The organism is Candidatus Halobonum tyrrellensis G22, from assembly GCF_000495475.1.
Taxonomy (GTDB): domain Archaea; phylum Halobacteriota; class Halobacteria; order Halobacteriales; family Haloferacaceae; genus Halobonum; species Halobonum tyrrellense.
In genome coordinates, this window is record NZ_ASGZ01000035.1 from 1 (window position 1) to 55903 (window position 55903).

Here is a 55903-nt window from a genome sequence, read left to right on the forward strand (position 1 = left end):
GACACGCCGTGAGTGTACGTGCCCGCCGCGAGACCGTCCGTGGGCACGTCGAACGAGACCATCTCGCTCGCGCCGGCCGCGAGCGTCACGCTCTCGTTGATCCCGAGCGGGTCGAGCGTCCCGTCGGCGTCGGTGTCGAGACCGAACTCGACCGTCTGGGTCGCCTCGGTGCCGCCCGTGTTGGTGACGTTCGCGGTCACGGTCACGGTGTCGCCGACGGTGGCGTTGGCGGGCGCCGAGAGCTCCGAGACCGAGAAGTTCGCCGGCTCGGGCTCGGGTTCGCTCCCGCCGTCGGTCGCGTTCCGGCCGACGGCCGAGAGGAAGATCACGCCGTTGGTGGTGAACTCGACCGGGCTAGTGACCGTGTTCGCGTCGGCGTCGACGACGCTCGACGGGGACGCCGACCACTCGCTCGCGTCGGTGTCGTACTGTCGGAGTTCGACCGACGACTCGTTCACCCCGTCGTCGTCGTAGTGGGCCGAGAGGTTCAGCACCGAGTCGGCGCTACCGCCCGCGGTGGACGCCCGCAGGGGCGGGCTGACCGCCTGGCCGTTCTCGGGGGCCGCGGGCAGCGAGTCGGCGCCTTCGAGGACGACGTTCTGGCTCGCCACGACGTCGACCACCGCGTCACCGAGCGTCAGGTTGGTCGCCGTGACGTTCGCGGGTCCGGAGCCGCTGTACCCGCGCATGTAGTAGCCCCAGTTGTTGTTGCCGCTGATCTCCGAGTCGACGATGCGGATGTCGCGGGCGTCGTTGTCGACGTGGATGCCGTAGTCGTTGTCCACGGACGTGACGTTGTCCAGGACCATGTCGGTCGACCGGATGATCGACACCCCCTCGCCCTCGGAGCGGGTGTGGTCGCGCGCGACGGCGTCCTCGATGTCGACGCCGTCGGAGGTGACCACCCAGTAGCCGTAGAATCGGTCGTCGACCGCGGTGGTGTCGGCGATAGTCACGTCGCTCGCGCCGCGGACGTGGTAGCCGATGAACCACCGGTTCACCGATACGTCCGTGACAGTGACGTTCGACACGGACGCCTCCGTCCCGTTGACGAACACGCCGAACGCCCGCTCGGAGCCGCCAGCGCCGGTCACGGTGTAACCGTTACCGTCGAGCGTCACGTCGCTCGCCCGGATGTCGAAACAGGTCTCGCCGCCCGCGTCGACGTCCGAGGTGAGTTCGTACGTCCCCGACTCGTCGATGGTCGTACACGACGAGACCGACTGGGTCGCCGCGGCCGCCTGACCGGTGAACGCGACACCGGCGGTCAGGACGGACCCCACCATCACCGCCGTGAGTACGACCGCGAGAACCGCTCGACGAGGACCACCCGCCGTCCGCTCGTTCGTTCCTGTCATGGTTCGCTCCGCGCACCGCTCCGGCCGAGATCTGGTGGCATGATGCAGGTTATGACGTATCGTGATTCGGACTTCATCGTATTTGACATAACATTACGGAAAGGTTGATCTAACCACCGAGGAACTGGCCAGCCGCCGCCGCCGTCACGGAATCCTCTTGCGGCCGGCCGCCGGTGGACACGTGTGGACCTCCGAACGCTCGTCGGCGCGGACGCCGCGGTGCTCGCCGACCGCGACTTCCGGGTGATACTGCTCGCGAGCGTCTGCTCGCCGCTGGGGGCGTCGGTGGTCTCGCCGCTGCTCAACACGCTGACCGGCCCGTTCGGCGTGAGCGGCGCGCGCGTGGGCCTGCTGATGTCGGCGTTCACCGCGCCCGCCGTCGTCTGCATCCCCCTCGTGGGCGCCGTCTCCGACCGGTACGGCAGAAAGCCGGTCCTAACCGCGGGGTTAGCGCTGTTCGGACTGACGGGGATGGCGGTCGGACTGACGACCGACTTCCGGGTGGCGCTGGCGTTGCGACTGCTCCAGGGGATCGGCTACACCGGCATCGGCCCGGTGCTCGTCACGATAACCGGCGACCTGTTCGACGGGCCGGCGGAGGCGACCGCCCAGGGTCTCCGCTTCACGACGGTGGGCGTCTCGCTCACCGTCTTCCCGCTGGTGTCGGGCGCGCTGGTCGCGCTCGCGTGGCAGTTCCCGTTCGCGCTGTACGCCGTGACGCTCCCGACGGCGCTCGCGGTGTGGCTGTTGTTCCACGAGTCGGGCGAACCCGGGAGCGCCGACGAGGGTGCCGACGTTCGCGCGCTCCTCACGCTCGCGTCCCGACCGCGGGTGGCCGCGACGCTCGCCGGCCGCGCGGTGCCGTCGTTCCTCTGGTACGCCTTTCTGACGTACAACTCGTTCGTCGTCGTCGAGGTGCTCGGCGGGTCGCCCGGCGAGGCTGGCGCGCTGGTCGCCGTCGCCAGCGTCGCCTCGGCCGTCGCGACGACCCAGACGGGGCGGGCGACGGCCGCACTCGGGACGCGGGTGCCGCTGGTGGGTGCGCTCGCCGCCGGGGGGGTCGGCCTCGCCGGCGTCGCGCTCGCCCCCTCGCTCCCCGTCGCGTTCGCCGCGGGCGCGCTGGTCGGGATGGGTTTTTCGGTCAGTCTCACGCTGTACCGGTCGGCCATCACCGGACAGGCCGACGCCGAACTCCGGGGCGGGCTGGTCAGCCTCGGCGAGACGGCCGGCCGCGCGGGCAGCACCGTCGCCCCCGCGGCGATGGGTGCGGCCGTCGCCCTCCTGAGCACCGGCGGGACGGACGCCGGCGCCGTCCGGGTCGTGGTCGTCGCCGTCGCCGTCGGCGCGGCGGTCGCCGGAGGGCTGTTGCTCCTCGTCGGCGGCGGCCCGGACGGCGGGGGCGAGCGGAGCGACGGCTGAGCGGCGTGTAGCGGCGAAAGAAGGGGAGGGCCGGTCCGCACCGCGTTCGCGGCGGGCCATCAGGGCGCGGGCGCCGACCGCCTCGGCGTCGGTCGAGGCGTCGGTCGCGTTCCCGGTCGGCAGCGCGACGGTGAGCGTGTGCTCGTCCGGCCCGAACGTCTCGGTGGTCGCGTCGAACAGTTCCTGCTGGTCGGCGGTCTCGCGGCTGAAGCCCGCGGTGGGCTTCGTGTACGAGACGAGCGAGAGGGGCACCTCCTCACAACTCTCGTCGACCGTGAACGTGACCGTCGCCGTGTCGCCCTCGCGGTCGACGTTGGGCGCGTCGACGCACTCGCGGACGCTCGCGCTCGCCCACGCGGTCCCGCGGTCGGTGACGCCCTCGCCCCTCATCGGGTCGGCCCCCCTACCGGCGGTCTACTCCGTCCTGCCGGGGCGAATGTATGAAATGCTGATATTTTGATGGAGTCCACTCGGTCGTAGTCGATAAATGTCCGTTCTCTCGTCTGTTCGGCGTTGTTACCGTCTGATGTGGTACGTTGACTCACCCCACGGTAGCGGGCCGGCGTGATGGCGGAGCGGGGGCGCCGCGCGGGGAACGCCTAAGCGACGCCCGCGACACCCGACGGGTATGGACGACCCCGACGCGGTCGACCGTGCGGACGCCGAGCGACGCGACGCGGCCGACCCGCTCGCGGGCTTCCGCGACCGGTTCGCGACCCCCGACGGCGAGCGCTACATGGACGGCAACTCGCTGGGGCTCGCCCCCGCGGCGGCCGAGGCGAGCGTCGAGCGGGTGGTCGACGAGTGGCGCGACCTGGCGATACGCGGGTGGGAGGCGGCCGACCCCGACTGGTTCTCGTACGCCGAGCAACTGAGCGACCGCCTCGCGCCCCTCGTCGGCGCGCGCGAGGGCGAGGTGGCGGTGGCCAACTCAACGACGGTGAACGTCCACACGCTGGTCGGGAGCTTCCTCGACCAGTTGCCCGGAACGCCCGCCGGCTCGGACCCCGCGGGGGAGGCGCCCGCGGTGGTGGTGAACGAACTCGACTTCCCGACCGACCACTACGCGGTCCGCGCGCAGTTGCGCCAGCGGGGCATCGACCCCGAGGGGAAACTCGCGGTCGTGGAGTCGCGCGACGGCCGGACGGTCCGCGCCGCGGACGTGGAGGCGACGCTCGACGAGCGCGACGACGCCGGCATCGTGTTCATGCCCTCGGTGCTGTACCGCTCGGGGCAACTCCTCGACGTCGAGCGGATCGCGGCGGCCGCACACGAGGCGGGCGCGCTCGCGGGGTTCGACTGCGCCCACTCGGTGGGCGTCGTCGACCACGACCTACACGGTGCGGGCGTCGACTTCGCGGTCTGGTGTTCGTACAAGTACCTCAACGCCGGCCCGGGCGCGACTGCGGGGCTGTACGTCCACGAGCGACACCACGACGTGACGCCCGCGCTCGCGGGCTGGTGGGGCCACGAGAAGGCGACCCAGTTCGAGATGCGCGGCGAGTACACCCCCGCGGCCGACGCCGGCCGCTGGCAGGTCGGGACGCCGCCGCTGCTGTCGACGGCGCCGCTGTCGGGCGCGCTCGACGTGTTGGAGGAGGCGGGCGTGGACCGAGTGCGCCGGAAGTCGGTCGCGCTCACCGACTACCTGATCGACCTGGTCGACGAGCGTCTCCCCGACGCGTTCGCGGTGGGGACGCCTCGCGACCCCGACCGCCGGGGCGGACACGTCGCGGTCGAACACCCCGACGGCTACCGGCTCAGCGAGGCGCTCCGCGACCGCGGCGTGGTGGTCGACTTCCGCCCGCCGAACGTCGTCCGGGTGTGTCCGTCGCCGCTGTACACGCGGTTCGTCGACGTGTGGGACGTAGTCGAGACGGTCCGGAAGGTGGTCGAGACGGACGCCCACCTCGACTACGAGACGCGCGGCGGCGGCGTGACGTAGCCGGCGGCCGCCGACCGGTCCTGCGACCTCGCGTCAGCCGCTCACTCCACGAGGAACCGGTATGCGAGACCGACGACGACGAGCAACAGTCCGAGTATCGACGCGCCGGGAATCGGGAGCAGGAGCACGGCCATGAGCAGTCCGACGACGACGGCGATGGTGGAGAGGCGCACACCTCACGCGAGGGGCGCCCGCCGAAAGCCGATGGTGGCAGGTCGGTTACCGGCTACCCACTGGTCGGCTCGTTCCGGGCTCGCGTCGGCCGTGACACCGCCTCCGTCGCCGCTCACTGCGGCGCCGGGTCGTACGACTCGCCCACGCGGATGTCGAGTTCGGCCCGGAGCAGCGTCATGTCGAGGTCGTCGTGGGTGCTCACCTCGCCGTCGCGGCTGAACGTGATCGGCTCGCCGTCGCTCTCGATGGACACCTCGCGGGCGCGGATGTGGTGGACGCCGTCGGTGTCGTCGTGACCTAACAGCCGCTGTTCGACCGCCTCCGCGACCAGGCTGCTCGCGTCCATCCGCTCGACGATGACCACGTCGAACCGGCCGTCCTCCATGTTCGCCCGCTCGTCGTCGTCGACGAACTTGCGGGCGTTGCCGACGAGGGCGCAGAGCGCCTCGCCTTCCCAACTCGACTCGTCGCCCGGGAGCGTCTCCTCGGTCTCGACCCGGATGTCGAGCCCGTCGAACTCGATGGTCTCCTCGATGGCGGTGACGACGAACGCGAGCGTGCCGAGCCGCTCTTTCAACTCGCCGGAGGCGGACGTACTCACGTCGGCGGGGAGACCCGCGATACAGGAGACGACGAACGGTTCGTCCTCCGCCAGCCCCACGTCGACCGAGCGGACCTCCCCCTCGGCGGCCACCTCGATCCCCTCGTCGACCGTCGAGATGCCGAGGTTGCGCGCGAGCAGGTTCGCCGTCCCCACGGGGACGATGGCGAACGTCACCTCCGAGAGCGCGTCGGCGTCGTACAGCCCGCAGAGCACGTCGTTTATCGTCCCGTCGCCGCCCGCGGCCGCGACCGTCTCGACGCCCGCCTCGCCCGCCTCGCGGGCCAACTCGACGGCGTGGTCGGCGCTCTCCGTCTCGCGAACCTCGAACCCGTTCGCCTCCATCCCCTCGGTGACGGACTCGACGTGGTCGGCCGCGCCGCTCATCGGGTTGAGGATACAGAGGCGAGAGACGGTCTGCATGTCGCTACGGACGAGACCACCCTACTTACCCCCGACGGCCGCGAGTGCGTGCTCGGCCCGTCGTCAGCCCCGCGGTGGGCGCCCCGACGTTTCCGGCGGCCGCCCCGGGGGACCGAAAGAGGCAGGGTGGCGCGGACCGAACGAACTGGGAATGACACCGGTGCCGTTGCACCTCTCGGCGGCGGGGACGGGCGGGGTGTGGTACCCCCTCGTGCTGGCGCTGGCGGCGCTCGGCGGGGCGGTCCTCCTCGGCGGCGGGCTGGCGGCGTTCCTCCGACGCGGGTCGCGGTCGTACCTGCTGGTCGCGCTCGCGCTCGGGACGCTGCTCGCGCGGACGGGCGTCGCCGTGGCGGCCGAACTCGGACTGCTCGGCGCGGGGGTCCACCACGTCGCGGAACACGGACTCGACGTGGTGATGGCGGGTCTCGTCATCGCCGCGGTGTACTACGCCCGCGGCGCGACCGGGGGGGCCTCGACGTGACCCCACGCTCGCCACCGGAGGGGTTCGCGTGATGTACCTCGCACAGGTCGTGTGTTCGGAACGCACGCTCACCCCAAGGGGGTTCGCGTGAGCAACGAGACTCGCGAGCGCATCGCCCGGTTCGTCGACGACCACCCCGGCCTCCACTTCAACGAACTCGTCCGACGGCTCGACCTGGCACCGGGGCAGGCCCAGTACCACCTGCGGCGCCTGTGCGGCGACGACCGGGTGGTCAGCGAGGCGGTGTCGGGGCGGACCCACTACTTCACCCCGGAGTACGACCCGGTCGAGCGCCGTCGGGTCGCGCTGTTCCGCCGGGAGGTCGCCCGCGACATTTGTCTCGAACTCCTCGACGGCGGACCGGCCCGGCCCGCCGACGTGGCCGACCGGGTGGGCGTCGCCCGGAGCACGCTGGAGTGGCACCTCGACGGACTCGTCGCCGAGGACGTGGTGTGCAAGCGGCGCGACGACCGCAACCGCGTCACGCTCGAACTCGCCGACGAGGCGGCGACCGCCCGGACGCTCCGCGCCATCCGCCCGTCGATCCCCGACCGCTTCCTCGACCGGTTCACCCGGCTGGTCGACTCGCTGTTGGAGTGAGCGGCGTCGGGCGGGCGGACCCTCCTCCGGGTGCGGTCGGCGGCGGGACCGAACGGCCGCCCGCCCCCGACTCCCGGATTCGAGAGGCGCACCACAACCGCCTTTCGTCCGGACCGGCTACCTCCGCCCGTGACAGCCTTCGACGACGCGCTGCCGCGCCGGGCGTTCCTGAAGGCGGCCGTCGCCGCGGGGGGGACGGCGGCGCTGTCGGCGTGTCTCGACCGACTCGGGGGGGGCGAGCCGGTGCCGGCGGGCGAGGGGGCCGCCGCCCACCCCGACCGCCAACACGCGTGGAACGACCACGTCCGGACCGACGAGTACGGCAACCACCTGCTGCCGAGCCACCAGGTGCTGCTGTACCTGTCGCTGCCCGGCGACGGCCCGCCGTCGGCCGACGCGCGCGAGACGGTCGCGGCGGCGCTCGACACGCTGGACGAGGCGTACGCGTGGAGCCACGAGGCGCTGCTCCACTCGGCGGGCTACTCGCCCGCCTACTTCGACCGGTTCGACGCGGCGCTACCCGACTCGGTCGACCTGCCGCACCCGACGCGGCTGTCGAACTTCGAGACGCCCGACTTCGACGAGCAGGACGTGCTGGTCCACCTCGCGTCGGACCGCGCGGACGTGGTGCTCGAAGCGGACGCCGCGCTCCGCGGCGAACGCGCGGGGGCGAACGGCGTCGAGATGCCCGCGCCGCTGACCGACGCGCTCGAACTCGACTCCCGGCGGACGGGGTTCGTCGGCCGGGGACTCCCCCGCGAGAAGGCCGACAGTCTGGAGGGTATCCCCCAGCCCAACCCGGTGCCCGAGTCGTCGCCGCTGTTCATGGGGTTCGCCGCCGGCTTCCGGAAGAACCAGGCGAGCGAGTCGTACGTCTCGCTCGATACGGGCCCGTTCGCCGGCGGGACGACCAAGTCGGTGGGCAACTGGCGACAGCGGCTCGACGACTGGTACGGCGAACAGGACCACGACGAGCGGGTGATGGAGATGTTCTCGCCCGGCCACGCCGCCGAGAACCTCGTCGAGGAGGCGGGGACGAACCTCGGGGCGACCAGCCAGGTGGACCGGTTCCTCGACGACATCACGGAGCAGGCGACGGAGTACGGCCGGGTGGGCCACGCCCAGAAGAGCGCCCGCGCCAACCGCGACTCCGAGGGGAACGTCCGGCTGTTGCGCCGACACTTCGAGTCGACCGACGGTGACGTGGCGAGCCTGCACTTCCCGTCGCTCCAGCGCTCCATCGCCGACTTCGAGGCGGTCCGCCGCGCGATGAACGGCACCGACGTCACCGAGGCGACGCCCGCGGTCCGCCAGCGGGTGAACAACGGCATCCTCGAGTACATCTTCGTCCGGAGTCGCGGCTACTTCCTCGTGCCGCCGCGGTCGCTCCGCGCGCTCCCGACCCCGACCGGGCCGGCCGACGCCGACGGCTGAGCCGGACGGGTCGAAGCTCGGACCGAGCGGCCGCGCCGGTCAGAGGAGTCCGGCGAACGCGCCGACGCCGGCGGCGAGACAGAGCGCGCCCGCCGCCCCGCCGACGGCGGCCGCCCGGCCGGAGACGACCCCCTCGGTCCGGAGACCCACCGCACCGACCCCGACCGCGGCGCCCGCACAGACCGCCAGCGGCGCGAACCAGCCGACGGCCGCCCCGGAGTCGTGTGCCGCGTGGCCGGGGTGGGCGACCGCTGACGGCCCGGCGACGGCGAGCGCGAGCGTCGCGGCCGCGACGAGCAGCGACGCCGGACGGGGTCGTGACACGGCCGACGGTAGCCGCTGCACGACCGAGACGGTTTCGCTCGTTCGCCCCTCGTCGCTCGACGCCTCCCCCCTAGTCGCCGGCCGCGGCCGGGGGCGTTCGACGGGTGTACCACAACCCCCTTTTGTACCAGATGCGTACGTTCGGTATGGACAGGCGCGCGTACCTCCGGGCGGCGGGAGCGGTCGGCGCGGTCGGACTCCCGGGGCTCTCGGGGTGTCTCGGGTTCGAACTCCAGTCGGGGGGGAGCGGGGGCGAGGGGAACGGGCTGGTCATTCCGGCGGTGCCGGCGGACCGCCCCGACGCGGTGTACTACCCCAGCCACGTCGAGGAGGTGGCGATGGTCGACACGGGGTCGGGCGGCGACTACGAGGTGGGGCTGATGTACTCGTACGCCCACCGCTTCTGGAACGTCAACGGCGAGGACGTCGAGCGGACGGACCCGGTGGGCGACGTCCACCTGATGGCGAGCGTCTGGGACGCCGAGACGAGACAGGTGCTCCCCGAGACGGGGCTGTCGCTGGAGATCGCGAAGGGAGGGGAGTTGGTCTCCCAGGAGGTCATCTACCCGATGCTCTCACAGCCGATGGGGTTCCACTACGGCGCGAACTTCGGACTCGACGGCGACGGGACGTACGACGTGACGCTCGAAGTCGGCGGCGTGAACACGCGACGGACGGGCGCGTTCGAGACGCGGTTCGGCGACCCCGCCGACGTGACCGTTGAGTTCGAGTACAGACAGTCGGAACGGGACGAACTCGGGTTGGAGGTGCTCGACGACGCGGGCGACCCCGGCGCGGTCGACCCCCACGAGATGGAGATGATGCCGGACTCGTACGCGCCCGAGACGGGCGCGCTCCCGGGGACGGTCGTCGGCGAGACGACGAGCAACGACGCGGTCCTCGTGGCGACCGTCCTCGATAGCCCGCCCGCCGGCGTGGAGAGGGACGGGGAGTACCTCGCGGTGTCGGCGCGGACGCCGTACAACCGGATGCTCGTCCCCGCAATGTCGCTCGAAGCGACGCTGACGCGCGACGGCTCGGCGGTGTTCTCGGGCGAACTCGTCCGGACGCTCGACCCCGACCTCTCGTACCACTACGGCGCGGTCGTCGACGGCGTCGAGTCGGGCGACGAACTCGCGCTCTCGCCGACGGTGTGGCCCCAGACCGCGCGCCACGAGGGGTACGAGACGGCGTTCGGCGGGCTGTTGGGCGGGATGCCCGAGACCCGTATCGACGTGTCGGGGCTGTAGGCACCGACCGGGACGACTCCCGTAACGTATTTCGGACCGAACGACCGGAACCGAGACGACGCGATGAGTCCCCGCGTGCCCCCGCCGTCCGCGCTCGTCCCCCCGGTCGCCCTGGCGCTGCTCGTCGTCGCGGCCGGCTGTGCCGGCCCACTGCTGGGCGGCCCGCCCGAGACCACCGTCGAGAACAGCGCGAGCGACGAGTACCGGGTCGACGTGTACACGGTGCCGGTCGACGACCCGGCCGCCCTGGAGTTCTCGCGGGCGACCGACGGGGGAAGACGACCGCTCGACGCTCGCGACGTCCAGTTCCCGAGCGGCGAGCGGAACGTGACGCTCGACAACGAAGGCGCGACGCTCCAGCGGCGGGTCGTGCTCGCGCCCGGCGAGAACGTCACCGCCACCCTCGACGGGTGGAATCGCGGGGAGACGACCGTCTACCTCGTGGAGACGGCGGACGAGCGGCTGGTGTACACGCGGGTGGTCGACTGCGGGAGCGGCGACCAGTCGCACACGCTCACCGTCGAGTCGAACGAGTCGTTCCGCGCGAGTTCGACCTGCGGCGGGTTCTGAGAAGTCGGGCGTAGTCGGGTCCCGAACGGCCGAGGGTCGGCGGGGCTCGCGCCGCGAGTCAGTCGGTCGCCTGCGCCCGTTCGAACCGGTCGGCGGGGAGGCGGAGTTCGTCGAGATCCGGGAGGTGTTTGACGTTGTACACCACTTTCAGCTCCGCCGACTGGGGCGCGCTGATGCACGACAGCCGGATGCCGTGGGCGACCATCTCCTCGGAGAGGATGTGGTTGCCGGGCGTCTCCATCTCCCCCTCGACGACGGCGACGGCGCAGTTCGCGCACGCGCCGCCCCGGCAGGCGTACGGCCACGCGAACCCGCGGTTCTCGGCCGCCTCCAGCAGCGACTCGCCGGGTTCGACGAGGAACATCCCGTAGTCGGCGGGGTCGAGGTCCGCGTCGGACGCCTTCTCGAACAGGTCGGGGTCGCCGAGCCCCCAGCCGCGGTCGTCGAGCACCTCGTAGTTGAGGTACTCGACCCGCGACTCGTCGGGTTCGTCTGAGTCGTCCGACGCCTCGCCGGGTCCGCGACCGGCCCTCCCGGTCGACCGGCCCGCGGGGTCCCTCGCCCCCGGGCCGGGGTCCGGCGGATCGCCCGCACCCGCGCCGTTGCCGCGTTCGCTCCCCGCGTCGTCGGGTTCGTACCCCGCCTCGATCCGCTCGTAGGCCGCCCGCACCCGCTGGAACTCCCTGGGCGACCCGCCGTGGTCCGGGTGCGCCTCCAACACCCGTCGTCTGTACGCCCGGTCGACCTCGTCGTCGTCGGCGTCGGGGTCGATCCGGAGGACGTCGAAGGGCGACTCCACGCCAGTGGCTAGGCAACCGAGACGTAAAGCCCCCCGCTTCCGCGCCGCTGTCGCCGGGCCGACGGCGGCCGAGTCACCGGTGCCGACGGCGCGAGCGCCGGCGGGCCACCCGGGTCGGAGACGACCGGGGACGCTCCCGGGAGCCGGCAATCCGGTCGACCGACGCGGGGAGTTTTGCGCGTGGAGAGTGACCGTCGACCATGGAGTACACAACGCTCGGTGACACCGGCGTGACCGTGAGCCAGGTCTGTCTCGGCTGCATGAGCTTCGGCACCGGCCGGGAGTGGATGATGGACCCCGAGGAGGGCCAGGAGATGATCGACCGGGCGATCGAACTCGGTGTCAACTTCTTCGACACCGCGAACGTCTACTCGAACGGCGAGAGCGAGGAGATTCTCGGCGACGCCCTCTCGGAGTACGACCGCGACGAGCAGGTGGTCGCGACGAAGGTGTTCGGACAGATGCGCGAGGACGACCCCAACTCGGGGGGTCTCTCGCGGAAGACCATCGAGCAGGAACTCGACGCCAGCCTCGAACGGCTGGGGATGGACACGGTCGACCTGTACCAGATCCACCGCTGGGACCCCGACACGCCCGTCGAGACGACGATGCGCGCGCTCGACGACGCCGTCCGCCGCGGGAAGGTCCGCTATCTCGGCGCGAGTTCGATGTGGGCTCACCAGTTCGCGGAGGCGCTCCACACCAGCGACCGTCTGGGCCTGGAGCGGTTCGCCACCATGCAGAACCACTACAACGTGCTGTACCGCGAGGAGGAGCGCGAGATGCTTCCGCTGTGTGAGCGGGAGGGCATCGGCGTCATCCCGTGGAGTCCGCTCGCGCGCGGCGTCGCCGCCCGGCCGCACGACGAGGTGGACGCGACCACGCGCGGCGAGACCGACGAGTTCCTCGACGGGATGCCGTACCTCGACGGCGGCGGCGAGGAAGTGAACGAACGGGTGGCGGAACTCGCCGACGAGGAGGGCGTCTCGATGGGGCAGATAGCGCTGGCGTGGCTGCTCGAGAAGGACTGGGTCGACGCGCCCATCGTCGGGACCACGAGCGTCGAACACCTCGAAGACGCGGTGGAGGCGACCGAACTCGACCTCTCCGAGAGCGACGTGGAGTACCTCGAAGAGCCGTACGAACCGCTCCCGGTCGCGGGCCACGAGTAGCGACGGGGAGAGCCGGGGGCGTAGCGGTCGAGGCCGCGCGAAAGGCTTGTAGGCAGCCCGCGCGCACCCCGACCCATGAGCGACGAGCGCACGGACGAGGGGGCACCCTGCTGTGGCGCGTCGCGGCCCGGACGCGACGCGGACGGACCGGGGAGCGAGGGCGCGCCGGCGGTGCCCGACACGTCGGCCGCGGACGTGGACACGAGTCGGATGACGCGGGTGCCCGCGGGGACGTTCACGATGGGCACCGACTCGGACGCCGGCTTCCCCGCCGACGGCGAGGGACCCGCCCACGAGGTGGACCTCGACGCCTTCCACGTCGACAGACACGCGGTGACGAACGCGGAGTTCTACGAGTTCGTCGACGAGACGGGCTACACCACCGAGGCCGAGGAGTTCGGCTGGTCGTTCGTGTTCGAGAAGTTCCTCCCCGCGGAGAACCGGCGGTACGTCCGCGGGAGCGTCCCCGAGGCGTCGTGGTGGGCGGGCGTCGAGGGCGCCAACTGGGCGCACCCCGAGGGCCCGGGCACGTCGATACGCGAGCGCCTCGACCACCCGGTCGTCCACGTCTCCCACCGCGACGCCGCGGCGTACGCCGACTGGGCGGGCAAGCGACTGCCGACGGAGGCGGAGTGGGAGAAGGCCGCCCGCGGCGGCGTCGCGGGCGCGACGTACCCGTGGGGCGACGACCTCACGCCCGACGGCGAGTGGCGGTGTAACATCTGGCAGGGGTCGTTCCCCGAACGGAACACGGTCCAGGACGGCTACCGCGGGACGGCGCCGGTCGACGCGTTCAGACAGAACGACTACGGCCTGTACAACCCCGCGGGCAACGTCTGGGAGTGGTGTCACGACCGGTTCGCGGCCGACTGGTACGAGCAGACCCCACGCGAGAACCCGGCCGGTCCCGCCGAGGGGGACGAGCGGGTGATGCGCGGCGGGTCGTACCTCTGTCACCGGTCGTGGTGTAACCGCTACCGGGTGGCCGCGCGGTCGTCGAACGCGCCGGATTCGAGCACGGGCAATCTCGGCTTCCGGTGTGTCGTCGACGCGGCGTGAGGGAGGCGGCGACCGTCGGCAGTGTCGGTAGTATCGATGCTGATGTGAAAACCGTTATTCCGCTGGTTGTCGGAGCGACGAGGCATGGACTCGGACCCCGCGTTCGAGCGTCGGCCGAACGTCCTCCTCGTCCACCCGCACGACCTGGGGCGCCGGCTCGGCTGTTACGGGGCGGCGGTCGAGACGCCCGCCATAGACTCGCTCGCGGCCGACGGCGTCAGGTTCGACCAACACGTCTGCACCGCACCGCAGTGTTCGCCGAGTCGGGGGAGCATGGTCAGCGGGCGCTACCCACACGACGTCGGGCTGTTGGGCCTCGCACACCTCGGGTGGGGGCTCGACGACGAGGTGGAGACGCTGCCCGAACTCCTCGGCGACGCGGGCTACGAGACCCGGCTGTTCGGCGTCCAACACGAGGTGGTCGACCCCGAGCGACTGGGCTACGACGACCACTGGACCGAGAGCGAACTCGCGGCCGACGTGGCCGAGGCGACGGTCGACTTCCTCGACGACCCGCCGGACGACCCGTTCTTCGCGTCGGTCGGCTTCTTCGAGCCACACCGGCTGAGCCGGTATCAGGGGTTCCGGTTCGACGACCCGCGGTACGACGCGCCCGCCCCCGACGCGGTCGACCCCCCCGACTACCTCCCGGACGTGCGGGCGGTCAGGGAGGAACTCGCCGCCTTCTACGGGATGGTGCGTGCGGTCGACGACGCCGTCGGCCGGATCCTCGACCGCCTGGAGGCCGCGGGACTGCGCGAGGAGACGCTCGTCGTCTTCACCACCGACCACGGTCCCGCCTTCCCGCGGGCGAAGGGGACGCTCTACGAGGCGGGCGTCGGCACGGCGCTGTTAGCCGCCCACCCGGCGCTCCCCGACGGCGCCGTCCGCGACGAACTCCTGAGCAACGTCGACCTGCTCCCGACGCTCCTCGACGTGGCGGGCGGGGACGTGCCCCCGGAGGTGGACGGGCAGTCGTTCGCCCCGCTGTTGTGGGGCGACGGCGAAGGGAAGGGGGACGGAGAGGCGTACGACGGACGCGATGAGGCGTTCCTCGAGATGACGTTCCACGACAAGTACAACCCGACGCGGGGGGTCCGGACGGAGCGGTACAAGTACGTCCGCAGCTTCGGCGACCTGCCCCTCGTCTACCTCCCGATGGACGTCCTCCAGTCGCCCTCGGGGCGGGCGCTGTACGAACGCTTCTACACGTCGGCACGGCCCGCCGAGGAACTGTACGACCTCGACGCGGACCCGCTGGAGCAGGAGAACCTGATCGACGACCCCGAACACGCCGAGGTCGCAGACCGCCTCCGCGCCCGCGTCGACGCGTGGATGGAGCGGACGGACGACCCGCTGTTGGACGGCGACGTGCCCGTCCCGCCCGAACACGTCGAGCGGATGAAGACGTACCCGTGGGGGTGAGCCGGTAGGGCGGCCGACCCGACGGCGGCGCGGACTCGGGCGGTCGGAGCGGCCGACCGATGTCGGGTCGCTTTTGACCGGGTGGAGAGCACGTCGAGGCGTGAGCGACATCGAGACCGACACCGACCCCCCGGATCCGGAGCTGAAGTTCCGCGGCGGGCCGGCGGCGAGCGCGATTCCGGTCGCCGTCTTCGTCGTCTGGGCGGTCGTCCAGTCGGGACTGTTCGGCATCGGCGACACGACGGGACTCGTCGTCGGGATGCTGGTCGGACTGATCGCCGGAATGCTGTTCGTCCGCGGCGACTGGAAGACGTACGCGGACGTGGTGTTCGACGGCATGACCGAACGGGTCGCCGCCACCGCCATCGTGGCGTGGCTCTGGGCGGGGATGTTCGCCCAGACCATCCAGACCGGCGGCTTCGTCGACGGGTTGGTGTGGGCCGCCGAGGCGCTGAGCGTCGGCCCGGCGCTGTTCCCCGCGGTGACGTTCCTGCTCGCGGGGCTGCTCGCGACGGGGATCGGCACCGGGTACGGCACCGCCATCGCGTTCACGTCGCTCGTCTTCCCCGCGGGGCTGCTCGTGGGCGCGAACCCCGCGCTGCTGTTCGGCGCCATCCTCTCGGGGGCGGTGTTCGGCGACAACCTCGCGCCCGTCTCCGACACCACCATCGTGAGCGCCGTGACCCAGAACGCCGACATCGGGGGCGTCGTCGCCTCCCGATTCAAGTACGCGGTCGTCGCCGCCGTCCTCGCGTTCGTCGCCTACCTCGTCGCCGGCAGTACGCTCCCCGGAGTGGACGTGACCGGCGACGCCGTCGGCGGGGCGACCGTCTGGGGGCTGGTCCACCTGCTCGACATCGCCGTCGTCATCGTGCTCGCGGTCGGGGGGCGGCACATCATCGAGGCCGTCTCGTGGGGGCTGATCGTCGCGGTGGCGCTCAACCTCGCGCTCGGTGCGGCCGACGCGCTGTCGGTCACCCCCGCGGACATGCTGGTGTTCCGCGTGCCCGAGACCGCGCCACTCGACGGGCTAGCGTCCGCGCCGGTCGTCGGCGCGGTCGTGGAGACGGCGCCGTCGGCCGACGCCGCGGTCGGCGGCAGCCTCTACGTCGGGGCGTCGGGGTTCTTCCCGCTCATCGTGTTGACCCTGCTCATCGTCGCGGGCGCGAAGGTGATGCAGCGCGGCGGCGGCTTCGACGCCGTCCTCACCCTCCTGCTCGACCGGGTCGCCACCACCGTCCGGCGCGCGGAGTTGACGATGGTGCTCGGGACGGCGCTGGTGAACGCGATGGTCACGATCAACACCGCCGCCGAAATCGCCATCGCGCCGTACGTCCGCACGCTCGGGCGGCGGTTCAACGTCAACGGCTACCGGCGGGCGAACATTCTCGACGCCAACACCTCCGCGCTCGGCTACATCTTCCCGTGGGGCGGGGGCGTCCTCGCGGGCTACGGCGCGATGCAGGGGCTCGTCGGCGCGGAGGCGACGCCGTGGTTCACGTCCGCGATGGTGGTCAACCCGGTCACCGTGTGGCCGTACGTGTTCCACGGCTGGCTCCTCGTCGCCGTGTTCGTCGTCGCGGCGTGGACGGGCTACGGCCGCGAGTACGTCGCCGACCGTCGGAGCGACGAGGTGAGCCGGGTGTGAGCCGGTTCGGCGCGTTTCTCGCGGGGCTCCGGTTCCGGACCGCCACCCCCGCCTACGAGGCGGGCGAGACGCTCGACGCGTACGTCACCGGCCGCGACGGGAGCGGGGTCCGCGCCCGCATCGGCGACACCGTGTTGCGACTGCCCGACGCGGACCCGGCGCTGGTCGACGCGCTGGTTCGACTCCGGGTGACCTCGTTCGACCCCGAGACGCACGAGGGGGTCGCGGACGTGGTCGAGGTGGTGGTCGAAGCGGAGCAGTGAGCGTCGAGGCCCCCCGTCGGAACGGCGTCGCGTCGGGCGGCGACGCTGGAGCGTGAGGCTACCCGGAGTCGGACGGCGGCTTCAGTCGAACGAGCGATCCCGAACCCGTTCGACCAGGTCGGCCTCGAACGTCTCGCCCTCCCGTCCGTGGTGAACTCGCCGGTGGCAGTTCGGACAGAGCGCGACGACGTTGTCCGGGTCGTCGGCGCCGCCGTCGCTCCGTCGATGGAGGTGGTGCACTTCGAGGAAGGGCTCGCCGCTCCCGTCGACGAACGGGGCGTCCTCGCCACAGCCCCGACAGACCCCGTCGGCGACGCGCCGGGCGAACCGCCTCGGCAGTTCCGCTCGTGAGTAGGTCGTTCTCGCGGTCGGGGAGCCGTGACAGAAGCGACTTGTCGAATATCGGGGAACGAGGTATCATCTCGGGACGTATTCTACCGGCTATCTGGTAGAACCATCGCGCGAGAGACAGGGAGTGAAGTCAGCAAGCACCTGGTGTTCGTTCCGCGTATTGAGTTGTATAACGGCCGACAGACGGGTGTGCGGAGCGACTACTCGATTTCCAACTGGCCGCTTCCGCTGGTCTCCCCATCGTCGTTCTCGTCCCATTCGAGTTCGAACTCGACACTTAATTCAGTCATATTGCCAGCCGGGCCTTCGCGTTCAGCCTTGACCTCGAAGGTTGGTCGGGCAGGGGGAGTCAGTGTGACGGACTCGGAGCCTGCTTTCAGGCTGATAGCGTTTCCGCTGTCGAGATTATCCGCGACTTTCCGAAGGTACGCTGCGATCTCTTCTCGACTCTGGTCGCTCTCCGATTCGAACAGGACTTCTTCAGGCATACTGAACGATACGCTGCCCGCACCGATAAGTGAACTCCCTGTACGTAGCGATTCGACCTCCTGACCGATAGGCGCTCTGTATCGACCGCAGCCGAGTCACGACCCATCAACTGCTGATAATTTCGATAGAGCCCGATAGCTGTACTACTCGCACAAGAGACGCTTCATCGACTCTCCGGTAACGAACCGCGGTGTCTGCTCGCAATACTCCTCGTATTCGTCGCCGTAGTGTTCACGCAGCCAGGGCTCTTCGGCGAACGGGAAGAGGATGTAGACGAGGGCGGTCAGGAAACCGTGCACCGCTAGTTTCGACGAGTTCACCGCGAGAATCGTCCCGACGATGAAGGTGATGAACCCGACGCTTTGGGGGTTCCGCGTGTACTCGTAGATGCCGTCGGTTCGGAGTTCCCCTTCCCGACCACTACTCTCCATCCACCCGAGCTCGAACAGCGCCGAGAGTGAAAACGCCATACCGAACACCGAGAGGAGCGCCCCTCCAATCCGAAGGGGTGTACTTGTGAGGCGGACTGAGTCCCAATCACGGGAGGCTAGTACGGGGAACCCACTGAAGACAACCGAGAGGAGCGACCAGTTGAACCACCAGCGCCAGCGGCTGTCGCCAATCGGCCAGAGGCGACGAGCGGGAACGAGCGCGCTGACGAGGTACCCGATAATCAGGACAGCATCAGCGACGATCGTGATAGGGAGAGCACGGTCTGATCGAGAGACCATAGAAAGGTTTGGTACCTGTCAGAACAAAACCGTTACTACCCGAACGACGAGTACGACGGGTCAGGTGACCGTTTGCGTCGTTCGTCGGTACCCCTCGTACACAGCTGGCAGTCCCAGGGGAAGTGCGAGGAGCCCAAACCCGAGAAGGACGTAACCGGCCCCCTTTCGTCGCCGTACTGCGAGAATCGTTCCGACGATACCGAACAGGGCAACCACGTAGGCGGTATTACTCCAGGTCACGTCGTACGAGGAGCAGTACAGCCAGCAGACGAACGTATAGGAGGGGGCGTTCCACGTCGGCGGCCGGAGTTTCGGCCAGAGGAACCGACAGTACGTCGTCCAGCCACCCATCGCCAACGTGGGGAGACCAGCGAGCCACAGCGTCGAGCCGAATGGCGTCCGCGTTCCGTATCGCCGGTACCCAGCGAGGAACAACGATGGAAACCCGATGATCCACAGCCAGATACCGATGGTGTAGCTAACTGGCCAGTGCTCGATCCGGGGCTGCTCGAACGGGAGTCGGACCGACTCGGGCAGCGTCGCCCACGGGAACGAGGGGTCCGGCACCGGATTCGTGATGAGTGCGAGGAGGCAGAGTCCCGTTCCAACGAGCAGGCCGTAGAGACCCAGCGTCGTGTATCGACCGAGCCAGGCTGGGAGCGACGGGTGAGCAGTCCCGTAACGGTGGTCGAGTGTCCGCGTCATCCGTCAGGCCTCTCCTGGCGTGAGTCGGTGTCGCGTTGGAGCGCCTCCCGTCGCTGTTCGTACTCCTCGTCGGTCAGTTCTCCGCGAGCGTACGCGAGACGAAGCTCTTCGAGTGCCGGGTCTGAGTCACTTTTCGTACCCGTGACAGCCCGATAGACGAGGTAGCCACCACCAACGAGGGCAGCGAAGAACAGCAGTCGCATCACGATTCCGACGACGAATAGCCACCCCGGCATCGTACCGTCACCCCACATTCCTCCACCCCACATACCACCCATCATCGACCCGTATCCCATCATCCCGACGCCCATGAAGAGCAGCGGGAAGATGACAAACGCGCCGATGACGATGAGGAGAATCGTGACCAGCCGTCTGTTGTCAGTATTTTCAGGCATAGTTGTCCCCACGTGAGTTCGTCTCTAGTATCAAGTAGAGGTCCGTGGTTCAATGCGATTGCGACTTCGAATCCTCTGCAATCCAACTGTGATGGTTTCGAATCCATGGTTGAGAAGCCTCTGAACAGTGGAGTGTTAAGTGAAACTGCGATAGAGGATACGTACGTTGCTAGAACCAGATGAGCGACGATGATCGATGGCGTGCTTGAAACCCTTCGTATCGGTGGGGACTTTCTGTGGACCGCGGCGTGGGCGATCATCATGGGGTTCACGATCACGAGTCTCGTCCGGGTCTACGTCTCCAAGGAGCGAATTGCCGAGGGACTGGGCGACGGTGGCCTGAGCTTCCGCGAGAACGTGTCCCAGAACGAATCGGCCTGCCCCCTTCGAGTTGTTGGAGGGAGACGTAGAGACTGTTGAACGACGCTGGTGGTTCGTGGACGCCTTTCTGACCGACTTCCTTCGGGTGAGAGCCGAGACGACCGTTGACGAACTTGAGACTCTCCGCATCGGTTTCGTAAAGCGGTTCGACGCGGAAGCGAGAGTCGCCGGCGAACAGCGGTGCGTCAGCGGGGAAAGAGAGTGTCGTTCCGTCGAAGGGGACGTTACCGACGTGCTGGGCGAATTCAACGGCGTCCTCGACACGAGCGGATGCTGACGGCGCCTCTTTGGCTGCGCTTCCGACTAGAAGTCGCCGTCGTCTAGTTCAAATCCTTCGCGGTCCAGTTTTCACTCCTCACCTCGTTCGTCGGAAAAACACGGGCGCTGCAGGCTCCAGTTCGAGTGTCGAACGAATCGACCTCTGAGGCGTGTGACAGCGAAAGTTAGCAGATCTGAGATGCACCGGAAGACACAGTATTCTGTGTCCACATAGTTTTGTGTATGCCGAGTATCACGGTCAACGTGGACGATGACCTCAAAGAGCGCATGAACAACCATCCCGAGATTAACTGGAGTGAGGTCACGCGGCAGGCCATCGAGGAGAAGATCGAGGCGCTCGAAGTAATGGACGACCTCACCGAGAGTGACGTCCAGGAACTCGCCGACAAGATAAACGAGAGTGGACGCAAGCGCGTTGACGAGGAGTCGACCTGAGCCGCCGAATGAAGCTCGTCATCGACGCTAACGTCGTCATCTCTGCGCTCATCGCGGACTCGAAAACCCGTGAACTCATCGTCACGCTCGAACCCACCTCTTGACGCCCGCGTTCGTCCACGAGGAACTAGGGAACTACGAGGAGTTGATCGTGGAGAAGTCCGGAATGGAGCCCGCCCGCGTGAAACAGTTCGTCGACCTCCTGTTCCAGTACATCGACGTCGTCCCCGCAGACGAGTTCTATTCGGCTATCGAGAACGCAGACGACGCGATCGGCGATACCGACCCGAACGACGTCCTCTACCTGGCGTGTGCGATCGCCAGTGATGCGGCCATCTGGAGTGACGACTCCGACTTCGACGAACAGAGTTTGGTCGAGACGTACACGACGGCTGACGTACTCAACTCGTTCGACACGCTCTAACGAGAACCCCTTACGTGAGGATCCACTGGAACCCGTCTCGGACTGCGTCTTTCCCGCCGGATTCGATGAGTTCGCCGTGGCCGGGGATGACACGGTCGAACTCCCACTCAAGCACGCGAGTGACCGCGTCGCGGAACGTCTCCGTGTTCTTCACGGTGAGCTTGTATTCGAGGGGTTACCCGATCCGGTTGTAGATCCCACCGATGCGCCCGAGAATCCGCATCTCGATTGAACTCTCGCTGGTGATATGGTAGCCGAGGTTTCCGAGGATGACCGTACCGCTCTGACGGTGGTAGCAGGAGAGTTCGGTAATCCACCAGTTCCCATGAGCGCGACCTGATCGATGTCCGCGCTCCACCGCGGGTCCGGCGTACTCCCGAGGAGTCCGTCGAAGCGTACGTCCAGGTGTCGTGCGGGGAGGCCGGGCGCGGCGAACAACTTCACGTCCGGGTACGCGTCTCTGTATTGCTCCATGTAGAGGTGGCCGTGGAGTTTGCTCGTCGGCACGACGAATTTGACTGGGCCCAGTTCGTCGAGGGCCTTCTTGACGGCCGGCGTGAGTTCTGCGGGCGATTGCGCGAACAGACTCCCGTCCGTCAATCGAATGACCGTCATGAGTCGGTTGATCCGCGTTCCGAAAAACCGCAGTGGTTCCTCGTACACCCAGAGGTTCGCCGCGAGTACGAAAGCAAAATCAGGCTTGTTCGATCGATAATCGCCACGCTGTATGGCGAGTATCGTACACCAAATGTATGGGCGCTGCAGGATTTGAACCCGCGGCAGCTTGGTCCGAAGCCAAGTACTCTGTCCAGGCTGAGCTAAGCGCCCTCGACCGTGTTTCTCGTGCGCCGTTTATGACGCTTTCCTTTCGCGTCGACTCACGCCAGCACCGACTCGGGCAGGTACGCGGTCACCGTCCAGTTGGGTGCGTCGACCACCTCGCTTATCTTGAGGTCGACCGCCGCCGAGCAGAGCACGTACGCGTCCTCGCGGGCGAACCCCCGGCGGTCGTGGAGGTGTGCGATCATCCGTCGGACCGCCTCCTTCGTCGCCTCCATCAGGTCGGGGGCGATACCGGTCGTCGCGTACATCGGCTCGTCCCGTCCGGTGGGGGTGAACGGGCCGGTCGTCTCGAACTCCGGAGCCGTCACCGCGCGGTCGCCGAGGACGTCGAACCGGGCGGTGACGGACATCGGGGCTTCGATACCCGTGATGCACACCTCGCCGTCGCCCTGTGCGGCGTGGCAGTCGCCGACGGAGAACAGCGCGCCTTCGGTCTCGACCGGGAGGTACAGCGTCGCGCCCGCGGTGAGGTGCTTGACGTCCACGTTGCCGCCGACCGCCCGCGGCGGCATCGTGTCGTGCGGCCCGTCGGCGGCGGGCGCCACGCCCAGATTGCCCGGAAACGGCGCGAGCGGGACGGCCACGTCGGGCGCGTCCTCGTCGGCGAACCGGGCGACCGGGGTACCGTCCGCCTCGCAGTCGAGGTCCCACGCCCGGACGTGCGGGTCGGGGAACTCCTCGGGGAGGAGCCCGCCGCCACGCTCACCCGGCGGGACGGCCGAGACGCCCCAGCCCTCGTGTTCGAACCCGAGCAGGTCGACCCGCAGGGTGTCACCCGGTTCGGCCCCCTCGATAGCGACGGGGCCGGTGAGCGGGTGGCCGTCCGTCTCGACGGCGCGCACGTCGTCGACCGTCGGCTCCCGCGGGAGTTGTCGGTCGTACGCGTCCCGACAGCCGAACTCGACGACGTCGCCCGGCGCGACGGTCAAAGCCGGGTCGAGTCCGTTGTCCCACGCGTAGTGGAGGCTCGCGTCGTCGTCGAGGGCGTGGTCGGGGGCGGGCGGGTCGGCGACGGAGAAGCGGCGGTCGGGCACGCGAGCGAGTCACACCCCGGACGGCTTAACGGTGCGGGCGAGGGCGACCCGAACGGGTGGTCGGCGGGAGGGAGGACGGCGAGTGGCGCGGGGCACCGGGAACGGCGACGGGGAGCGGCCGGTACCGGCCTCGAACGTTCGAACACCGGTCTCGATCCGCACCGAGTGGCGACGACGGCCAGAACTGTCGGGGTGGTGGGCCCGCAGGTCGAAAGTCGGTTCGAGCGGGGTGGCCACCCGGTGGTCGGGCTGTCCGCGCGACGGTCACGTCGCTCCACTGGCGGACACGTGGCGCCGGGTGTCGTTCCGCGGGGGTCGCCCCGCGTGAGCGGGGTTCGACGTTCGACCCCCGGTCCGGTAGCTCGGTCGTCGGCCGCCGCGGTCGCGCCCCCGCAGGGACTCACCCACGACCAGCGGGCCGCTCGGCGCGTGTCGCGCCCTTTATCCCGGACGACGCGGGAGTCGCTGGTGATGACGGACGCCAGCGCGCGCGTCGGCGGGTACCTCGAACTCACCCGTCCGGGGAACGCGGTCGCCGCAGCCGTCCTCACCGCCATCGGCGCGTTCGTCGCGGTGGGGACGAGCCGACCGGTGCCGCTGGCGCTCGCGGCCGTCGCGACGGCGTTCGCGACCGGCGCGGGCAACGCGGTCAACGACTACTTCGACCGGGAGATCGACCGGCTGAACCGTCCCGACCGGCCGATCCCCAGCGGCCGGGTGAGTCCGCGCGGCGCGCTCGCGTTCTCGCTCGCGCTGTTCGTCGCGGCGGTGGTCGCGGCGGCCGCGCTCCCCCGCCTCGCGCTCGCCATCGCGGTGGTGAACCTGCTCGCGCTGCTCGCGTACACGGAACTGTTCAAGGGACTGCCCGGCGTGGGGAACGCCGTCGTCGGCTACCTCACCGGGAGCACGTTCCTCTTCGGCGCGGCGGCGGTCGAGGGGTTGGGGTCGGCGGTGTGGACGCTGTTCGCGCTCGCGGCGGTGGCGACGTTCGCGCGCGAACTCGTCAAGGACGTCGAGGACGTGGCGGGCGACCGCGAGGAGGGACTGCGAACCCTCCCCGTCGTCGCGGGCGAGCGGGCGACGGTGACGCTCGCCGTGGTGGCGATGACGGCGGCGGTCGCCGCGAGCGGGTTTCCCTACGCCCGTGGGACGCTCGGAGCGGCGTACCTCGCGTTGGTCGTCCCCGCCGACGCGGTGATGCTCGGGGCGACGGCGTGGGCGTTCCGCGACCCCGGTACCGCCCAGCGCTGGCTCAAGCGGGGGACGTTCCTCGCCGCCGCGGCGTTCGCCGCCGGCCGACTGGTTACGGTCGTCGGGTGAACGATTGCGTAATCACAAAGAATAATACCTGCTCACGGTATGTACCAGTAACTCGATGACCGTGAGTCGTCCGAACCCCCGAGCGGACCGACGAGACCGGCGGGTCGGGGCGGGTACCCCCGCAGGGGACGTGCATGTATGAGGTCGAGGCGCTCGGGGCGGAGATCGACCCGGGGTCGAACGTCCTGTTCACGGGCGCGCCGCTGACTGGCAAGCGTGAACTGGCGTTGGACGTACTCGCCGAGGGGACCCGCAACGGCGAGGGGGCCATCATGGTCACCACGAAGGACAACGCCGAGCGACTGCTCGACCGGTTCGGCCGCCGGGTCGACTACGAGGGCAAGCCGGTCGGCGTCGTCGACACGGTCACCCACCAGCACGGCGTCGGTGACGAACTCGACGAGGGGGTGAAGTACACCTCCTCGCCGGTCGACCTCACCGGCATCGGGATCAAGTTCTCGGAGTTCTTAGAGGAGTTCCACAACGATCGTGGGATCGAGCGGAACCGCGTGATGCTCCACTCGCTGTCGACGCTGTTGATGTACACCGACCTCCAGACGGTGTTCCGCTTCCTCCACGTGTTCACCGGCCGCGTCCAGAGCGTCAACGGGCTTGGGCTGTACTGCATCGACTCGACCGCCCACGACGACCAGACGATCAACACGCTCAAACAGTTGTTCGACGGCGTGGTCGAGACCCGCGAGGACGACGAACCGAAGATCCGGCTCGCGGGCGTCTGAACGTCACGCTCCCCGTTCCCCGCTCGCCGCTCACCCGAGTCTGAGCGCCACGCTCCAGCCCTTTACTCGCCCGCCGCGGGGCGCCGCCGGCCCGACCGACCCGGCCGGCGCCGACCGCACGCTTATCGACCGCGCGCCCCTACCGGCGACCATGCCCGTCACCGACGACGAGGGACTCCGCGAACTGCTCTTGCTCGACCCCGTGGCCGTCATCGGCTGTTCGAGCACGCCCGGGAAGGCGGCCCACGACATCCCCGCGTACCTCGCCGACCACGGCTACGAGGTGGTCCCGGTGAACCCGTACGCCGACGAGATACTCGGCGAGGAGGCGTACGACTCGCTCGCGGACGTCGAGGAGGACGTGCGACTCGTCGACGTGTTCCGCCCCGACGAGGAGGTGGCGGGCATCGTCGAGGAGGTCGTCGAACGCAGGGAGGCGCGCGGCGACGTGGAGGGCGTCTGGCTCCAACTCGGCATCACCGACGACGGCGCGCTCGCGCGCGCCGAGGACGCCGGGCTGACGACGACGCAGGACCGGTGTATGAAGGTGGAACACGGCCGGCTGCTGGGATGACGACGAGACCCCGCTCCTCGCCCGGCCCGACGGACCAGCCGTGAGCGGGTCCGCCGACGCACCCCGCGTCTGCCCCGAGTGCGGCGCCGAAGAGCCGTGGACCGAGCGGTACACGACGGGCGGCGGGTGGCGGGCCGAACGCCGGTGTTCGAACTGCGGCTACCGGCTCGGTCCCGGGACCGACGGGGCGGAGTAGTCGCGACCCGGACCGGAGACGGGCCGCCGACCCCGAACGGGGGAGTTCCCCGAGGCCGGGACGATAGACGCCGCCCGGGCGACGACCGCTACCCCTCCCACTCCTCGAACGAGCGGTACACCCCTTTCGAGAGGTAGCGCTCGCTCGAATCGGGAAACACCGTCACCACGGCGTCGTACGGCGCGTCGACCGCGCCGTCGCGTATCTCGCGGGCCACCTCGCAGGCGGCGAGGGAGTTGGCGGCGGAACTCGACGCCACCAGCTGTCCCTCCTCGGCGGCGATTCGACCCATCTCGGCGTGCGTCTCGCGGTCGGGCACCGTCTTGAGGTCGTCCACCGCCTCGGGGTCGAACAGCCGGTTGGTGGAGACGTCGTGGGTGCCGATGCCCTCGGTCTTGTACTCGTCGCCCTCCGTCTCCTCGCCGAACAGGTCGCCGTACGTCGACCCCTCGGGCTGGACCGCGACGACGTGCGTCTCGGGGTCCCGTTCGAGTCCGTAGTCGGCCATCCCCATCAGCGTCCCGCCGGTGCCACAGCCCGCGACCAGCGCGCCCACCTCGCCGTCGAGCGCGTCGTACACCTCGGGCGCGGTGGTCTCGTAGTGCGCCTCGGCGTTGAGCGGGTTGGAGAACTGCTGGGGGACGACGGCGTCGTCGAGTTCCTCGGCGAGTTCGTGCGCGCGGTCGATGGCGCCGCCCATCCCGTCGTCGCTGGGGGTGTTGATCACCTCCGCGCCGAGCGCGCGCATCAACTGCTGTTTCTCGACGCTGAACCGCTCGGGGACGACGAACACCGCGTCGACGCCGAGTTGTCCCGCCGCCACCGCGAAGCCGATGCCCGTGTTGCCCGCGGTGGGTTCGACCACCGTCCCGCCGGGCGGGAGCGTCCCCTCCTCGAGCATCCGTTCGAGCATGTACGCCCCGATGCGGTCCTTGACCGACGCGCCGGGGTTGAACGACTCCAGTTTGGCGTAGACGGGCACCTCGTCGGGGGCGGCGTGGACCCGGACCAGCGGCGTCTCCCCGACGGCGTCGAGGACGGAGTCGAGGGGCTCGCGGTGTGTCGTCACGTGCTCGCAAATGTTGCCCCCGGTTACGTATCTTACCATCCGCGGGACGGCGGGTCGACCGGCCCGAGGCCGAGGGGTGGCTACCGCCGGGGTGTCGGCTCAGTCCCCGTTCGGTCCGGTGCCCGCGCCCGCGTCGCCGGCGTTCGCGTCGCCCGTGCCGTCGGTGCGGTCGGCCGTCCCGGCGCCGGGACCGGTGGCGCCGGGGTCGGCGTCCGCGCCCGCTTCGGCGGGGTCGACGTCGGCCGTCGCCTCCCCGGGGTCGATGCCCCGTTCGCGCGCGAGCGCCTCGACCAGCGCGCGCTGTTCGGCGAGTTCCGTCTCCAGTTCGCCGACGCGTGCGTCGGTCGCGGACACCGTCTCGCGCATCTCGTTCACCTCGGCGCGCATCTCGTTCACCTTCGTGTACAACTGTTCGGCCAGGTCGGCGAGTTTCTGGACCCGCTTGGCGGTGCTACCGAGTCCCATGTGTGGGACTACTCGCGTGCCCCCGTGTGTCTTGCGGTGGGACCGCCCGCTACTCGGGACCGTTCCGAGTCGGGCGGCGCGACCCCGGAGACGCTCGTCACCGACGCGACGGGCGACGGCGCGCCCCGCCACCCGACGCGCTTTTGCTCGCCCGCCGAAACCGCCCACCCATGGGAACGAGCGCGCGCGGGGAGCCACGCTACCTCCTGACGAACGACGACGGCATCGACAGCCCGGGCTTTCGCGCGCTGTACGACGCGCTGAGCGACGTGGGCGAGGTGGTCGCCGTCGCACCCGCCGACGACCGCAGCGCGGTCGGACGGACGCTCTCGACGGAGGTGAACGTCCGCGAGCACGAACTCGGCTACGCCGTCGAGGGGACGCCCGCCGACTGCGCCGTCGCGGGGCTGGAGTCGCTGTGTCCCGACGCGGACATGGTTGTCGCGGGCTGTAACAAGGGCGCGAACATCGGCGCGTACGTCCTCGGCCGCTCCGGTACCGTGAGCGCCGCCGTCGAGGCCGCGTTCTTCGACGTGCCCGCGATGGCGGTGTCGCTGTACGTCCCCGCGGGGAGCGACACCGACTGGCGCGAACTGGCGACCGAGGAGGCCGACTACCGGGGAGCGGTGACGGCGGCGCGCTACCTCGCCGACCGGACGCTCGACGCCGGCGTGTTCGAGCGGACCGACTACCTCAACGTGAACGCGCCGTGGGCGGACGCCGAGGGGATGGAGATAACCCGGCCGTCGACGGTGTACGACATGACCGCCGAACGCGACGGCGACAGCGTCGTCCTCCACGACCGGACGTGGGACCGGATGGTCGACGGCAGCCTGCCCGACCCCGAGGGCACCGACCGGCGCGCGGTCGCGGAGGGACGGGTGTCGGTGTCGCCGCTCACCGCGCCCCACACCACCCGACACCACGAGGCGCTCGACGGTCTCGCCACCGAGTACGACCGAGCGGTCGGCGAGGAGCGCGAACGGGGGTCGAAGCCGGGCGAGTAGCTCCGAGCGGACGGCCCGAGCGACTCGGGCGGCGATGGCCGCCGGCGCCCCGTTTGGACACGCTTATGTCGGCCCCACCGGTAGCCCCGAGTCAGATGAACACCGCGCTGTTCCTGCTGCAGTCGGCCGAGGGCGAGGCCGCGGCGGCGCTCCCCGTGGCGCCGACGGCCGCCGTCGTGCTGGTCGCCAGCCTGCTGATCACGGTCGGCTGGCTCGCACACCTGTACAGCTGACGCCGGCCGACGCGCCCGGCCGTCTCACTCTCCGACCGGGTCGACCCGCTCGCGGAGCCACGCGGCCGCCCGCTCGACCTCCGCGGGGTCGGTGCCGGCGAGTTTCACGCGGACGCCGTCGCCGGGGTACGAGCCGACCGTCACGTCGAACTCCGCGCGCAGCGTCTCGAACCGGTCGAGCAGCGTCGACTCCGGCTCGCTCGTCTCGACGTGTTCCGCGTAGCGCCGCTCGCCCGAGAACTCGCCCGCGACCCCCTCGAACATCGCCTCCATCTCGGCGGGGACGCCCGGGAACACGTACACCGACTCGATAACACAGCCCGGCGCGACGCCCGCCTCGTTGTGGAGCGGGCGCGCGCCCGCCGGGAGGTGGGTGGTGCCCTCGTCGAGGTCGTCGCCCGCGTAGCCGCCGTGGTCGGCGAGCCACGCGAGCGCCTCCTCGTCGGCGGCCAACTCGACGCCGAACGCGGCCGCGACCCCGTCCATGGTCACGTCGTCGTGGGTCGGGCCGACCCCGCCGGTGACGAGCACCGCGTCGTACGCGCCGCGGTACTCCGCGACGGCGGCGGCGATGTCGTCGACCCGGTCGGGGACGGTGGTGACGCGCTCGACGTCGACCCCCCGCTCCGCGAGGCGGGCGGCGAGCCACGAGGCGTTGGTGTCGACCGTCTCTCCCGAGAGGAGTTCGTCGCCGACGGTGACGATTGCGGCGTCCATGTCTCTACCCCGTCCGTGGGTCGCCGCGAGAATAAGTCCGCGGGCGCGCCCCGCTCCCGGCCGCGGACGGGTCGGGGCGGCTCCGCGTCGACGCCCCGTGTTCCGCTCAGCCCATCCCCGGCGGCGGCCCCTGCCGGTCGTCGTCGTCGGTGTCGACGTCGAGTCCGTGCTCCTCCCGGAGCCGTCTGAGCCGCTCGATCTGCCGCCGGTAGTACAGCAGTCCGCCGACGCCGACGACGCCCGCGAGCGCGACCAGCCCCCCGAGGATCCGGAGGTCGCCGGGCTGGTAGAACTGCACCGTCACGGAGTCGGCGGTCACGTCGCCCCAGGTGATGTGGACGCGGTCCCGGTCGTCGGTCCGGACGGGCGTGTCGTAGTCGCCGGGCGATATCTGCCCGAAGACGGGGAGGCTGACGTCCCGACCCGGCGGGAGCACCACCTCGTAGGAGCCGTCGACGTACGTCGGGAGGCTGAACCGCTTGGGGGTGCTCCCCGCGGTGAAGGCGAGGCGGCCGCCCTCAACGTCCGCGGGCAGGGTGACCGTCACCTCGTCGCGGTTCTGCGTGACCCCGCCGCGGGCGGCGAGCGTCGACCCGTTGATGACCGTCCCGTTGGGGTACTGGTAGCGGACCGCGCGCACGTCGAGGGGGGTCCGTCCACCCAGCCCGTCGGGCCGGTAGAGCGTGGCCTCCGAGCCGTTGACCCGGTAGACCGCCTCGAACGTGGCGTCGCTCAGGACGGTGATGTGTGCGTCGACGCTCGCGTTCCACGCGTAGTCGTCGCCGGCTGGCGCACGGTCGAGGCGGTCGTCGCCGACGCTGCCGCCGCCGAACAGGCCGAGACAGCCCGACAGCCCGAGCAGGCCGACGAGCGCGACGACCGCGAGGACGCGGTTGCGTCGGCTCACGGAATGACGGCTTTCAGCTCCGCGGGGAGGTAGCCGCCGATGGCCGACAGCAGGCCCGGCGGGTCCGTCCCCTCCTTACAGACGATGCTCTGTTCGAGCAGGCCGAGTCGCTCGACCGTCACGATGTCGCGGGCGTGGCCCGCGCGGTTCACCGTCGCGCGCACCTCGCCGCGGGTCGCGCTGTTGACGTTGACGCGGCCGGTGCCGCGGGTCCAGTCGTACAGCCGGTCGCGCTCGGCGTCGGCGAGTTCGTTCGGTCCCTCCTCGCGGTAGACGAACCGGAGCGGGAGGTGTTGGACCAGTCCGAACCGGTCGCGGACCTGCGAGGGGGAGCCGGCGCCCAACCCGAGTTCCGACGAGGGGACCCGGAGTTCGCGGCCGGCGTCGAGGGTGATACCCTCGTCGTCCCACCGCTCGAGCGTTCCACGGTACACCTCGCCGTCGTCGAAGTGGTCGGTCACCTCGCCCCAGCGCTCGCGGAGGACGTTGCGGGCGACGGTCTCGTCGGCACCCTCGACGGTCACGGAGACGAAGTCGTCGCGGCGGACGCCAACATCGGCGTCGACGTCGAGTTCGCCGACGTCGTTCGCGACCAACGAGGTCATCCCGTCGAGCGCGCGCTCGCGGGCCTCGCCGGAGACGTAGCACTTGGTGGCGAGTACGACCATCTACGCCTGTGCCTCGGGCTCCTCGGAGTCGACGTTGAGCTCCTCGCGCAACTGGTCGATCCGCCACTCCATCGCCTCGACGAGCCGGCTGTTCTCCATCGACTCCAGCGGCGACCCGCACTCGGGACACTCGAAGCCGAACTCCATCGCCTCCTCGAACTCGAAGCGGATCGAGTCGACCTCACAGAGGTAGAACTGGTGGTCAGACTCGTACTCCTCGCGCTGTTCGATCCCCTCGAGGAGGCGGTACATCTCCTCTTCGAGGTTCTCCGGGATGTTGTCGTACTGGAACGTCCACAGGTAGGTGAGCCACCCCGAGTCCTCGTCGCGGACCCGCCGGTAGGAGGCGAGGTCGTTCTCGTAGAGAATGAACAGCGCGCGCCGGACGTCGTTGAGTTCCAACCCCAGTTCCTCCGCGAGTTCCTCGTCGGTGACCTCCCCGTCCGGCGGCGCGGCCGCCACCGGCATCCCCGTCGGGCCGACGAGTTCGTGGAGGTACTTCTGGATCACCGGGTCCTCCAGGAGTTCCTCAAAAGCCATTGTAGAGCCTGGGGCGCCGAGTCGTTTAAAATCACCGAACCAGCCGGCGCGGCGGGCCGACCGGCCGTACGAGCGCGGCCACCCGCGCGAGCGCGCGACCGGGGGTCGGCAGCCCCCCGAGTTATGCGCCCCGCGGCCGTCGATCGGTCGATGGCGCCCAGCCCGCCGCCGGTGCCGACGGACGCGCTCGACAGCGGCGGCTGGCGAGAGATCGAACGCGCCGACGGGGTCGCGTTCGACGCCGGCTTCGTACGCGTCGAGACGGCCACGCTCGTCTTCGAGGACGGGTCGCTCCGCGAGCGGCTGCTCTCGGCGACCGGGCTGGACTACCCGTGGCGCTTCTTCGTCGCCAGCCGGCTGGAACTCCGGCCGGCACCGCCGGTCTCGCGCGCGCTGACCGCGCTGGTCGCCGACCGCGCCCGCGCCGGGTTCGCCGACCGACTGGCCGACCGGGGCCTCTCGGCGGTGCGGCGGGCCGACGACCGGTCGGCCGACGGCGCGTTCGACGGGGCGACGCGAGCGTCGTCGTACGACGCGGTCTGTCGGCTCGGCGGCGCGAGCGCGCGCGTCCGCGGCTGGGTCGCGGTCCGCCCGGACGGGAGCGACGGGTCGTACACGCTCGCGGGCGGGGCGTTCCCGACCGCCGTCCGGGACGCCGCCGACCCCGAGACGGCGGACCGACTCGCCGCCGCGTTCGACGCCGACGCGTTCGAGGCGGAGCTGTTCGACCTGATTCGCGCGACGGTAGCGCCGGCGGAGCGGACGGGCGAAGGGGAGTAGGAGCGGGGTGGAGAGCGAGCCGGGCCGGTCGCGCCCGTCAGCCGCGTCGCTCCGAACCGGCGTCCACGTGGTCCTCGCCCGCGAGGCGGGCGCGCGCGGCCGCCACGAACTCCGCGGGCGGGAGCTCCGTGAGCGCGTCCGCGGCGAGCACCAGCCGCTGGCGCGGCCGGCCGACGCCCTGCGGGACGCGCTGGGTCTCGACCAGCCCCGCGTCCACGAGGCGATTCTTCGCGCGGGCTATCTCGGTCCGGCTGGAGAAGTCGACGTCGCCCGCCCACTCGCCGAGGTCCATCGACAGCATGCCGTGGCGGGCGCCGACGAGCGTACACAGCAGGACGGGGTCGAGCGGGTCGTCGCCGCGGAGCGTCTCGACGGCGTCGAGCGCGCCCGCGAGCGTCGCGCCCGCGTCGGGCCGCTCCGCGCGGAGCGAGTCGACCAGCCGCGAGCGCGGCGGGGCGTCGAGCGGGAACGGCGCGCCGGCCGCCCACCGCTCCTCGTTGGCCCGGCGGACGGCGTCGACCGTCTCGCCGTCCGCGACGGTGACCGTCTCGATGCGGTCGCCGACGCGGACGTGGGCGTACGCCGCCCCCGCGCCGACGGTGAGGCTCTCGTCGAGCCCCGCGAGCGTCCGGAGTTCGAGCCGGCCGTCCGCGACGGTCTCGGCCGCACCGCTCGCCGTGAGGAACTCCGCGAACGCCTCCGCGGCCGTCGCGTCCGCGAGGAGGAGCCGCGCCGACGCCTCGGAGTCGTACAGCGCGTCGACGAGCGTCCGGACGAGGTCAGCGGGCGGGCCGACGACGAGCGGGTCACCCCCCCGGAGGAGTCGCTCGGCGAGCGGTCGGTCGCGGGTCGACGGGGGGGTCGTCACACCCCTTCTGGGTCACGATCCGCCTTTAATTTTCGCTATTCTACCCGTCCAAAAGTCAGGTAGCCCGTGTGTCCCACGCCCGCGGTGGAGGGGCGGGTGCCGCGCTCGTCCACGTTGAGTTCCCGCTGGATGGTCTCGAGCGTCTCCACGCCGGCGAGACCGGCCGCGCGCGCCGCCTCCTCGGCCGCGCGCGCGTCCTCGACGAACGGGGCGTACACCGCGCAGTACCCCCCCGAGACCAGGAGGTCGGGCGCCCGCTCGACCACGGCGGCCGCGTCGGCGGTGTCGAGCGTCAGGAGGTCGAACCCGGAGCCGGAGTCGGGGTCGGACTCGGTGTCGGCGTCGGCGTCGCTCCCCGCGAGGGCGTCGAGGTCGTCGCGTACGTCGCCCGTCCGAACGTCCACGCGGTCGGCGACGCCCGCGAGTTCCATGTTGCCGCGGGCGACGGCGGCGAAGTCGGCGTCCTGCTCGTACGTGGTGACGCGGGCGCCGAGGCGGCCGAGGTAGCCCGCGAGCACGCCGGTCCCGGTGCCGGCGTCGAGAACCCGGTCGCCGGACTGCGCGCCGACGTGGCCCACCACGAGGCCGATGTCGCGGGGCATCATCGGCGCGCCGGTGCGCTCGAAGTGGTTGAACAGGTCCGGCCCGCGGAGCCGTCGGGCGCGGAACGGTTCGCCGAGGTGCGTCTCCAGCAGGTCGCCCGACTCGACGTCCGCCGGCACCGTGAGCACGCCGAGGTCGGTCTGGAGTTCCTCGCCGGGCGCGCGGACGTACTCGCGGCTGGAGTCGGGGTGGACGAGGAGGACTGCGGCGAGGCTCGTCCCGGCCGTGTCGGGGTCGCGCTCGTCGCGTCCGTCCGTCCCGTCGGTCGCGCCGTCGGAACTGCCCGGGCCGCTCACTCCAGTCGCGAGATGGCGGCCGCGAGGTCGCCGTCCTCGGCTTCGAGCGCCTCGCGCGCCTCGTCGCGGCTCACGCCCGCCCGCGTGGCGACGAGTTCCACGTCGTCGTCGGGAATCTCGTCGGCCGACTCGACCGCCTCGGCGTCGGCGTCGGACTCGGCGCTCGCGTCGTCCGCGCCGGACTCGGCGCTCGCGTCGTCCGCGCCGGCCTCGGCGCTCGCGCCGCCCTCGCCGCGGGGGCGCGACTCGGGGTCGCCGACGACCTGGTAGGTCTGTTGACCCTGCGCGTCCATCCGGGTGACCTCCGCGCCGTCGAAGACGAGTTCCTCGTCGGCCGTCCGGATGACGACCTCCTCGGCGTCGATGTCGGTCACGTCGATCCCCATCTGCTTCATCATCTGTTCCATCTTCCGCGGGTTCATGCCGCCTCCACCGAACATGGCCCGGAAGTGGGGGGCGCGGAGCAAAAGGGTGGCGAACTCCCCGAACACCCCGAACGCGCTGAGCGCCCCCGAACTCCCCGGATTCCGCGGAGTGCGGGGAGCCCGTGGCTCGGCGGCGCCTGCGGACGCCGCCGACGCCGGCGGCGCGCCCCACGCCGCCGGGCCGGTGTCGACGCCGCGAGCGACTGACCGCTTCCCGCGGCTTCATGCGTCGGCTCTCACTGGGGGTGGACGTGTACCTCTCGGAGCAGACCTGGCCCGAGTTGGGCGAGTACGTCGCGGAGGAGTCGCTCGCGGTCGTCCCGCTCGGGTCGACCGAACAGCACGGCCCGCACCTGCCGCTGGCGACCGACTACCTCATCGGGGAGGCGCTCGCGCGCGCGGCGACCGACCGGACGGGCCACCTCTGCACCCCGCCGGTCCGGATCGCCGTCTCGGAGCACCACCGCCAGTTCCACGGCACGATGTGGGTCGAGCCCGAGGTGTTCCGCGACTACGTCGAGAGCTTCACCCGGAACCTGACGTACCACGGGATAGACCGCGTCGTCTACGTCAACGCCCACGGCGGGAACGTCCAGCACCTCCGCGAGGTGGGGCGGCGGCTCCGCCGCGACGAGACCGCTTACGCCGTCGAGTGGATGTGGGACGAGTCGATCCCCGACCTCGTCGACGAGGCGTTCGAGACCAACGGTCCCCACGGCGGTCCGAAGGAGACGGCGATGGTCATGCACATCGCCGAGGACCTCGTCCGCGAGGGAGAACTCGACGCGGCCCACGAGGGCGGGCGGGCGACGCTCGCGCCCGAGGAACTCCGAACCGCGGGGTCGCGGACGTTCTACGACAGCATCGACAACTCGGAGAACGGCGTGTTCGGCGACCAGACCGACGCCACGCCCGAGAAGGGCGCGGAACTGTTCGAGGCGGCGACCGACCAGTTGGTCCAGTTGGTCGAGTGGATCGACGACCAGCCGTTCGCGGACCTGATGCCCGACCCGCACGTCGACCCCCAGCCCGGCAGCCGGCGGGAGTAGCGACTCCCAACGAGTGGCGAACCGGCGACACGGCTCCGTCCACCCCCGGCGGCGTGTCGCGCGGCCGCGAGCGCCGGGGGGCCACCGTCAGCGCACGCGGTCGGTGGTCGCCCGACCCGACGTGAACCTTCGGACCCGCCCCGCTACGCCACCTTCGTGGAGACGGCAAGCCCCGACCCCACCGGGAGCGCGACCGTCTCGAAGCGGTCGTCGTGACACACCGTATCGAGGTAGTCGGCGATGGCGCGCGACGGCTCGTCGTCGGCGTCGATGGCTTCCGGCTCGCCCTCGAGGTGGGCGAGAACCGCGTCGAAGTCGATGGGGCCGCGCATCACGTTGTCCGCGACGACGACGCCCCCCTCGCGGAGCTTCGGCGTCGCGGCCTCCAGCGCGTCGCAGTACCCCTCCTTGTGGTGGTCGACGAGCACCACGTCGAACGGGCCGTCGTACCGGTCGACGGTGTCGAGGGCGTCGCCACCCTCGAACGAACAGCGGTCCGCCAGCCCCGCGTCGGCGAGGAACTCCCGACCCTGGTCGAGTTCGTCGTCGTCGAGTTCGGTGAGCACCACGTGGTCGGCGCCGCCGCGGAGGAACCACGACGCGGAGTAGCCGAACCCGGAGCCGAACTCGAACACCGTCCCCGCGCCGGTCAGCCGCGCGAGCGTGCGGAGTACGCCCCCCGCCTCCGGGCCGATGTTCGGGAACCGGTGTTCGGCCGCGAACTCCGCCATCCGCTCTTGGACGGGCGTGTGTTCCGGGCCGGCCGCGCGCACGAACCGCCTGACGTCGTCGGGAACGTTCACGCGAGGGGGTACCGAGGCTCGGCACTTAGCGTTCCGGGTGGGGCGGGGACGGCGGTCGCTCCGGCCGGTCCGCAGGCCACGTCGCCGTCGGGGAACGTCTACGTCGCCGACAGCCTCCCCCGGGAGGGCGACGCGTGTCGTCTCGCGGGGGCGGGCGGCCGTCTCGTCGGCAACGTCCCCCGCGCGCGCCGCGGGTCCGTCCGCGACGGTCGGACGGCCGACGGAACCGCGTCGCCGTCGTTCGACCGGCCGCACGCGGAGAAGCCGCCGCTCGACGTGAGCGCGGAGGGTCGGCGGACGGGAACGAGGAGAGACGGACGAGTCGCCGGGTCGGTCGGCGGTTACAGCGGCGGCGCGACGAGGTAGCCGCCGATACAGAGCAGGACGACGCCGACGCCGGCGGCGGCCGTGAGCAGCGTGCCGGCCTCGCGTGCGCCGGTGCGCACCTTGTTCTCGGCGGTCGCGTCGTCGATCCGACTCGTCGCGACCTCGACGAGGCCGGTCATCACTATCCAGAGACCGAGCATCGTGAGCACGAGGTGGCCGCGCGGGGGGGCGAACAGCCCCTCGCTCCCGTACACCGTCGCGGCCATGTAGCCGCCGGTGGCGAGGAACAACAGCGCGGCGACGCGCGTCAGCGTCGAGAGGCCGCCCGCGACGGCGGCGAGCGACTCGGGCGTGGCGTCGCCCGCCTTCGCCGCCGGGACGACTTTCCACGCGGTGAACGCGACGGCGCCGACCCACAGGCCCGCGAACAGCGTGTGGAGCACGTACGCCAGGGTGAGTGCGAGCGGCATGCCCGGGGGGTGGGTCGGGGGCGGGATAAATCCACGACTCCGCGGCCGTCGTGCGGTCCGCGGGGCGGTCGCCCCCCGCGCGGTGGTCGCGCGCCCTCGCGGCAGTCGGCGGGGTCGAGACGACCGGCGTCGAACGCTTAAGGCCCGAGGGGCCGACCCCCGAGGTATGTTCGACCCCGACGACCTGGAGGCGATCCGCGAGGGGAAAGCGCGGTGGGAGTCGGAGACCCGCGCGCCGACGCTCGAGCGGTTCGGCGAGCGGAAGGAGTCGTTCACGACGGACACGGGCGGGCCGGAGGTGGACGCGCTGTACACGCCCGCCGACGTGGCGGACCTCGACTACGAGGAGGATCTGGGGTTCCCGGGCGAGGAGCCGTACACCCGGGGCGTCTACTCCACGATGCACCGCGGGCGGCTGTGGACCATGCGGCAGTACGCCGGGATGGGGACGGCGAGCGAGACGAACGAGCGGTTCCGCTACCTCCGCGAGCAGGGGTCGTCGGGGCTGTCGATGGCGTTCGACCTGCCGACCCAGATGGGGTACGACTCCGACGCCGCGATGGCGGCGGGCGAGGTGGGCAAGTCGGGCGTCGCCATCGACTCGCTGCGGGACATGGAGCGGGTGTTCGACGGCATCCCCCTCGACGAGGTGTCCACGTCGATGACGATCAACGCCCCCGCCGCGGTCCTGCTCGCGATGTACGTCGCGGTCGGCGACCGGCAGGGCGTCGACCGCTCGGAACTGCGGGGCACCGTCCAGAACGACATCATGAAGGAGTACATCGCGCGCAACCTGTACATCTACCCGCCCGAGCCGTCCATGCGGCTGATCACCGACATCTTCGAGTTCTGTGCGGCCGAGACGCCCAACTTCAACACCATCTCCATCTCGGGGTACCACATCCGCGAGGCCGGGTCGACCGCCGCCCAGGAGATAGCGTTCACGCTCGGCGACGGCATCGAGTACGTCCGGGCGGCGGTCGAGGCGGGACTCGACGTCGACGAGTTCGCCCCCCAGTTGTCGTTCTTCTTCAACGCCCACAACAACGTGTTCGAGGAGGCGGCGAAGTTCCGCGCCGCCCGGCGGATGTGGGCGCAGATCATGGACGAGCGGTTCGGCGCGGAGGAACCGGCCTCGAAACAGCTCCGCTTTCACGCCCAGACCGCGGGGTCGATGCTCACCGCCCAGCAGGTGGAGAACAACGTCGCCCGCGTCGCCTACCAGGCGCTCGCGGCGGTGCTCGGCGGCACCCAGTCGCTCCACACCAACGGGAAGGACGAGGCGCTGTCGCTGCCCACCGAGCGGTCGGTGCGGACCGCGCTCCGAACCCAGCAGATCCTCGCCCACGAGTCGGGCGCGGCCGACACCATCGACCCGCTGGCGGGGAGCTACTACGTCGAGAGCCTGACGGACGAACTGGAGGAGCGCGCGTTCGACATCATCGACGACGTGGACGACCGCGGCGGGATGCTCGACGCCGTCCGCGACCAGTGGGTCCAGCGACAGATCCAGGACGTCTCCTTCGAGCGCCAACGCGAGATAGAGGAGGGCGAGCGGGTCATCGTCGGCGTCAACGAGTACCGGGTCGAGGAGGAGCCGGAAGTCGACATCGAGGAGGTGTCCGAGGAGGAGGAGCGCGCGCAGGTCGAACGCACGGAGGCGGTTCGCGCGGAGCGCGACGACGAGGCGGTGGAGGCGGCGCTCTCCGGCCTGGCCGACGCCGCCGCGGGCGACGAGAACGTGATGCCGTACGTCGTCGACGCGGTGAAGGCGTACGCGACGGTCGGCGAGATATCCGACACCTTCCGCGACGAGTTCGGCGAGTGGCAGCCCGGCCGCTGACCGGGCGGGCCGCGACGCGCGAACGAGTGAGGTGGTCGGGTCCCGGGGGCCGCGCGAGCGGCGGCCCGCGGGTCACACCCCGCTTTAGGTGACCGCCGGCCGTCGAGCCGGTATGGAACTCCACCACGCGGGCGTCGCAACCGACGACGCGGCCGCGCTCGCCGACCTGTTCGTGAACGTGCTCGGCTGTGAGGTGGCCCACGAGGAGACGTTCGACGGGATGGACGTCGTCTTCCTCGACTGCTCGAACGGCTACCTCGAACTGCTCGAACCACACGAGGGCGGGACTATCGCGCGCTATCTCGACCGGGAGGGACCGGGCATCCACCACCTCGCGTTCGCCACCGACGGCGTCGGGCGAGCGCTCGACCGGGCGCGCGAGTCGGGCGTCGAACTCGTCGACGAGACCCCCCGGCCGGGCGCGTGGGGGCACGACGTGGCGTTCCTCCACCCCGGCTCCACGGGCGGCGTGCTCGTGGAGTTCGTCGAGGCCTGACCCGCCGCGCGTCGACCGGTCGGGAGGGGAATGGTCGATAGACACCTGCCGAGGGACACCCGGTCGAGGAGCGACTGCGGGCCGACGGCGAGACGGAAGAGTAGTAAGGCTGCCGTCCCCGGACCGGGTATGCGCGACTGGCTCGCCCACCGGGTCGCCGCGACGCCCGACGCGGAGGCGCTCGTCGCCGCCCGCTCGGGGCGGACGTGGACCTACGCGGAGTTGCACGACGCCGCCGACGCGATGGCGGGCCGCCTCGCCGGGCTGGGGGTCGAAGCCGGCGACCACGTCTGCGTCGCCATGCGCAACCGCCCCCAGTACGTCACCCTCCTCCACGCGTCGATGCGGCTGGGTACGCGGCTGGTCCCGGTGTCGGCGGACCTGACGCCGGCCGAACTCGCCCCGGCGCTCGACCGGGCCGACGCGACCGTCCTGGTCTGTGACGCCGACACCGAACGGACCGCCGTCGAAGCGACGGGCGCGGCGGAGGCGGACGCCATGACCGCGGCCGCCGAGGCGGCCGACCGCCCCGACCCGGGGACGGAGCCGCACCCGAACCCGGACCGCGCGGCGGACGCGGCGAACGCCGACGAGACCACCGAGACCGACGACGAGGACGCGACGAACGCCGACGAGGACAACGAGACCGACGACCCGACCCGGCGTGACACCGCACGCGACGAACCGGGCGCCGACGCGGCCGTCGAGTCGCCGGAGCACGCCGAGCCGAGCGTGCCGCTCGTCTCCGTGGACGAACCCCAGTGGGAGCGGGTCGCCTACCTCAAGTCGGCGCCCGACGGCGCCGTCGACCCGGCGACGTGGGAGCGGTCGGACCCGCTCGCGATCCTGTTCACCTCGGGGTCGACCGGCGCGCCCAAGCCCGTCGTGCTCACGATGGGGAACGTGCTCTCGTCGGCGGTGGCGTCGGCGTTCCGGCTGGGGGTCACGCCCGACGACCGTTACCTGGCGACGCTGTCGCTCCACCACACCGGCGGGATCATGCCGCTGTACCGCGCGACGCTGTACGGGACGAGCGTCGTCCTCCGGCGGTCGTTCGACCCCGGCGACGCGGCGGACGACCTCCGGAAGTACGACGTGACGGGCGTCTCGCTCGTCCCGACGATGCTCCGGCGGATGCTCGACGCCCGGGGGACGCTCTCGGACTCGCTCCGGGTGGTCCTCTTGGGCGGCGCGCCCGCGCCCGACGAACTGGTCGAGCGGTGTCACGACTACTCGGTGCCGGTCCACCCCACCTACGGGATGACCGAGACGGCGTCGCAGGTCACCACCGCCAGCCCCGACGAGGCCGCCGCCGACCCGGGGACGGTCGGCCGGCCGCAGTTCTGGACCGACCTCACCGTCCGCGACGAGGAGGGGGCGGTCGTCCCGGCGGGCGAGACGGGCGAACTCGTCGTCGACGGCCCGACGGTGACGCCCGGCTACTACGGCGACCGGGAGGCGACCGACGCGGCGTTCGGTCCCGGCGGTCTCTACACCGGCGACGTGGGCTACCGCGACGAGGACGGCTACCTCCACGTGCTCAACCGGGTCGACGACCGGATCATCACCGGCGGGGAGAACGTCGACCCCGGCGAGGTGGTGTCGACCCTGCGCGACCACCCCGGCGTCGTCGACGCCGCCGTCGCGGGCGTCCCCGACGACGAGTGGGGCGAACGCGTCGCGGCGCTCGTCGTCCCCGTCGACGGCGAGGCCGCCCCGACCGCCGACGAACTGGAGTCGTTCTGCCGCGACCGTCTCGCACCGTTCAAACTCCCGCGGACGGTCCGCTTCCGTGATGCGCTCCCGCGGACCGACACCGGGACCGTCGAGCGCCCCGCGGTCCGCGACCTGCTCGCGGCGGCGAGCGAGGACGACGACGAAACGGAGGATGAGAGCCCCGACCCCGAGACCGAGACCGGGGCGGAGGCGGAGACGGACCCCGCGGAGTCCGGAACCGACGGGGCGGACGGCCGCGCGTCGAGCGACCCGGAGACGGACGAGCGGGGAGCGGACGGCGGGACGAACGATCGCACGACCGACGGCGACGCGGACGACTCCGGGGACGCGAGCGACGAGGGGAGCGCGACCGACGGGACAGCCCCGACGGACGCGGACGACGACGAGGAGTGAGGCGGGCGACGTCCGCCGCCGCGACGCTCGACGCGACCCGGGAGTGACGCCCGGCCCGGACGCGGGAGCGGCGCCTCGCGGGCGCGTAAACCCGCTCCCACCGGTCGGGGGTTTCACGACCGTTATGGTTTCGGGGGTCGATGAGCGGGTATGGGCACGAACCTCGGTCTGCTCGACGAGTCGGTGGTTCCCGACCACGCGCGCGACGTGAAACGGGAGGCGCGGGAGTTCGCCGACGACCATATCGCGCCGGTCGCGGAGGAGTACTTCCGGGCGGGCGAGTACCCGTGGGAGGTCCTCGAAGCCGGCCAGGAGGCGGGGCTGGTCGGGCAGGACATCCCCGAGGAGTACGGCGGCCGCGAGTTCGACCTCCACCAGATGCTCGCGATGGCCGAGGAGTTCTACCGCGCGGACGCGGGCATCGGGCTCACGCTGATGCTCGCGTCGTTCGGCAACGAACTCGTCTACACGTACGGCTCCGACGACCAGAAGGAGGAGTACCTCCCGCCGGTCGCCGCGGGCGAGCAGATATCCGGGCTGGCGGTGTCGGAACCGCAGACCGGCTCCGACCTCGCGGGGATGACCACCTCCGCCGAGAAAGTCGACGGCGGCTACGAGTTGACCGGCGAGAAGTACTGGGTGGGCAACGCCGTCGAGGCCGACTGGCTGACCGTGTACGCCAAGACCGCCGACCGCGACGACCGCTACGGCAACTACTCGCTGTTCATCGTCGAGACGGACGCCGACGGGTACGAGGCGGAGCACATCCCCGAGAAGATGGGGATGCGCGCGTCGAAGCAGGGCCACATCGTCTTCGACGACTGCTTCGTCCCCGAGGAGAACCTGGTGGGCGCGGAGGGCGGCGGCTTCTACGCGCTCGCGGACTTCTTCAACCACGGCAGGGTCGTCGTCGGCGGTCACGGACTCGGGATGGCCGCCGCGGCCATCGAGGAGGCGTGGGAGTTCGTCCACGACCGCGAGGGGTTCGGCCGGAACATCTCGGAGTTCCAGTCGGTCCAACACGACCTCGCGAACATGCGCACCGAGTTCGAGGCGGCGCGCGCGCTCAACTGGCGCGCCGCCGAGAAGGTCGAGGAGGGCGACGACGCGGGGCTGTGGGCCGCGATGGCGAAGCTGAAGTCGACCGAGACGGCGGTCGACTGCGCCGAACGCGGGATGCAACTCCACGGCGGGCGCTCCGTCCTCGCCGACCGCCGCATCGCGCGCGTCTACCGCGACGTGCGCATCCCGGTCATCTACGAGGGCGCCAGCGAGATACAGCGCAACCTGGTGTACCGCCAGTCGGCGTAGGCCGGTCGCCCGGACGGACGCGTCCGGCGCGCATCCGGCGCACATCCGGCGCGCGGCCGACGGTCGCCGCGGACTGCCGGGTTCCGTTCGTCACGCCGACACGTAGACAATCGCCCGTGATATTTGCGGCGTTTCCGTTAAGCCGGGAGTCGTGGTGATGGGATCATGGCACTGGATCTCGCTGCACTCGACGCCAAGGAACTCGTGTTGGTCGTGGTCGCGCTCTTGGGGCTGATCCCGGTGGTCACCCAGCGCACCGAGCGGTCAGGGCTGTTCACGCTGGGGTACGTGCTGCTGTTCTTCGGGGCGGTCGCCACCAACGTCGAACACGTCGTGCTCGGGGGCGTGTTCGGCTTCCTCGAACACGCGGTCGGGATCGGCGCCGCGGGCGCGGTGTTCCTGCTCGCCGCCTACCGACGGCGACAGCGGATCCTCGCGGGCGACGAACGGGCCGTCGCGGCGGCCGACGCGGACGGGACCGATGAGGCGGACGAACCAGCCGCGGTCGCCGACGGCGGGGAGGCGGTCTGAGTGGTCAACGTCGCCGCGGTGTTCGACCTGATCGGGTTCGTCGGGTTCGCCGGCGCGGCGGGGTACGCCGCGTTGAACTACCGCGACGCCGAGGTGGAGTCGGGGTTCTGGGCCAACTACCTGCTCGCGGCGATACTCGGAGCGGCGTGGACTGGGGTCGTGCTCGCCGAGCACGCGGGGCTGGCGTGGGCGGTGCTCGACACGCTGAGCGTCTCGCTTCTGACCGCGACGGTCGCCGCGTTCGCGGTCGGCACCTCCGGGACGCTGTCGGTGGTCGACGACTCGAAGGCCGCCCGCGCCGACGCCGAACGCGAGGCCGAACGCGCGCGGACCGCGCAGGCGTCCGCCGAGACCGCCCGCGAGGAGGCCGAGCGCGCGCGCTCGGAGACGGCGGAGCTGAACGAGGCCATCGAGTCCGAGGCGTCGTCGTTCGGCGCGTCGATGGGGCGGGCGGCCGACGGCGACCTGACGGTCCGGCTGGACGCCGACGGGCGGAGCGAGGCGCTCGCGTCGATCGCGACGGCGTTCAACGGGATGATGGACGACATCGAGGAACTCGTCGCGGGCGTCGAGGGCGCGGCGGACCGCGTCGCCGACGCCTCGGGCGAGGTGGCCGAGGGGGCCGACCAGATCCGCGAGAGCACCGTGACGGTCAGCGGCGACGTGGAGACGGTGTCGTCGGAGACCGAACGGCAGGGCGAGCGGCTGCGCGAGGCGGCAAACGAGATGGGGCAGCTGTCGGCGACCGTCGAGGAGGTGGCTTCCTCGGCCGACGAGGTGGCGAGCGTCTCGCGGGAGGCGGCCGAGCGCGGCGAGGCGGGCGGGGAGTACGCCGCCGACGCGCTGTCGGAACTCGACGCGGTCGAACGGCGGGCGACCGAGGCGATCGGGCAGGTCGAACAGCTCGAACGCGAGGTCGACGAGGTGGGCGAGATCGTCGAGGTGATCGGCGGGATCGCCGCCGAGACCAACCTGCTCGCGCTCAACGCGAGCATCGAGGCGGCGCGCGCGGACACGTCGGGCGACGGGTTCGCGGTGGTCGCAGAGGAGATCAAGGTGCTCGCCGAGGAGGCGTCGACGGCGGCGGGCGACATCGAGGCGCTCGTCGGCGACATCCAGGCGGCGACCGACGAGGCCGCTGACAACATGCGCGCGACCGGCGAGCGGGTGCGCGAGGGCCGTGACACCATCGACGGCGCGCTGGGCGCGCTCGACGACGTGAGCGACCGGATCGAGGCGGCCGACGCGGGCGTCCAGGAGATCAACCGCGCGACCGACTCGCAGGCCGCCTCCACCGAGGAGGTGGTGTCGATGGTCGAGGAGGCCGCCGCCTCCGGCGAGTCCGCGGTCGACACCGTCGACGGGGTCGCCGCGGCGGCAGAACAGACCGCCGCCTCGACCGCCCAGATCTCCGAGCGCGCCGAGGGGCTGTCCGACCTGGCGACGGACCTGTCGGCCGCGCTCGCGCGCTTCGAGACCGGAGTCGACGGGGAGATGGGCGACGGAGCGGGCGGCCGCGACGCGGCGGGCGTCGGTCCCCGCGGGTCGGGCGCCGACGGCCCGGCGGTCGCCGACGGGGGCCGCGACCACGAGGAGTGACGCGGCCCGCACGGAACCGCGGACCGGACCGACCGAACCCGAGCGCCCGGGCGGACCCGGCCGAATCCGGTCGGGACCCCGGCTGAACCGGAGCGGGGCGACGCTCCGTCCTACACCGTCACCCGCATCTCCGCTTCGGCGTCGGCCTCGCGGGCGACGAGCCAGCCGCGGACGACGTACTCGCCGCTCTCCGCACCCTCCCACGTCGCCTCGAACTCGCGAGTCTCGCCGGGCCGTAGCTCCTCGTTGCCGAGCGCCATCGTGAACGACCGGCCCTCGCTCCAGCGCCACACCTCCCCACCGTCGGGTCGTTCGACGACGAACTCCGCGCGCTGGCCGTCCGAGAACGACAGCGACACCGGGCCGTCGCCGGTGTTCTCCACCGTCAGCCGCAGCGCGAGTCCCGCCTCGCCGGGTTCGACCGTCAGCGTCGCGTCGAGCACGGCCGTCCATCGACACCGCGGGTGAAGCTACTCCCGGACTCGGGAACCACGCGGTATGTACCGCTCGCGCTCGCCGCGTCCACGACGACACCGGCGTCGAGGGGCGGAGACGAAGCCGCCGGGGCGGCCGGGATGGACACGCCTAAAGCCGCGCGCCGACTACCCGACGGCGTGCAGATCGTCGGGTACGAGACGCCGGGCGGCGCGCTGTTCGTCAGCGACGGCCCCGGCGCGGCGGTCGACCGGGTTCCGCTCGACCCCGGCGACCGACTCGACTGGGCGCTCGCCGACCGCCACTGCGCGGGGACGGTCCACGAGGGTGACCACGTCGCGTGCGACGCCGAGGGCGCCCCCTACTGCCGCGACCACCGCTCGACGTGGGTGTGCGCGCGGTGTACCGGCACGTGTCTCAAAGACGAGATGGACTGTTTCGACGACCACGCGGTGTACCTCGCGGCGTTCGCCCCCGACACGTTCAAGGTCGGGGTGACCCGGGAGTGGCGCCTCGACACCCGCCTCCGCGAACAGGGCGCCGACCGGGCGGCGCACCTACGGACGGTGGAGAACGGTCGGGTCGCCCGCGAGCGAGAGGCGGGCATCGCCGAGGAGATACCCGACCGCGTGCGCGTCCCGACCAAGATAGCGGGCCTGGGTGCGACGCTCGACGCCGAGGCGTGGGACGACCTGCTCGCGGGGTTCGACCCCCTGGAGACGTTCGAGTTCGACTACGGTCTCGACCTGTCCGGGCGGCCGGTCGCGGAGACGCTCGCCGCCGGCGAGGTGGTCGGGACGAAGGGGCGCGTGCTCGTCCTCCGGAACGCGGGGACGACGTACGCGGTGGACATGCGCTCGCTCGTCGGCTACGAGGTGGAGTCCGGCGGGAGTCGGCGGGAGTTGCAGTCGAGTCTGGGCGCGTTCGGGTGAGACGGGGCTAGCGCCCTCACGCCTCGTCGACGGGTGCGGCTCCGCCCGCCCGGATGACCCCGAGCGCCACCAGGTACCCCGCGGCCGTACCGAGTAACACGCCCGGAACGACGATAGCGACCGCGATGGCGACCGCGAAAACGCCGAATATCAGCGCCCACACGGTGATCGCAACGGACCCGACGAGGGCGTCGCCCGGGGCACCGCCGGACGAGAGCCCCATCGCGGCGCCGACGCCCACCGCGGTCACGGCGTACGCGAGGACGATGGCGAGAAGCGGCGTCAGGACGATACCGCCCGCGAGTTCGAGCAGCGGACCCCGCCCGGTGAGACCCCACCGCCGGAGGAGGAGCGTGCCCGCCGCCGAGGCGACGAACGACGGCAACACCACCACGAGGCCGTGATACGCGAGCGGACGCCCGGCCATGTCGAACCCGGCGCTCGCGGCCCCCTCGACGAGGGAGGGGTGGTCGCCCGCGACGACCGGGACGCCGACGTACCCCACCAGCCCCGCGACCGACACCAGCGTCCCGCAGAGGAGACCCAAGAGAAACGCCCGGTCGCGGCGGAGTCGGGAGACGACTCTGAGTGGCACGGTCGATGTGGGTACGTCCCGCACGGGCTTGGGTAGGCGGGGCGTACCGCCGCCGTACGCCAGCGCGGGACCGTCGATGTCGAGGGTCGCGTACGGGCCGGCCACGAGCGCGGCCGCGGGAACCGCGGTGGCTGCGGACCCTGGCCGGGGTCACTCCCCCGACGCGACCCCGGTGAACTCGAAGCGCGCGCCGCCCGCGGGGCCGTCGGTCGTGTGCACCTGCCAGCCGTGGGCGTCGACCACCTCGCGGACGATCGACAGCCCGAATCCGGTGCCCTGGCTCGCCGTCGAGAAGCCCGCCTCGAACACCGCCTCGCGGTCGTCTGCGGGGATACCCGCCCCGTCGTCCGCGACGTAGAACCCGTCGTCCAGGCCGCCGACCGTCACCGTGACCCCCGTACCGCCGTGTTCGACCGCGTTGCGGAACAGGTTCTCGAACAGCTGTTCGAGTCGAGTGCCGTCCGCGCGAACCGTCCGGTCGGTCTCGACGCGGAGCCGCGCGTCGCCCGTCGGGACGTTCGCCCACGACCGCTCGGCGGTCGCCCCGAGATCGAACGTCGACGGGTCGTCGACCGCGACCCCGGACCGCGCGAGCACCAGCAGGTCGTCGATCAGCGCGGTCATCCGGTCGAGCGCACGCCGCGCGTCCGCGAGCCGGTCGAGGTCGCCCGTTTCCTCGGCCAGTTCGATCGACCCCTGGGCGACGTTGAGCGGGTTCCGGAGGTCGTGTGAGACGATCGACGCGAACCGGTCGAGCCGGTCGTTCGTCTGCTGGCGCTGTAGCTCGTAGCTCACCCACCGGCTCATGAGTTCGACCAGCGTCACCTCCCACTCGGAGAACCCCTCGGCGCGCGGCTCGCTCCCGTAGAAACAGAACGTCCCGTAGACGTCCTCGTCGTCGAACACCGGCGCACCGAGGTAACAGGTGATCCCCCACTCCGAGAACCCGGCGCGGTCGGTCTCCTCGGGCGCGTCGCGTTCGACGTCACCGATGGCGAGCGTCTCCCGGCGCTCGACGGCGATCTCGCAGTTGGTCGCCGACACCGGCACCACGTCGCCCTCGTCGATACCCCCGCCGTCGGCGTCGACCACCTCGAAGACGTACTCGTCGCCGCGGACCCGCGAGAGCGTCCCGTAGTCGACTCCGAGCTGTTGGCGCCCGAGTTCCAGCAGCGCGCGAACCTGCTCGTCGAACGACCGGTCGCGGTCGGCGATCACCTCGTACATCTCCCGGAGGACGCGCTCGCGCCCCCGCCGGTCGGTGATGTCCTGGTCGGAGACCACGATCTCGGTCACCTCCCCCTCGTCGTCCGTCACCGGCCTGAACACGCCGCTCACGACGCGTCGCCCGTCGGAGCTGACGACCTCCGTCTCGAACGGGACGTACTCGCCCGCGGCGGCGCGCTCGACCCACTCCTCGACGTCCCGTTCGAGCGCGTCGTCGTCGCCCCACCACGGGGTCTCGCTGAACGGCCGACCGACGATGGCGTCGAAGTCGGCGTCGATGTACTCCATCGCGGTCCGGTTGACGTCGCGCACCGTCCCGTCGGGGGCGAGCACGGCCGCGAGGATGTTGGGGTCCTCGAACATCGCCTCGTACTGGCGCTGTGCGCTCGCGAGTTCGAACTCGCGCGCCTTCCGGTCGGTCACGTCGCGGGTGAACCCGCCGATGTGCGTGACCGACCCCGCCGCGTCGGTGATCGGGTCGGCTTTGACCCAGACGTGGCGTCCGTACTCCTCGCTCTCGTTGACCCGGTACTCGATGTCGATCGACTCGCCGGCCGAGAGCCTCGCCATCGCCCGCCGGACCCGCTCGCGGTCGTCGGGGTGGATCGCGTCGAGGAACGCGCTCGCGTCGTCGTGGAGCGTCGACCGCGGCTCGCCGTACACCTCCTCGTAGGACTCGGACATGAACACGACGTCCTCCCAGTCGTGCGAGAACAGCCACAGCACGTCGTCGGCGCTGTTGGCGAGTTCGGAGAACAGCCGCTGGGTCTCGTCCACCGAACTCCGGGCGCGTTCCCGTTCGACCACGTTCACGATCCGGTTCGCGAGGACGGCGTAGTGGTCGGTCCCGGTCTCCTTCTGGAGGTAGTCGGTCGCGCCGGCCGTGATCGCCTCGCTCGCGACCTCCTCGGACCCCTTGCCGGTGTAGAGGATGAACGGCAGGTCGGGCCACTCGGCGCGGATCGCCTCGAGGAAGTCGATGCCGTTCCGACCCGCCATGTCGTAGTCGGAGACGACGCAGTCGAACTCCGCGTCCGCGAGCAGGTCCAGCCCCTCGCCCGCGCTCGCCACCGTCTCGACGGCGAGTCGGTCGTTCGTCCGTTCGAGGAACGTCGCGACCAGGTCGCCGAGACCCGGTTCGTCGTCGACGTGGAGGACCCTGATCGTCCCCGTCGCCGGCGGCGCGGCCGCGACCCCGCTCATGCGACCGTCGCCCGCGGGGGGGCGGTGCCGACGCTCAACGAGGCGCCGTCCGCGCCCGCAGTTCCGGACGACGACACCGACCCGCGAGCGGACGCTCGCCGGGGGGTGCGGAACTGGGCGACGACGGCGCCGGGCGTGTAACCCCGGCTGGAGTGCGTCGGTGTCATAGGCGTACTGTCCCGTGCGCTCGGACGGTTCGGGGGTCGTCGGGTCCCGGTGAGGGGGGGTGCCGGGTCCGCGTTCGACCGACGGAACCGCGACCACGTCGTGACACGGCTGCGGATACTTTACGAAACGGACTCAGCGATAAATATGTGGTGGATACGCGTCGGTCGGCGGGGCGGCGAGCGGTCCGTCGGTGTCGGAACCGTCGGATCCGGTCGCTCGGGCGGGTCGTGCCCGCCCCCGGCTGACCGGGGAACGACCCCGTTCGCGGCGGTCCGCGCCGTCGTCGCCCGCCCGAACGGGACGACCGACGGGTGGGAGACGCCGACGCGCCGTCCGTCACCCGACGGACTCCGTCCGCGGAGGCTCGGTCCCTAGGAGGCGGCCCGAGACTCAGAACCGATATTTGACGACGAGGGTTGATGGGGGGGCGAGCCGTCGGACCGCGCAAGATGGTACGACTACTCCGACGGAGCTTCGCGGCGAAGCTCCTCGTCGGCTTCGCGCTGACGACGGCCGCGACCGTCGGCTACGGACTCGTGACGGGGAACGTCGTCGGGACGATACTGATGTCGACCGCCGGGCAGGTGGTGCTCGGGGCGTACCTCGGGACGAACACGGTCGTCTCGATGCGGACGCTCGAAGCACAGACCGAGGCGATCGCCGACGGCGACCTCGACGTGCGCGTGCGGGCCTCGCGGGTCGACGAACTGGGTCGGGTGTACAACTCCGTCGACCGGATGCGCGGGTCGCTCGCGGCGCGGATCGCCGACGCCGACGAGGCGCGGGCGGAGGCCGAGGCGGCCGAGGAGCGCGCGCAGTCGATGGCGGCCGACTACCGGCTGACGGCGAGCGACTACGCCGAGACGATGCGCGCGGTCGCCGCCGGCGACCTGGGGCGGCGGGTCGACGTCGACCGCGACCACGAGGCGATGGAGACGGTCGGCGAGGCGTTCAACGACACCGTCGACGAACTGGAGGCGGCGCTCGCGCGGGTCAACGCGTTCGCGGCCGACATCGCCGACGGCGCCGTCGACGTGCGCAGCGCCGCCGAGCGGATCGACGACCGCACCGACGACGTGCTCGCGGCGACCGACGACATCGACGCCGCGACCGACGAACAGCGGGCGACCGCCCGCGAGGGTGCCGACGAGACGGCCGACCTCTCGGCGACCGCCGAGGAGGTGGCCGCCACGACCGAGTCGCTCGTCGAGACCACCGACGAGGCGGCCGACGCCTCCGCGGACGCGCGGGTGGCCGCCGGCGACGCGATCGAGACGATGGACGACGTGGACAGTACGATGAGCGACGCGGTCGACCGGATCGAGACGCTCGACGATGCGACCGCCGAGATCACCGAGGCGGCCGAACTGATCCGCGAGATCGCCGAACAGACCAACATGCTCGCGCTCAACGCGAGCATCGAGGCCGCCCGCGCCGGCGGCGGGGGCGACGCCGGCGCCGACGGCGAGGGGTTCGCGGTCGTCGCCGAGGAGGTCAAGCGGCTGGCGGAGGACACCGGCGACCGCGCGGACGCCATCGCGGGGATGATCGACGAGGTGCGCACCGAGACCGAGCGCGCGGTCGAGTCGATCCGCGCGACCAGCGAGCGGGTGAGCGACGGGTCGGCGACCGTCGCGGAGGCGGTCGACCGCCTCGACGATATCGCCACCGCCGTCGAGGACCTCGACCAGGGGGTCCGCGAGATCAGCGACGCGACCGCCCAGCAGGCGTCGGCGGCCGCGGGCGTCTCCGAGACGATCGACACCCTCGCGGCCAACAGCGACCGGACGGCCGAGCGCGCGGCCGCCGCCAACACCGCCGCCAGCGAGCAGTCGCCCGCGGTCGACGCGGTGGTCGAGGAGTCGGAGGCGTTCCGCGAGCGGTCGGCCGACTTACTCGACGCGCTCTCGACGTTCGAGGTGCGCGAGTCGGCCGCCGACGGGCCGGCGGGCGGGGCTTCGGCGGGCGGCACCGCGGGACCGTCGGGGTCGACCCCGCGGGCGGTGGGTGACGGCGGCGTCGAGACCGACGGCGGCCGCGAGGGAGGTGACGGGCGATGATCGGCGGTCTCGACGCCGCGACGCTCGAACCGCTGGTGTACGCGACCGGGACGCTCGGCATGCTCGTCGGCGTCGCGGTGGTGGCGTCGCTGCTGCGGGACGACTCGCTCGACGCCGACGCGGGCGAGTTCCGCCGCCTGCTCGTCGTCCCGGCGTTCGCCGCGCTGGCGTACCTGTCGATGACGATCGGGCTGGGGGCGGTGGTCGGCGGCGGCACGGAGGCGCAGGCCGCCCGCTACCTCGACTGGTTCGTCACGACCGCGGTGATGGTGTGGTACGTCGGCCACGTGGTCGGCGTCGACCGCAAGTGGCTGGCGACGGCCGCCGGACTCGACGCGCTGTTCATCTCGGGCGGCTGGGTCGCGACGACGACGACCGGCGCGGTCAAGTGGGCGGCGTTCGGCGTGAGCTGTCTCGCGTTCGCCGCGACGATGGTCGTCCTCTTCCGGGTGTACCCCGCGAACGCGGGCGAGACGACGCCCGAGCGGCGTCGGCTGTTCCTCCGGCTGCGCAACCAGAGCAGCGTCGTCTGGCTGGTGTACCCGGTCGTCTGGCTCGCCAGCCCCGCCGGCTTCGACGCCGTCTCGACGCTCGGGACCGCGATGCTGGTGACGTTCCTCGACGTGGCCGCGAAGGTGCCGTACACGTGGGTCGTCTACGAGCACCGCGGCGTGTTCGGCCGCGACCGGGACGACCCGACCGTCGCCGACGCCGACGACGACCCCGCGACGGCCGACGCGCCGCCCGCGACGGCCGACTGAGCCCCGGCGATACCGGCCCGTCCGCGCTCCGCTCTTGTTACTCCTCGGTCCACTCGACGTCCGAGAGCGTCCGCTGGACCGCCTCCTCGCCGACCGCGGCCGCGAGCCGCTCGAACCCCGCGCGCTCGGCGCGGTCGCCCGCGTTGGCGACCAGCCGCGAGACGATGAACTCCGGGGTGGAGCGGCCGACGGTGCCGAACCGGGGCTGGTAGTCGACCTCCAACTCCAGACCCTCGGTCAGCCCCTCCGCGAAGATGCCGTCGATCCGCGCGGCGTCGGGCAGCGGCGAGAGGTCGTCGGCGAGGTGGGTGACGTACACCCCGAGCGCGCCCCGCTCGACGGTGAGTTCCACCAGCCCGTTGAGCAGGTCCGCCGCCCGCCCGGGTTCGGTGATCGCCTCGAACTCGTCGACGAGCATCAGCGTCCGGCCCTCCCCCGACAGCGGCGGCACGATCGACTTGAGCGTCGACTCCAGCACGCCGGCGTTGAACGAGGCGTGCCGACGGTGGAAGACGACCGCGTCGAACCCGCCGACCGCGGCCTCCTCGGCGGGGACGGGCAGCCCCATCGACGCGAGCACCACCACCGCCGCGAGCGTCTCGAGTAACGTCGTCTTCCCGCCGGAGTTCGCACCCGTCAACACCGCGACCCGGTCGTCAGACGGCGCGGCGTCGCCGAGCGGGTGGGCGCCGACCGCGTAGGTGACGGGTTGGACCTCCCCGTCGACGAAGAGGTTGCGCGCCTCCCGGACCGCGATGCCGTCGTCGGCGGGGTCGGGCCGCGTGAGGTCGTACTCGACAGCGAACCGCGCGAGCGACAGCAGGAACGCGATGTCGCCGGCCGCCTCGACCGCCCGCTCGACGTCGTCGCCGGCCGCCTCGACGGCCGCCTCCAGTTCCGCGCGGACCGTCTCCTCGCGCTCGGTCACGTCCGCGTCGAGCGCCGACGACAGCTCCCGGAGCGTCCCGCTGACGAAGTCGGCGGAGTCGACCGCGCCGTCGGGCGACGCCGAGCGGACCCGTCCGCGGGTGAGGTCGGTCTCGTCGGCGACGTACTCCACGACCGCCGACTCGAACGCGTCGGCGTCGCGCACCCCCCGCTCGCGCACCGTGTCGATCACGTCGAACGCGGAGTCGGCGAGCGCCTCGACCGCGTCGCGTCGCTCGCGCAGGCGGTCGAGCTCCTCGTCGGCGCCCGCCGCCACCCCTTCGTCGGTCAGCGCGCCGAGCGCGTCGGCCGCCCCCGCGAGCGCGTCCTCGTCGACGCCGTCGAGCGCCGCGAACGTGCCGCCGCGCAGGCCCGCCGCCCGGAGCGCGAGCGCCGTCTCGACCGCCGCGCGGTCGGTGCCGCCCGCCTCGTCGTACCGGTCGAACGCCGCGAGCACGGCCGCGCGGGCGTCGTCGTCGAGCCCCGCCCACGCGTCGCGGGCTTCGAGCACGTCGTCGAGCCGCGCCGCCCGCTCGGCCTCGTCGGGCAGCGGCGTGAGCACGCGCACCCGGTCTGCGGCGTGGTCGGTGACCGCGAACTCCGCCGCGAGCGACAGCAGCCGGTCGTACACCTCGCGGGCGTCCTTCGTGGCGAACAGGTCCATCCCGCCCCCGCCGTTCGCCCGGCGGAGCACCCGCGTCGCGCGGCCGCGCGTCACCCCGGCGTCGACGAGCGCGCGCACGTCGGCCGACTCGATGGCCGCGACGGCGCGCTCCTCGCCGAGCGCCTCCCGGAGCGTCGCCGCCGTCTTGGGTCCGATCCCCCAGTAGTCCTCGAGTCTCATACCCGCCCCTCCGACCGGGGTGGCTTTGGGGGTACCGATACCGGGCCGGGCGGCCCGCGCGAGACCGAGCGGGAGTCGGCGCCACCCGGCGGGACCGCGCGAAACCGTGAGAACCAGCGGTCCCGCCCCGCCCGCCGCCGACGGTCCGACGCCGCGCCGACCGGCGGGGCGACGCCGCCACCGCGGCGTGCGTGCCGCTTTGCGGCTAGTTGGTTTCGACTCCCCGCCCGGCTCCGATCCCGCGTTTTCGCAGCGGGAAGTTCGTCGTCGGGGGCTATTGGGTTCCCCGGCGACCGGACGACCACATGCCCCGCAGCCGAACTACAGCGGCCCTCTTGGTAGCGCTCGCCGCGGTCACCGCGACCGCGGCCGTCCCGGTCGCCGCCGACACGTTCGCGTCGGTGTCGGTCGACCCCTCGACCGACCGGCCGGTGGTCGAACAGTCGTTCCCGATCGACGTCACCGTCTCGAACGCCGCCGACAGCGACGGCGACTACGTCGTCACCGAACTGCAAGTACTCGAGGGGCCCGCGCCCGACGCTGACGAGATCGAGACGCGCGACTCGGTCGCCGAGCGGGTCCGCCCCGGCGAGCGCCGGACGGTGCGTATCGAGCCGACGCTGAACGAGACGGGCGAGCGGACCGTCTACGTCCACGTCACCCTCCTCGACGACGTGGAGTCGCGCCGCGTCGTCCAGCCGGTCGAGGTGACCGTCCGCGAGCGCCACCCCGACCCGCAGCTCGAACTGTCGGTGGCGGAGGCGGTCGCGGGCGCCGAGCGGACCGTCAACGTCACGGTCGCCAACGGCCACAACGCGTCGATCCGCCGGCTCGACCTCTCGGTGTCGGCGGCCGACGACGCGGTCGGCTTCGACACCGAGAGCCGCGTCGACGCCGTCCTCGGCGGCGAAGCGTCGTCGACGTACTCGTTCCCCGCGCGGGTGAACGGAACGGGACGGTATCCGGTCGACGTGTCGCTGTCGTACACCGCCGACGGCGAGCGCGAGACCGTCTCGCGGACGTTCACCGGCGACTTCACCGCGCCCGAGAACCCCGGCCGCGTCCGCCTGACCGGCGTCGACGTCGTCCGCGAGGAGGGCGCGCTCGCGGTGTCGGGGAGCGCGAGCAACGTCGGCGGCGACGCGGTGTCGAGCGTCGTGGTGAGCGTCGTCGACGGCGAGCGGGTCGGACCCGCACCCCCCCAGCCCGACTACTTCGTCGGCACCGTCGAGTCGAGCGACTTCGTCTCGTTCGACCTCAACGCGCGCGCCGACGGGAACGCGACCGTCTCGTCGGTGCCCGTCCGCGTCGAGTACGTCGTCGACGGCGTCGAACGCTCCTACCGGACCGACGTCCCGGTCGGCCCGGAGGCGCAGGCGACGCCCGAACCGGCCCGGCAGGACGGCGGACTCCCGGCGGTGCCGCTTGCGGTCGGCGGGGTCGTCCTGCTCGGCGTGCTCGCGGTCGCGTGGCGACGATGACCGCCGAGCCGTCAGCCGGAGTCCCCGACGACGGGACGCGCGCGAGCGACGCGAGCGAGACGGACGGCGCGAGCGAGACGGACGACGGCCCGGTGATCGTCGGCGAGGGCGTCGTCAAGGAGTACGAGACGGGCGGCGAGACCGTCCGCGCGCTCCGCGGCGTGGAGTTCCGGATCGACCCCGGCGAGTTCGTCGCCATCGTCGGCCCGTCGGGCAGCGGGAAGTCGACGCTGCTCAACGTGCTCGGCCTGCTCGACGTGCCGACGCGCGGCGACGTCCGCCTCCAGGGGA

The 55903-nt window shown here is 71.5% G+C and carries 61 protein-coding genes, 1 tRNA gene and 2 pseudogenes (1 of these 64 cut by a window edge); 35 read left to right on the forward strand and 29 right to left on the reverse strand.

Annotated elements, in window-relative coordinates:
• The coding region (locus tag K933_RS10615; protein ID WP_200862317.1) for a NosD domain-containing protein at positions 1-1358 on the reverse strand (1358 nt) is incomplete at its 3' end.
• A 183-nt stretch (positions 1359-1541) separates the two neighbouring features.
• Here K933_RS10615 and K933_RS10620 point away from each other — a divergent pair.
• Positions 1542-2777, forward strand: coding sequence for an MFS transporter (locus K933_RS10620; protein WP_023394737.1), 1236 nt, complete (start codon positions 1542-1544; stop codon positions 2775-2777).
• Positions 2778-3405: 628 nt separating this feature from the next.
• Positions 3406-4722: a kynureninase gene (gene kynU / locus K933_RS10630; RefSeq protein WP_023394739.1), complete on the forward strand. Its 1317-nt coding sequence runs from the start codon at positions 3406-3408 to the stop codon at positions 4720-4722.
• Positions 4723-4763: 41 nt separating this feature from the next.
• Here kynU and K933_RS19240 read toward each other — a convergent pair whose 3' ends face one another.
• Positions 4764-4895 (reverse strand): hypothetical protein, encoded by a 132-nt coding sequence (locus K933_RS19240; RefSeq protein ID WP_268744626.1) that lies wholly within the window; start codon positions 4893-4895, stop codon positions 4764-4766.
• A 113-nt stretch (positions 4896-5008) separates the two neighbouring features.
• Positions 5009-5920: a diacylglycerol/lipid kinase family protein gene (locus K933_RS10635; RefSeq protein WP_023394740.1), complete on the reverse strand. Its 912-nt coding sequence runs from the start codon at positions 5918-5920 to the stop codon at positions 5009-5011.
• A gap of 151 nt (positions 5921-6071) precedes the next feature.
• On the opposite strand from K933_RS10635, the gene K933_RS10640 reads away from it, so the two are divergent.
• The 3 genes from K933_RS10640 to K933_RS10650 all read left to right on the forward strand — a co-directional run bounded on the left by K933_RS10640 (position 6072) and on the right by K933_RS10650 (position 8435).
• Entirely contained in the window at positions 6072-6401 is a 330-nt protein-coding gene (locus K933_RS10640; RefSeq protein WP_023394741.1) for a DUF7471 family protein, read from the forward strand.
• A gap of 87 nt (positions 6402-6488) precedes the next feature.
• A complete protein-coding gene (locus tag K933_RS10645) occupies positions 6489-7001 on the forward strand; it encodes a winged helix-turn-helix transcriptional regulator (RefSeq protein ID WP_023394742.1) in 513 nt (170 codons plus the stop codon).
• Between the two features lie 129 nt (positions 7002-7130).
• Entirely contained in the window at positions 7131-8435 is a 1305-nt protein-coding gene (locus K933_RS10650; RefSeq protein WP_023394743.1) for a DUF7405 family protein, read from the forward strand.
• Positions 8436-8474: 39 nt separating this feature from the next.
• Here K933_RS10650 and K933_RS10655 read toward each other — a convergent pair whose 3' ends face one another.
• Positions 8475-8759 (reverse strand): hypothetical protein, encoded by a 285-nt coding sequence (locus tag K933_RS10655; RefSeq protein ID WP_049947792.1) that lies wholly within the window; start codon positions 8757-8759, stop codon positions 8475-8477.
• 146 nt (positions 8760-8905) lie between these two features.
• Between K933_RS10655 and K933_RS10660 the strand changes: the two genes are divergently transcribed.
• A complete protein-coding gene (locus K933_RS10660) occupies positions 8906-10009 on the forward strand; it encodes an iron transporter (protein ID WP_023394745.1) in 1104 nt (367 codons plus the stop codon).
• Positions 10010-10072: 63 nt separating this feature from the next.
• Positions 10073-10579, forward strand: coding sequence for a hypothetical protein (locus K933_RS10665; RefSeq protein ID WP_023394746.1), 507 nt, complete (start codon positions 10073-10075; stop codon positions 10577-10579).
• Between the two features lie 58 nt (positions 10580-10637).
• Here the strand turns inward: K933_RS10665 and fer are convergent, their stop codons facing one another.
• Positions 10638-11378 carry a ferredoxin Fer gene (gene fer, locus K933_RS19305; RefSeq protein WP_023394747.1) on the reverse strand — a complete coding sequence of 247 codons (741 nt, stop codon included), beginning with the start codon at positions 11376-11378 and terminating at the stop codon, positions 10638-10640.
• 200 nt (positions 11379-11578) lie between these two features.
• On the opposite strand from fer, the gene K933_RS10675 reads away from it, so the two are divergent.
• From K933_RS10675 to K933_RS10695, 5 genes are all read left to right on the forward strand, one after another.
• Positions 11579-12550, forward strand: a complete 972-nt coding sequence (locus K933_RS10675; protein ID WP_023394748.1) for an aldo/keto reductase — start codon at positions 11579-11581, stop codon at positions 12548-12550.
• 75 nt (positions 12551-12625) lie between these two features.
• A complete protein-coding gene (locus K933_RS10680) occupies positions 12626-13609 on the forward strand; it encodes a formylglycine-generating enzyme family protein (protein ID WP_023394749.1) in 984 nt (327 codons plus the stop codon).
• 84 nt (positions 13610-13693) lie between these two features.
• Positions 13694-15034, forward strand: a complete 1341-nt coding sequence (locus tag K933_RS10685; RefSeq protein ID WP_023394750.1) for a sulfatase family protein — start codon at positions 13694-13696, stop codon at positions 15032-15034.
• Positions 15035-15134: 100 nt separating this feature from the next.
• On the forward strand, positions 15135-16682 hold the full coding sequence (locus K933_RS10690; protein WP_023394751.1) for a Na+/H+ antiporter NhaC family protein: 1548 nt from the start codon (positions 15135-15137) through the stop codon (positions 16680-16682).
• A complete protein-coding gene (locus K933_RS10695; RefSeq protein WP_023394752.1) occupies positions 16679-16945 on the forward strand; it encodes a DUF7513 family protein in 267 nt (88 codons plus the stop codon). The genes K933_RS10690 and K933_RS10695 overlap by 4 nt, the downstream gene beginning before the upstream one ends.
• An 81-nt stretch (positions 16946-17026) precedes the next feature.
• Here the strand turns inward: K933_RS10695 and K933_RS19055 are convergent, their stop codons facing one another.
• From K933_RS19055 to K933_RS10715, 5 genes are all read right to left on the reverse strand, one after another.
• Positions 17027-17185 (reverse strand): HNH endonuclease, encoded by a 159-nt coding sequence (locus K933_RS19055; RefSeq protein WP_023394753.1) that lies wholly within the window; start codon positions 17183-17185, stop codon positions 17027-17029.
• A 311-nt stretch (positions 17186-17496) separates the two neighbouring features.
• On the reverse strand, positions 17497-17784 hold the full coding sequence (locus K933_RS10700) for an amphi-Trp domain-containing protein (protein ID WP_049947794.1): 288 nt from the start codon (positions 17782-17784) through the stop codon (positions 17497-17499).
• A 144-nt stretch (positions 17785-17928) separates the two neighbouring features.
• On the reverse strand, positions 17929-18516 hold the full coding sequence (locus K933_RS10705) for a methyltransferase family protein (RefSeq protein ID WP_049947795.1): 588 nt from the start codon (positions 18514-18516) through the stop codon (positions 17929-17931).
• A 60-nt stretch (positions 18517-18576) separates the two neighbouring features.
• Entirely contained in the window at positions 18577-19221 is a 645-nt protein-coding gene (locus tag K933_RS10710) for a hypothetical protein (RefSeq protein ID WP_049947796.1), read from the reverse strand.
• Positions 19218-19616, reverse strand: coding sequence for an SHOCT domain-containing protein (locus K933_RS10715; protein WP_023394757.1), 399 nt, complete (start codon positions 19614-19616; stop codon positions 19218-19220). Before K933_RS10715 ends, K933_RS10710 begins: the two co-directional genes overlap by 4 nt.
• A 189-nt stretch (positions 19617-19805) precedes the next feature.
• On the opposite strand from K933_RS10715, the pseudogene K933_RS10720 reads away from it, so the two are divergent.
• The 4 genes and pseudogenes from K933_RS10720 to K933_RS10735 form a co-directional block, all read left to right on the forward strand.
• Positions 19806-19961: pseudogene (locus K933_RS10720) on the forward strand (permease); the annotation flags it as partial.
• A 91-nt stretch (positions 19962-20052) separates the two neighbouring features.
• Positions 20053-20274 carry a hypothetical protein gene (locus tag K933_RS10725; protein WP_023394758.1) on the forward strand — a complete coding sequence of 74 codons (222 nt, stop codon included), beginning with the start codon at positions 20053-20055 and terminating at the stop codon, positions 20272-20274.
• Between the two features lie 224 nt (positions 20275-20498).
• Complete coding sequence (locus tag K933_RS10730; protein WP_023394759.1) at positions 20499-20711, forward strand: hypothetical protein; 213 nt, start codon at positions 20499-20501, stop codon at positions 20709-20711.
• Between the two features lie 8 nt (positions 20712-20719).
• Positions 20720-21135, forward strand: a pseudogene (locus tag K933_RS10735) (PIN domain-containing protein).
• 10 nt (positions 21136-21145) lie between these two features.
• Here the strand turns inward: K933_RS10735 and K933_RS18740 are convergent.
• From K933_RS18740 to K933_RS10750, 4 genes are all read right to left on the reverse strand, one after another.
• Positions 21146-21289, reverse strand: coding sequence for a hypothetical protein (locus K933_RS18740; protein WP_023394760.1), 144 nt, complete (start codon positions 21287-21289; stop codon positions 21146-21148).
• Entirely contained in the window at positions 21286-21798 is a 513-nt protein-coding gene (locus tag K933_RS10740) for a hypothetical protein (RefSeq protein ID WP_200862318.1), read from the reverse strand. Before K933_RS10740 ends, K933_RS18740 begins: the two co-directional genes overlap by 4 nt.
• Before the next feature lie 90 nt (positions 21799-21888).
• Positions 21889-21963 (reverse strand) — tRNA-Arg (locus K933_RS10745).
• Positions 21964-22013: 50 nt separating this feature from the next.
• Positions 22014-23012, reverse strand: a complete 999-nt coding sequence (locus K933_RS10750) for an acetamidase/formamidase family protein (RefSeq protein WP_023394761.1) — start codon at positions 23010-23012, stop codon at positions 22014-22016.
• A gap of 471 nt (positions 23013-23483) precedes the next feature.
• Here K933_RS10750 and K933_RS10755 point away from each other — a divergent pair, with 471 nt between their 5' ends.
• The 4 genes from K933_RS10755 to K933_RS18745 all read left to right on the forward strand — a co-directional run bounded on the left by K933_RS10755 (position 23484) and on the right by K933_RS18745 (position 25842).
• Complete coding sequence (locus tag K933_RS10755; RefSeq protein WP_023394762.1) at positions 23484-24332, forward strand: geranylgeranylglycerol-phosphate geranylgeranyltransferase; 849 nt, start codon at positions 23484-23486, stop codon at positions 24330-24332.
• Between the two features lie 134 nt (positions 24333-24466).
• Entirely contained in the window at positions 24467-25072 is a 606-nt protein-coding gene (locus tag K933_RS10760; protein WP_023394763.1) for an RAD55 family ATPase, read from the forward strand.
• 151 nt (positions 25073-25223) lie between these two features.
• Positions 25224-25646, forward strand: coding sequence for a CoA-binding protein (locus K933_RS10765; protein ID WP_023394764.1), 423 nt, complete (start codon positions 25224-25226; stop codon positions 25644-25646).
• Positions 25647-25686: 40 nt separating this feature from the next.
• Positions 25687-25842 (forward strand): hypothetical protein, encoded by a 156-nt coding sequence (locus K933_RS18745; protein WP_200862319.1) that lies wholly within the window; start codon positions 25687-25689, stop codon positions 25840-25842.
• A gap of 88 nt (positions 25843-25930) precedes the next feature.
• On the opposite strand, the gene K933_RS10770 is transcribed toward K933_RS18745, so the two are convergent.
• Entirely contained in the window at positions 25931-26911 is a 981-nt protein-coding gene (locus tag K933_RS10770) for a PLP-dependent cysteine synthase family protein (RefSeq protein WP_023394765.1), read from the reverse strand.
• 99 nt (positions 26912-27010) lie between these two features.
• Positions 27011-27376 (reverse strand): DUF5798 family protein, encoded by a 366-nt coding sequence (locus K933_RS10775; RefSeq protein ID WP_023394766.1) that lies wholly within the window; start codon positions 27374-27376, stop codon positions 27011-27013.
• Between the two features lie 170 nt (positions 27377-27546).
• Here K933_RS10775 and surE point away from each other — a divergent pair, with 170 nt between their 5' ends.
• Both surE and K933_RS18750 read left to right on the forward strand, forming a co-directional pair.
• The gene (gene surE, locus K933_RS10780) at positions 27547-28383 is read left to right on the forward strand and encodes a 5'/3'-nucleotidase SurE (RefSeq protein ID WP_023394767.1); all 837 of its coding nucleotides are present in this window, start codon (positions 27547-27549) and stop codon (positions 28381-28383) included.
• 95 nt (positions 28384-28478) lie between these two features.
• Positions 28479-28616, forward strand: a complete 138-nt coding sequence (locus tag K933_RS18750; RefSeq protein WP_200862320.1) for a hypothetical protein — start codon at positions 28479-28481, stop codon at positions 28614-28616.
• A 24-nt stretch (positions 28617-28640) separates the two neighbouring features.
• Here K933_RS18750 and K933_RS10785 read toward each other — a convergent pair whose 3' ends face one another.
• The 4 genes from K933_RS10785 to K933_RS10800 all read right to left on the reverse strand — a co-directional run bounded on the left by K933_RS10785 (position 28641) and on the right by K933_RS10800 (position 31448).
• On the reverse strand, positions 28641-29333 hold the full coding sequence (locus tag K933_RS10785; RefSeq protein ID WP_023394768.1) for a competence/damage-inducible protein A: 693 nt from the start codon (positions 29331-29333) through the stop codon (positions 28641-28643).
• Positions 29334-29439: 106 nt separating this feature from the next.
• Positions 29440-30240 (reverse strand): DUF5803 family protein, encoded by an 801-nt coding sequence (locus K933_RS10790; protein ID WP_023394769.1) that lies wholly within the window; start codon positions 30238-30240, stop codon positions 29440-29442.
• The gene (locus tag K933_RS10795) at positions 30237-30908 is read right to left on the reverse strand and encodes a DUF2110 family protein (RefSeq protein WP_023394770.1); all 672 of its coding nucleotides are present in this window, start codon (positions 30906-30908) and stop codon (positions 30237-30239) included. The genes K933_RS10790 and K933_RS10795 overlap by 4 nt, the downstream gene beginning before the upstream one ends.
• Positions 30909-31448, reverse strand: a complete 540-nt coding sequence (locus K933_RS10800) for a transcription factor TFIIE subunit alpha (RefSeq protein ID WP_023394771.1) — start codon at positions 31446-31448, stop codon at positions 30909-30911.
• Between the two features lie 150 nt (positions 31449-31598).
• On the opposite strand from K933_RS10800, the gene K933_RS10805 reads away from it, so the two are divergent.
• The gene (locus tag K933_RS10805; RefSeq protein ID WP_049947798.1) at positions 31599-32228 is read left to right on the forward strand and encodes a hypothetical protein; all 630 of its coding nucleotides are present in this window, start codon (positions 31599-31601) and stop codon (positions 32226-32228) included.
• Between the two features lie 37 nt (positions 32229-32265).
• On the opposite strand, the gene K933_RS10810 is transcribed toward K933_RS10805, so the two are convergent.
• From K933_RS10810 to K933_RS10820, 3 genes are read right to left on the reverse strand one after another with little or no spacing between them, the layout of a single operon-like run.
• Positions 32266-33096 (reverse strand): transcriptional regulator TbsP domain-containing protein, encoded by an 831-nt coding sequence (locus K933_RS10810; RefSeq protein WP_023394773.1) that lies wholly within the window; start codon positions 33094-33096, stop codon positions 32266-32268.
• Between the two features lie 35 nt (positions 33097-33131).
• Positions 33132-33995: a methyltransferase gene (locus K933_RS10815; protein ID WP_023394774.1), complete on the reverse strand. Its 864-nt coding sequence runs from the start codon at positions 33993-33995 to the stop codon at positions 33132-33134.
• A complete protein-coding gene (locus K933_RS10820) occupies positions 33992-34435 on the reverse strand; it encodes a nascent polypeptide-associated complex protein (protein WP_049947799.1) in 444 nt (147 codons plus the stop codon). The genes K933_RS10815 and K933_RS10820 overlap by 4 nt, the downstream gene beginning before the upstream one ends.
• A gap of 236 nt (positions 34436-34671) precedes the next feature.
• Between K933_RS10820 and K933_RS10825 the strand changes: the two genes are divergently transcribed.
• Positions 34672-35469, forward strand: coding sequence for a creatininase family protein (locus K933_RS10825; RefSeq protein WP_049947800.1), 798 nt, complete (start codon positions 34672-34674; stop codon positions 35467-35469).
• Between the two features lie 143 nt (positions 35470-35612).
• On the opposite strand, the gene K933_RS10830 is transcribed toward K933_RS10825, so the two are convergent.
• Entirely contained in the window at positions 35613-36272 is a 660-nt protein-coding gene (locus tag K933_RS10830) for an O-methyltransferase (protein WP_049947801.1), read from the reverse strand.
• Positions 36273-36613: 341 nt separating this feature from the next.
• Positions 36614-37069, reverse strand: coding sequence for a CopD family protein (locus tag K933_RS10840; RefSeq protein WP_023394779.1), 456 nt, complete (start codon positions 37067-37069; stop codon positions 36614-36616).
• Positions 37070-37235: 166 nt separating this feature from the next.
• Here K933_RS10840 and K933_RS10845 point away from each other — a divergent pair, with 166 nt between their 5' ends.
• From K933_RS10845 to K933_RS18385, 6 genes are all read left to right on the forward strand, one after another.
• Entirely contained in the window at positions 37236-38912 is a 1677-nt protein-coding gene (locus K933_RS10845; protein WP_023394780.1) for an acyl-CoA mutase large subunit family protein, read from the forward strand.
• Between the two features lie 112 nt (positions 38913-39024).
• Entirely contained in the window at positions 39025-39408 is a 384-nt protein-coding gene (gene mce / locus K933_RS10850; protein WP_023394781.1) for a methylmalonyl-CoA epimerase, read from the forward strand.
• 129 nt (positions 39409-39537) lie between these two features.
• Positions 39538-41538 (forward strand): class I adenylate-forming enzyme family protein, encoded by a 2001-nt coding sequence (locus K933_RS10855; protein ID WP_023394782.1) that lies wholly within the window; start codon positions 39538-39540, stop codon positions 41536-41538.
• Between the two features lie 150 nt (positions 41539-41688).
• Positions 41689-42849 (forward strand): acyl-CoA dehydrogenase family protein, encoded by a 1161-nt coding sequence (locus K933_RS10860; RefSeq protein WP_023394783.1) that lies wholly within the window; start codon positions 41689-41691, stop codon positions 42847-42849.
• Positions 42850-43014: 165 nt separating this feature from the next.
• Positions 43015-43380 carry a hypothetical protein gene (locus K933_RS10865; RefSeq protein WP_023394784.1) on the forward strand — a complete coding sequence of 122 codons (366 nt, stop codon included), beginning with the start codon at positions 43015-43017 and terminating at the stop codon, positions 43378-43380.
• Positions 43381-44979 carry a methyl-accepting chemotaxis protein gene (locus K933_RS18385; protein WP_023394785.1) on the forward strand — a complete coding sequence of 533 codons (1599 nt, stop codon included), beginning with the start codon at positions 43381-43383 and terminating at the stop codon, positions 44977-44979.
• Positions 44980-45089: 110 nt separating this feature from the next.
• Here K933_RS18385 and K933_RS10875 read toward each other — a convergent pair whose 3' ends face one another.
• On the reverse strand, positions 45090-45422 hold the full coding sequence (locus K933_RS10875; protein ID WP_023394786.1) for a BsuPI-related putative proteinase inhibitor: 333 nt from the start codon (positions 45420-45422) through the stop codon (positions 45090-45092).
• Between the two features lie 171 nt (positions 45423-45593).
• Here K933_RS10875 and K933_RS10880 point away from each other — a divergent pair, with 171 nt between their 5' ends.
• Entirely contained in the window at positions 45594-46346 is a 753-nt protein-coding gene (locus tag K933_RS10880; RefSeq protein WP_023394787.1) for a DUF2797 domain-containing protein, read from the forward strand.
• A 16-nt stretch (positions 46347-46362) separates the two neighbouring features.
• Here K933_RS10880 and K933_RS10885 read toward each other — a convergent pair whose 3' ends face one another.
• Both K933_RS10885 and K933_RS10890 read right to left on the reverse strand, forming a co-directional pair.
• Entirely contained in the window at positions 46363-46941 is a 579-nt protein-coding gene (locus K933_RS10885) for a hypothetical protein (protein WP_152529808.1), read from the reverse strand.
• A gap of 150 nt (positions 46942-47091) precedes the next feature.
• Positions 47092-49371: a hybrid sensor histidine kinase/response regulator gene (locus K933_RS10890; RefSeq protein WP_023394789.1), complete on the reverse strand. Its 2280-nt coding sequence runs from the start codon at positions 49369-49371 to the stop codon at positions 47092-47094.
• A gap of 617 nt (positions 49372-49988) precedes the next feature.
• Here K933_RS10890 and K933_RS10895 point away from each other — a divergent pair.
• Entirely contained in the window at positions 49989-51599 is a 1611-nt protein-coding gene (locus K933_RS10895; RefSeq protein ID WP_023394790.1) for a methyl-accepting chemotaxis protein, read from the forward strand.
• On the forward strand, positions 51596-52360 hold the full coding sequence (locus tag K933_RS10900) for a bacteriorhodopsin (protein WP_023394791.1): 765 nt from the start codon (positions 51596-51598) through the stop codon (positions 52358-52360). The genes K933_RS10895 and K933_RS10900 overlap by 4 nt, the downstream gene beginning before the upstream one ends.
• Before the next feature lie 37 nt (positions 52361-52397).
• Here K933_RS10900 and K933_RS10905 read toward each other — a convergent pair whose 3' ends face one another.
• A complete protein-coding gene (locus tag K933_RS10905; RefSeq protein ID WP_023394792.1) occupies positions 52398-54131 on the reverse strand; it encodes a DNA mismatch repair protein, muts family in 1734 nt (577 codons plus the stop codon).
• 305 nt (positions 54132-54436) lie between these two features.
• Between K933_RS10905 and K933_RS10910 the strand changes: the two genes are divergently transcribed.
• On the forward strand, positions 54437-55612 hold the full coding sequence (locus K933_RS10910; protein WP_152529809.1) for a hypothetical protein: 1176 nt from the start codon (positions 54437-54439) through the stop codon (positions 55610-55612).
• Positions 55609-55903, forward strand: the beginning of a protein-coding gene (locus tag K933_RS10915) for an ABC transporter ATP-binding protein (protein ID WP_080509262.1). Its footprint extends 479 nt past the window's final position; 295 of the gene's 774 nt are visible here — the first part of the coding sequence; its start codon is at positions 55609-55611; its stop codon lies beyond the right edge, outside the window. The genes K933_RS10910 and K933_RS10915 overlap by 4 nt, the downstream gene beginning before the upstream one ends.

Coding starts and splice junctions, on each gene's coding strand:
- K933_RS10820 (WP_049947799.1), bottom strand. CDS start 34,435: ATGTTCGGTGGAGGCGGCATGAACCCGCGGAAGATGGAACAGATGATG.
- K933_RS10675 (WP_023394748.1), top strand. CDS start 11,579: ATGGAGTACACAACGCTCGGTGACACCGGCGTGACCGTGAGCCAGGTC.
- K933_RS10765 (WP_023394764.1), top strand. CDS start 25,224: ATGCCCGTCACCGACGACGAGGGACTCCGCGAACTGCTCTTGCTCGAC.
- K933_RS10910 (WP_152529809.1), top strand. CDS start 54,437: ATGCCCCGCAGCCGAACTACAGCGGCCCTCTTGGTAGCGCTCGCCGCG.
- K933_RS10660 (WP_023394745.1), top strand. CDS start 8,906: ATGGACAGGCGCGCGTACCTCCGGGCGGCGGGAGCGGTCGGCGCGGTC.
- K933_RS10855 (WP_023394782.1), top strand. CDS start 39,538: ATGCGCGACTGGCTCGCCCACCGGGTCGCCGCGACGCCCGACGCGGAG.
- K933_RS10755 (WP_023394762.1), top strand. CDS start 23,484: ATGACGGACGCCAGCGCGCGCGTCGGCGGGTACCTCGAACTCACCCGT.
- K933_RS10635 (WP_023394740.1), bottom strand. CDS start 5,920: ATGCAGACCGTCTCTCGCCTCTGTATCCTCAACCCGATGAGCGGCGCG.
- K933_RS10890 (WP_023394789.1), bottom strand. CDS start 49,371: ATGAGCGGGGTCGCGGCCGCGCCGCCGGCGACGGGGACGATCAGGGTC.
- K933_RS10845 (WP_023394780.1), top strand. CDS start 37,236: ATGTTCGACCCCGACGACCTGGAGGCGATCCGCGAGGGGAAAGCGCGG.
- K933_RS10775 (WP_023394766.1), bottom strand. CDS start 27,376: ATGGGACTCGGTAGCACCGCCAAGCGGGTCCAGAAACTCGCCGACCTG.
- K933_RS10800 (WP_023394771.1), bottom strand. CDS start 31,448: ATGGCTTTTGAGGAACTCCTGGAGGACCCGGTGATCCAGAAGTACCTC.
- K933_RS10865 (WP_023394784.1), top strand. CDS start 43,015: ATGGCACTGGATCTCGCTGCACTCGACGCCAAGGAACTCGTGTTGGTC.
- surE (WP_023394767.1), top strand. CDS start 27,547: ATGGGAACGAGCGCGCGCGGGGAGCCACGCTACCTCCTGACGAACGAC.
- K933_RS10685 (WP_023394750.1), top strand. CDS start 13,694: ATGGACTCGGACCCCGCGTTCGAGCGTCGGCCGAACGTCCTCCTCGTC.
- K933_RS10700 (WP_049947794.1), bottom strand. CDS start 17,784: ATGCCTGAAGAAGTCCTGTTCGAATCGGAGAGCGACCAGAGTCGAGAA.
- K933_RS10840 (WP_023394779.1), bottom strand. CDS start 37,069: ATGCCGCTCGCACTCACCCTGGCGTACGTGCTCCACACGCTGTTCGCG.
- K933_RS10785 (WP_023394768.1), bottom strand. CDS start 29,333: ATGGACGCCGCAATCGTCACCGTCGGCGACGAACTCCTCTCGGGAGAG.
- K933_RS10900 (WP_023394791.1), top strand. CDS start 51,596: ATGATCGGCGGTCTCGACGCCGCGACGCTCGAACCGCTGGTGTACGCG.
- K933_RS10730 (WP_023394759.1), top strand. CDS start 20,499: ATGCCGAGTATCACGGTCAACGTGGACGATGACCTCAAAGAGCGCATG.
- K933_RS10895 (WP_023394790.1), top strand. CDS start 49,989: ATGGTACGACTACTCCGACGGAGCTTCGCGGCGAAGCTCCTCGTCGGC.
- K933_RS10665 (WP_023394746.1), top strand. CDS start 10,073: ATGAGTCCCCGCGTGCCCCCGCCGTCCGCGCTCGTCCCCCCGGTCGCC.
- K933_RS10795 (WP_023394770.1), bottom strand. CDS start 30,908: ATGGTCGTACTCGCCACCAAGTGCTACGTCTCCGGCGAGGCCCGCGAG.
- kynU (WP_023394739.1), top strand. CDS start 3,406: ATGGACGACCCCGACGCGGTCGACCGTGCGGACGCCGAGCGACGCGAC.
- K933_RS10715 (WP_023394757.1), bottom strand. CDS start 19,616: ATGCCTGAAAATACTGACAACAGACGGCTGGTCACGATTCTCCTCATC.
- K933_RS10805 (WP_049947798.1), top strand. CDS start 31,599: ATGGCGCCCAGCCCGCCGCCGGTGCCGACGGACGCGCTCGACAGCGGC.
- K933_RS18750 (WP_200862320.1), top strand. CDS start 28,479: ATGAACACCGCGCTGTTCCTGCTGCAGTCGGCCGAGGGCGAGGCCGCG.
- mce (WP_023394781.1), top strand. CDS start 39,025: ATGGAACTCCACCACGCGGGCGTCGCAACCGACGACGCGGCCGCGCTC.
- K933_RS10905 (WP_023394792.1), bottom strand. CDS start 54,131: ATGAGACTCGAGGACTACTGGGGGATCGGACCCAAGACGGCGGCGACG.
- K933_RS10710 (WP_049947796.1), bottom strand. CDS start 19,221: ATGACGCGGACACTCGACCACCGTTACGGGACTGCTCACCCGTCGCTC.
- K933_RS10680 (WP_023394749.1), top strand. CDS start 12,626: ATGAGCGACGAGCGCACGGACGAGGGGGCACCCTGCTGTGGCGCGTCG.
- K933_RS10640 (WP_023394741.1), top strand. CDS start 6,072: ATGACACCGGTGCCGTTGCACCTCTCGGCGGCGGGGACGGGCGGGGTG.
- K933_RS10760 (WP_023394763.1), top strand. CDS start 24,467: ATGTATGAGGTCGAGGCGCTCGGGGCGGAGATCGACCCGGGGTCGAAC.
- K933_RS10705 (WP_049947795.1), bottom strand. CDS start 18,516: ATGGTCTCTCGATCAGACCGTGCTCTCCCTATCACGATCGTCGCTGAT.
- K933_RS10860 (WP_023394783.1), top strand. CDS start 41,689: ATGGGCACGAACCTCGGTCTGCTCGACGAGTCGGTGGTTCCCGACCAC.